We start from the raw sequence: 56,301 nt of genomic DNA, 5'->3' as shown, positions 1-56,301 counted from the left end.
GTCGCCCCTTGACCGACACGGTCTGGCGATCCATCCGGACCTCCTGCGCCGTGCGCGTGGCCGACGGCGCGGCAACGGCTACTTCATCGGACCACACGGTGGTGGCGCCAAGGATCATCAGGGCAAATACTGGCAGACGGTAACGCATTGCGGGGTCCAATCTTCGACGTGGAAAGGGACGTGACAACGCGGAGCGCGACCATGGTAGTTCCTCGCCCATGAGCAGTGCCTCGCGCCAGCCGTCATTGCGAGATCCGATCGAGGCAAACCGCCGTAAGTGAATGAATATTCCGCCACTGCAGGGCTCCTACCTGGCTGTTGACGCCAATCGGCGCGCGGAGTCCACGCGACATGATTAACTCGACCAGCATTGGAGAAGGGGAGTTTTACATGGAGCCAACGGCCGAGCAGCGGGCAGCGCTGAGCATGATCTGCGATACGTTCGTGCCCGGTGACGGATCGACATTGCCTTCGGCGAGCGAACTCGGCGCGGCAGAAACCGTGTTCCGGCTGCTGGCTCGCGCGCCGCGGGAAGCCGATCGCAAGCAGCTGGCAATGCTATTGGGGTGGTGGGATTCTCGCTTGACCGGCCTGCTCCTCGGTGCCGGACCTCGCCGGTATTCCACACTGTCACAACAGGACCGAGAGCGGGCGCTGCTTCGGCTCGGTGCGTCGCGGTTGGCACCCGTGCGTGCCATCTTCCAAGCGCTGAAACAGGCGGCGCTGCTGGCCTACAACGTGACTCCCGGTCCCACCGGCACCAACCCGTTGTGGAAGGAGATCGGCTACCCCGGGCCGACCGGGCCGCTCAGCACCGCCGCACAGCCCGCGCTGACACCGATACGGTGCACCGAGAACACCACGCTCACCTGCGATGTGGTGATCGTCGGATCGGGTGCGGGCGGCGGCACCGCAGCAGCCGTGCTTGCCGAGGCAGGCCTCGACGTGATCGTGCTCGAGCGCGGAAACTATTACGACGACCAGGATTTCGGTGCAGGCGAACTCACCGCCCTGGAACAGCTGTACGCTCCCGGCGCCAGTTCCTCCGAGGGGCAGATCACCCTGGTCGCCGGCACCTGCCTGGGCGGAGGCACCGTCGTCAACTGGAGCACCTCGCTCCCCACCCCCGATTCGGTCCGCGCGGAATGGGCCGAATTGGGTGCGGCACAGTTCGCAACGACCGAGTTCGGCGACGCCCTCGAGGTCGTGCGACGCCGACTCGCCGTCACCGACAACCGCTCCCTGCTCTCGGCCCGCGACGATGTCCTTGAACGCGGCGCAGGGGCACTCGGATGGGCCGTAGACACGTTGCCGCGCAACGTCACCGACGCGTGCGACGCCGGAACCGAATGCGGCACCTGTGGTTACGGCTGCCGTGTCGGCGCCAAGCAGTCCGTCACCAAGACCTGGCTTGCCGACGCCGCCGCGGCGGGAGCCCGAATGGTCGTCGACGCGAATGTCCGCAGCATTCGGGTGAACAATGGCCGTGCTGAAGGTGTTTCAGCGATCACCGAGTCCGGTGTGCCGATCGAGGTGCGGGCCCGTGCCGTCGTGGTCGCGGCAGGCGCGGTGCAGACCCCTGCGCTGCTGCGCCGGTCCGGCCTTCGCAATGACAACATCGGCCGCCACCTGCGCCTACATCCTGCCGCAGCGGTGTTCGGCGTCTTCGACAACGAGGTGCGAGCCTGGGAGGGCGCGCTGCAGGGCCGAATCTGCCGTCAACACGCGAATCTCGACGGCGACGGCTACGGCGTCATCTACGAGACGGGCCCGATCCATCCCGGCCTTGCCATCGGCTTCATGGGCTGGCGCGGGGCCGACGCGCACCGCCGCACGCTGCTCGACTTCGCCAACACCACCGCGATCGGCGTCATCACCCGCGACCGCGACTCGGGCACCGTGACCGTCGACAAATCCGGCGAACCGATCGTCAACTACCGCCTGTCGGCGCACGACGCCGCCCACCTGCACACCGGGATCGAGGGCGCCGCAAGCATTCTCGAAGCAGCGGGCGCACGTCGCATCTTCTCCGGCCACCAAGCCGGCGTCGACTACGAACCCGGCCGCCGCGGTTCGCACGCCGATTTCGCCGCCGCCTGCCGCGATGCAGGATACGGACCGGGCCAGTGCGCGATGGGCGCGCTGCACATCATGGGCTCGGCCCGCATGGGCGGATCCCCGCGACTCTCGGCAACCAACCCCGACGGCGCCACCTGGGAAGTCGCGAATATCGTTGTCGCCGACGGCTCCTGCTTCCCCACCGCGTCCGGCGTCAACCCGATGATCTCCATCGAAGCGATCGCCTACATGAACGCGAAGAGGCTGGCGGCCCAGTTGACCTAGGTGGACCGGTTCCACACTGATGACCGGTGCGCTTGCCGAACGAACGGAGTCGAACCGATGCGAATGACCAGCGAAATGCAAGAGTTGGTGCGCCGCCAAGGGCTCGGTTTCGTCGCGACGGTGCGCAAGGACGGAACCCCGGCGGTGTCGCCGAAAGGGACGACCATCGTATGGAACGACGAGCAGCTGGTCTTTCTGCATCTGCACTCACCGGGCACCGTCGCGAACCTCGACGGCAACCCCGCCGTCGAGATCAACGTCATCGATCCGCTGCGCCGCAAAGGCTTTCGCTTCGCAGGCCGCGCTATCGGGAACGCATCCTCAACGACGGCACCGAATAGCCTCCGCAGCCAGAGCCCTACGCGGCTGGTATCGAATTGCGCGACAGAACTATTCAGGCTTCCCGAGGGGGTTCTCACGCAGTTTGGTCGCCAGCCCGTGGCGCAGAGCGACGGCCGCCGCACTGCGCGGTTTGCGGACAGCCTGTTGCTCGAAGCAGTGCGTGAACTCTTCGGCCAAGCCCAATCGCGGCCATTGCGACAATACTTCGGCTCGGATGACCGCAGGGGTCAGGCCCGTCTCGCGTCCGGTGATATCGATGCCGGTCGCCCGGTGCAGCAGATGCCCCTCGGGATCGGTGTCGACATCGACCGGCTCCCCCATGTGCCGGACGATGATTTCCCGCACTCGGCGCGCACGCGCCGGCGCCCAGCCCGCGCCCGCCGCGAACACCACCGCGACATGACCACCCGCTTCCTCGAAATCGAGCGCGTAGGAATCGAATTCGGGTAGCAAGCCGAAGTCGTGCAGCATTGCTGCGACAAAGAGCAGCTCGTCATCGATCGTGATGTCATCCGCCCGCGCCAGCGCCGCCGCCCAATGATAGGAGCGCACAGCGTGATTCAGCAGCGCGGGCGAGTAGTACTCACCCGCGATCCGCAGTGCGGCGCGCGCTGCATCGGTGTGCACCGGCGAAACGATCAGCATGTTCATGCCGCCCACGGCGAGTTCTCGATGATCTCGACGAAGTCCGCACGCTCGAAGCCAGGAACGAAATGCGCGAGGACATCGGCCTTCACGTTGCCGAAGGTGGTCTGCGGGCGGTGGCGGATCCCCTCGGTGAACGCGGCCAGGATCTCGGTTTTGAAGTTCGGTCGCGGGTGCGCGGCCACCACCTCGGCGCGCTGGTCGTCGGTGATCGACTCGTAACCTATTCCGAGCACGTCCAATTCGACTCCGCGGGTCACCAGCGCGATCTCCGGCGCCATGTGCAACGGGATCTCCGGGGTGGTGTGCAGCGCGATCGCGGTCCACACCCGCTCGGCGGCCGCGACGTCGTGGCCGTGCGCGCGCAGGAACCTGCGGGCTTCGTCGGCGCCATCGATCTCGAAGCGCTGATCGGAGCTGCGGTATTTCTCGGTCAGCCCCAGATCGTGGAACATCGCGCCCACATACAGCAGCTCCGCATCGAACTCGAGACCCGATGCGCGGCCCCGCAACGCCCCGAACACGAAAACCCGCCGCGAATGGTGAAACACCAAGGGGGTCGCGACTTCTCGCACCAGCTCGGTCGCCTCCCGCGCCATCCGGCTGTCGGGGATCCTGACCCCGGCGATCGTCTCCGCACTCATCTCGCTTCTCCTTCGATCGTGGCCGACCTCCTCACTGTGCCCGCGTCCACTACGCTGTCTCCATGTCTAAAGTGACAAACAAACCACAGATTCAGACATGACCCATCGGGTGGGGATCCTCGTCTTCGACGACGTCACCCTCCTCGACGTCACCGGACCGATCGAGGTACTGCACACCGCGGGCGCTTACGAATCGGTGCTGCTCTCGCCCCACGGCGGCCCGGTCATCACGTCGTCGAAGATCACCCTCACGACGACCGCCGCCGCAGCCGCAGGGCCGATCGACACCCTCGTGGTGCCCGGCGCCGATGCCTTGGCCGAGCACCGCATCGACGAGGCGCTACTCGACGCTGCGCGCACACTGGCCGCCGACGCTGCCCGCGTGGCGTCGGTGTGCACCGGCGCTTTCGTGCTGGCCGAGCTCGGCCTCCTCGACGGCCGCCGCGCCGCCACCCACTGGCGACACGCCCGCACCCTGGCCCACCGCTACCCTCGAGTGGACGTTCTGCCCGACGCGCTCCATGTCAACGACGGCCGCTTCCTCACCTCGGCAGGCATCAGCGCAGGCATCGACATGGCTTTGGCGATGGTCGAATACGACCTCGGCCCGGACCGAGCCCTCGCGGTCGCTCGCGAACTGGTCGTCTACCTGCAACGCCCCGGCGGCCAATCCCAATTCTCGACCGCCCTGCACACCCCGTCCCCACAAACCCCGGCGCTGCGCACCATCATCGATGCCGTACACGCCGATCCCGCCGCAGACCACAGCGCCGCCACGCTCGCCGCCACCGTCTCGCTGAGCACCCGCCAGATCGCCCGCCTGTTCCACACCGAACTGGGCACCACCCCCGCCCGATGGGTCGAACGCGTCCGCCTCGACCTGGCCCAGCAACTGATCCTGCGCGGACACACCATCACCGCCGCAGCCAGGCACAGCGGCCTCGGCAGCGACGAATCCCTGCGCCGCGCCTTCGCCCGCCACCTCGGACTCACCCCCACCGACTACAAACGCCGCTTCACCACCACCGCACCGCCCACCGTGCCGAGCTGAACGACAATCACGACCGCGAGTTGATGCCATCGGCGGTGGTGGTTCCGCCCGCTCCGGATGCCGGTGGAGGAAGATACCTGGCATGAAGGTGATCCTCTTCGGGGCGACCGGCATGATCGGGCAGGGGGTGCTCAACGAGTGCCTCCGGGACGAGCGGGTCGAACAGGTCGTCGCCGTCGGGCGCAGCTCGCTGGGCATCGAGAATCCCAAGCTGCGGGAGGTGGTGCAGTCCGATCCGAGCGATCTCTCCGCGATCGCCGGCGAACTGCCGGAATTCGACGCCTGCTTCTTCTGCCTCGGCGTCTCCTCCGTCGGCATGAAGGAGGAGGACTACCGCCGGATCACCTACGATTTCACCCTGCAGGTCGGTCGCACATTGGCGGCCGCGAACCCGAAGCTGACGTTCATCTACGTGTCCGGGCAGGGCACCGACAGCACCGAGCGTGGCCGCTCGATGTGGGGACGGGTGAAGGGCAAGACCGAGAACGATCTGCTCGCACTTCCCTTCCAGGCGTACATGTTCCGGCCCGGCTTCGTCCAGCCGATGGACGGCGTTGTCTCCAAGACCCGGCTGTATCGCGCCGGCTACGCGGTCACCGGACCGGTGATCCCGCTGTTCAAACGACTGGCCCCGAACGCGTTCAACGACAATCGAGAGATCGGCCGCGCCATGATCGCCGTCGCGGCCGCCGGGTCCGATATTCGCGTGCTCACGCCCCGCGAGATCACCGCACGAGCGACGAGCTAGCGGCATACTTTCTGCGCTCTCATACCGACGGATATGCACACGCTTGTTGCCTCCTTCGTAAAACCGAACATGGATTGGGAATGCATGTAGCGGGCGGTTTGCGTAACACGTCCGATCCGCGTGCGATGTGTTCAGACAACACCGATCAAGGAGGTTCGGAATGTTCTCTGCAAAGCGGCTCGCCGCAGGCGCCGTCGTCGCCACCGCCACCGCGGCCACTGTGTTCGCTGGTAGTGGCGTTGCCCAGGCTGATGTCCCGGTGTGGGAAGCCAACTGTCACGTCTACAACATCTTCAACACCGGCGGGATGGCCAATTGTGAACTGCCGACCTGGCATCAGGTGAAACTCACCTGCGTGGCGTGGCCGGTCCCCTTCACCTATTGGAAATACGGCCCGGCGCAGTACGGCCAGAACCAATCTTGGGCCAGCTGCGACTCATTCAACGCATTGGTGCGAGTCGAGGTTATCCAAGCGTAGTCGGGGCGCTGAGCGACGTTCGATAAATATCGTGTCTCCCAATGCTTTCGACGCCTGACGAGATGGCCCCTTGCCGAGGGCCGTCTCGACGGCGGCCACTGTCTGCCCACCCGAGCGATGTCGAATTAGGATCTCGCTGAGGCAATCAGTAGATCGCCCGCGTTCCAGTCCGGAAGCCATGCGACAGCAGAGCCACTGGTCAGGCACTGACCGCGCTCCCATGTCCGACCGCTGGAGATCCAGCCGCGGGGGACGTGGTGTCCCGATGAACGGCATACAGGACGATGGGTAGGTGAATACTCCTGCGCCAGGACCTATTTTCGATGTGATCGCTGTGCTGAACGGCGTGGTGGACCTGCGGTCCTATCCACGCAAGCACCTTGTGTTGAGCTCGCCGCAGACCGGCGGATTCGTGTTCGGCGCGGACGGTTATCAGCGTGCGATCTTCGAACCGGTCGTGCACTTGGTCAACGGCATCGAGCTGCTGGAATCGCAAGGCTGGGAGCTGGTCAGCGTCGTGGAACGGAACATCCAGAACGTTTACTACACAATCGCTTTCATGCGTCGGACCTGACGCGGTACGCCGGGCATTGCGATCCTGGATAGCAGGTCCGTGCCTGAATGCCGCGCGGGGCTATGCGGACGGGCCGGATGGCGGCACCGCGTCGGAGCGGCCGATCAGGATCAGGAATGCGGTGGCCGCAGCCACGCCGATCAGGCCAGCGATCTTGCCGAACGGTTCCGGATACGCCAGCCACGCGATCACCGCAGTGGTCAGCGCCGCCGCGGCCCAGGCCGGAACGCCGGCCTCTTTCAAAGCGTCCGCAATCTTTTGCCGCGCACCAGGTTCCGATGAGATTTCCTCCGGCAGCGCCTGCTCCTGCTGGAACGGGGGCGGATCCTTACGGCGACGGCTAGGCGGGTATGTCCCGGGATCCTGTGTGGGCACAGGCGCGGTCGGAACCGCAGGCACTGGCGGGAAGGTCGGCGGAAGATCGAGCGGCTTATCCGGTTTCGGCCTCGGAGGCGGAAACCCGGGCCGCTCTTTCGGCGGCACTTGACCGGGTGTGCGATAGGGATCTCCCGTACCCTGCTGCTTCTTCTTCCATTCCTCGTCGTCCTCGTTCTGGCACGAAACCTGTTGTGGGCCAGCACCTGCAACGGTGATCGAGCCGCCGTCGGCATAGCTTCCCGCGGCCTGTTGCGCACCGTGTTCGAGGTGCGCCGAGTCGGCGGCCACTCCGCCGCGCCGTTGCTGCACGACGTGAGCGAGCTCGTGCGCGAGCAGATGGTCACCCGCCGGGGTGCCGGGTTGATAGGTACCGTCGCGGAACGCGATATCCCTGCCGACCGTGAACGCGCTAGCGTGCAGTTGACGGGTTGCCGCACTGACGGAGGAGCCCAGATGCACTCGCACGTCGCCGAAGTCGGCACCGAATCTGGTTTCCATCTCGCGCCGGGTCGCGGGTTCCAGCGGCGCACCAGGCGTGGCCGGCACCGCGGTGAGGTCGATATCCATGCTCGGCGGCCGAATGTCACTCTGCCGCAAACGATCCCCTGTGGGTTGCCCGAGTGCTCGCCGAGCCATTTGTTCCTGGGCTAGTTGCTCGTTTCGCATGTCCACTGCCGATCCCCCTGTCTCCAGCGCACACCAGATCACGTGCACCCCGCGGCGCCGGGTCGCGAAGCCGTGCCGCCGGGTCATCCGCGGCAGCTCGTCGACCGCCAATCCTGCCCGCGACCGGAACCCGTGTACACCGACCGATCCGCCCAGCGAACCGAAGGCGCAGGCATCGCCCGCCGATCGCTCGTCACTGGGCCTTCAGCACGTCGACCTCACAGCCCGGCATGGCCGGATCGAAGCCGTGTTCGATCAGCCAGCGGATCCCGCGCAGGCTGCGCAGCGACCACCAGCCACGGATCACGTCGAGGTCGACGTGGGTGCCGTAGCCGGCCACCACGTCCTCGAGGTGCTCAGCGTGTCCGAGCGTCAAGGTGGCCAGGTCGTGCATGGCATCGCCCTGGGCCGCCTCGGACCAGTCGAGCACGCCGGTGATCTCGGCACCGGCGACGAACACGTGGGCGATCTGCAGGTCACCATGAGTGAACGACGGTGTGCACGGCCGCAGGGCGGCCTCGGCGATCCGGCGGTTGCGCGCGACCAAGTCGGTGGGAAGGACGTCGTTCGTGATGAGCCACGCACATTCACGGTCGAGTTCAGCGGCAAGGTCGTCGACACTGCGACCGGGCCACGGCGGCAGCGGTGCGTCGTGCAGCTTCCGTACCGCGGCACCTGCCGCGACCCATGCCGCCGACGACGCGGTCGACGGTTCGCCCAAGCGCCCGAGTGCCGTCCCGGGGAGGGCCGCGAGCGCGAGCACGGGTGGCTCTCGCCACAGGATCGCCGGAGTCGGGATCGGCGCCAAGGCCATCGCCTCGACCTCGAGGTCGGTGCGCGCCTGATCAGTGTCGATCTTCAAGTACACGTCGCCGACGCGCAGGGTCGCGCGCTCGTGATGGGCGACCACGACCTCGATCTCGTGCACGTCGGCCATTATCGCGGGGACAACCGCCGCCGTCGCCGGGTTTTCTCGGGCGCGACTGTGTGGCTGGTCCGGCCGACCGCTGACGGATCGAGCACTGCCTCGCCCAGCAGCCCGCCAGGTCGAGTCCACCTGGCCATCGCTTGTCAAGCGAAACGGCGCAGAAAGTTATCCGCAGCGGATTTTTGTTACCAAATCGAAGGTCTCTCCTCTTGCCATATCGACGACAATCACATATTAGCGAAGCACTCGAATCATTGGCTTGGTCAATGGTCCAACTGGACATGGTTGATAAATCGTTAACAAGTGGCGAACCGAGCTCATTGATCTGGCTAAAATGGCCCGTCGACGGTAGGAAAATCAGGGAGAGCCTGACACATATCCCCAGCTGTAACGCTTGCCACGTCGTTGACGCGGCATCGCGTGTTGTGTGTCAGAATTCATAGGCAACAGCTATTGTTGCGTTTAGGATTTTGCTCTTTAATTGGACAGCTACGATCAGGCAAATATGACTGCATGCGGTTTGCGTAAATCGAGTCTCCCCCGCATGCGCCCCCTGGGAGAGCGGTGCAGAAATGCGAAACTGGTCAGAGACGTTGAAGTCGTCGAACATCGAGGTCGAGGAGTACGCCGCGAAGGCTGTACGCGTGCTCTACCCGGCAGCGCTGGTGTGCGCTCTCGTCAGCGCGGTCGTCATCGTCGCCGCCGTGGTGAGCGCACCGGCGAGCTTCCGGGCCCCGCTCGCGCTGGGCGCCACCGTGGCCGCGATCGCGTTGTGCGCCGCGGTGGCCGCCGCCGTGCACTATCGGCGCGCCGCCGCATCAGCCGGCGCCGATGCCGCAGGGCGCATCGAAGCCGCGAACGCGGCCGCGCACGGTTGGGCGCGTGAGTCGGCCGACAGTGAGGGCCGCCGGGTCGCGGCGATGGCCGCCTTCGCGGTCGCGGCGGGCCGCCTGCAGGCGATGACCACCAGCATGCTTGCGGAGCTGCGGGAGATGGAAGACCGGCACGCCGAACCGAGCATGCTTGCCGACCTGTTCTTGCTCGACCATCGCACCGCGCAGGCAGGCCGACTCGCCGACAGCCTCGCCGTCCTCAGCGGAGGCAGATCGGGGCGCCGGTGGGCCAACCCGATTTCCGTCGAGTCGATCCTGCGCGGCGCCATGGGGCGCATAGCCGGGTATCAACGGATCAAGCTGCGGGTCGTGATCGATGTCGCGGTCGCCGGTCATGCGGCGGAAGGCATCATGCACACCGTCGCCGAACTCCTCGACAATGCCTGCAACTTCTCGCCGCCGACCACCGAGGTGCAGGTGTACACGGCCGAGATTCCCGCCGGTCTGGTGATCACCATCGAGGACAGCGGACTGGTCATGAGCGAATCGGCGCTGCGGCGGGCCGAGCTGCTCGTCTCGGGTTCGGACCCGGACGACAGCGGTTCCACGTCGGATCCCGCCCCGGTGATCGGCACCCGGCTCGGCCTCGCGGTGGTGGGATCGCTGGCCCGTAAGCACGGGCTCACGGTGTCGTTCCGCCCCTCCGCCATCGGCGGGACGGCGGCGGTGCTGCTGGTGCCGCGGGATCTGACCACCCCGGTGAATCACGCGCCCGCGTCGATCCCGGCGGCGTCGGCGCCGGAGTCGCTGCCGTCGATCGTCCCGCCGTACTCGGCGACCGAAGACCAACCCGACGCCACCGATTCGAAGCGGCGAGGTCGCACGCTGGTCGGGCTCAAGCCCGTCACCGAGGATGACGTGCCGAACCATGCCGCGCCGAACCAGCCCGCGTCGCCCCCTCCCGAGTGGGGCGCCCTCCAGCGCCTGGTGGCCAGTCGCGAAAAAGGTGGCGCGCCTTCGCCTTCCGCTAGAGAAGGGGACTACGCTGCCCCGTCGCGCGTCGGAAACGGGGAGGTCTCCCCATGACCGAACAAGCGATAGAAACCGTCCCCGCGCCACGCTACGTCGAGCGCCCGCTCGGGCAGGAGATACGCCGGACCGTCCGCAATGATGTCCCCGACCGGCTGTATGTCCTGACCGGGGGACGGAGCACTCCGGACTCCCACGCCTTCGATCCGGCCACCCTCGTGGTCAGCATGGTCGAGTCGGCGCCGGATATGCCGACCGAGCAGGTGGCGATCCTCGACATGTGCCAGACACCCACCATCGTTGCCGATATCGCGACGAATCTGGGGCTGCCGATCGGCGTCACCACGATCCTGCTCTCGGACCTGTTGCGCGCGTCGAAGATTACCGTGCGCCAACCGCAGCCTGCCCCGAACACTCTTGGTGCGCGGCGTAATACCCAGCGCGCCGCCGCTCCCGAGGAGGTGCCCAGTGGACTCCGCAACGTTTGATTCGCGAGCTATCCCACGCGATGTCGCCAGTCAGCAGCGTCCGGCGTGGGCTGACGACAGCGCGGCGCCGAGCGGTTGTCCGGTCCACCGGTCGACGCTGGTGTCGTTGAGCGACAACGGGTTCCGCCCCGGCCACCACGATCAGTATCAGCAGATTCGCCGCGAGCACGGGCCGGTGGTCGGCGTCGAGCTGCCAGGCGGCATTCCGGCCTGGTTGGTCATCGGCTACATCGAACTGCATCAGGTCACCAGCGATCCCGTGCTGTTCCCCCGGGACAGTGGTCTGTGGAACCAGTGGGCGAACATACCCAAGGGGTGGCCCCTGCTTCCGATGATCGGCAGGCCGAATCCGTCGATCATTTCCACCGCGGGCGCGGCGCAGCGCAGTCACGTTGCGACCGTGGAGCCCGCGCTGGAGTCGGTCGACCTCATCAGATTGCGACAGACCTGCGAACGCCTCGCCGACCGCCTCATCGACGGCTTCTGCGGCAGGGGCACAGCCGATCTCGTCGCGGACTTCACGGCACCGCTGCCGATGTTGGCGCTGGCTTGGATCTTCGGCTTCGCCGACGAGGAGGAGCCGCAGTTCGTCGACATGATGAAGATGCTGGCCACCAGCGGTCCCGATGCGGAAGCGCAGTACGCGAACGTCGTCAGGCGGATGGAGCAGTTGCTCGCCGTCAAAAGGACCAAGCCCGGCGCCGATCTGGTGTCGCGGATGCTCGCCCAGCCCACCCCGTTCACCAACGCGGAGTACGCGCGAGACTTGTTGGCAGTCATCACCGCCGGGTATCTGCCGACCGTCGACTGGATCGGCAACTCGGTGCGGCTGATGCGCACCGACGAGCGATTCGCCGCGGCGCTCGGCGGCGGCCAGCACAGTATCGAGCAGGCGATGATCGAGGTGCTGTGGGAAGACACGCCGATCCAGATCTTCCCCGGTCGCTGGGCAGCGTCCGATACCAGGCTCGGCGACAAGGACATTCGAGCGGGAGACATGCTGCTGCTCGGGTTGGCCGCCGCCAACACCGACCCGCACGTCGGCCGGAATCTCACCGGGAGTGTCGAAACAGCCGGAAACAGTGCGCATTTCGCTTTCGGTTACGGAGAGTATCGGTGCCCGTTCGCGGCGCAGCAGATCGGCGAGATCATTGTGCGGTCCGGCATCGAAGTGCTCCTGGACCGGTTGCCCGATCTCGATCTGGCCGTGCCCGCGGAGAATCTGGTCCGACGTCCGTCGCCGTTCGTGCGCGGAATCGCTTCGATGCCGGTCCGTTTCACGCCCGTACGCCCGGCCGGCTCCACCCCGGTGGCGAACGCCGCGCGCACATCGAGGCTGTGGAGGTCGGCCAAATAGCTCGATCTAGCTTGATCGCTGGCGGAGGTATTCGGCGAGGTCGCTGAGATGATCAGTGGCGATGCGATCTACTCCGGTGTCGTACTGCATGTCCCACAGAGCTTTTCGGGCGGCTCCTGGCTGTTCCGGTACGCCCCAGAAACGTATCCGCTTGCCTTCTCGATGGGCGCGGTCGACCAGCTCGGTGAGCGTGCGCCGTTCCGCGTCCGGCATCGCGCCCTCCCCGCGCCAACGGAACAGCTTGGCCCAGTCGGCATTGATTTCCGGCATCAATGTCGCGGGGATGCCGGTGCCGAGGTCGTTGGGTGCGCCGATCACGAAGGCGCTGCGGGGGTTCTGCGCGGCCAAGGTCGTCCGTAGGTCGGTGCCGTCGGTGAAGGCAGTCAGCAGGCCGATGGTCACGGGGCCGCGAATCACACGGCCGTCCACGTAGCGGGTGAACAAGCCGGCATACTGCGGATCACGCGTAAGGTCGTCCAGCACCCGATAGGCCGTCGGCGCATCCCATTTCATCTCAATCAACAGCTGGAACTCGCCGGTGTAGCCGGGGAGCACCGTGCCGCCGTTCGCCGCGACAATCTGCCGCAGCGGATCCAAGTAGAGGGAGCGCAGCGTGCGCTGTGGGCGAATCTCCCACGGCGCGTGCGCCACCGACAGGTCGGTCGACTGCAGTCCCGGATACACATCGGCCTCCACACTCGTGAAGCCTTGCGCCAGAGCGTCATACAGCGGTCGATCATGCAGGTAGTCGTTGTGCGCATGCGCGCGGGGCAGCGGCGCCACCGCAGGCGCGGCCGCCGCAACCCCTGCTTGCGGGGCAATAAGCAGTACGGCGAACATGATCCACGCCACCACTGCCCGTGCGAGCCGGCGGCCGCCCGGATTCTCCGAGAGATATCGATCGACATTGTGCATGCCGCTGAGCAAACCGTCGACTGCTGATCTTCGCAACACCAGCCGTTACTGCGCGAGCGTGGATACCCGACGGCGATCCTCAGCCGAGGAGATGCTCGACGGCCAACTGTTGCAGGGCGACGAATCCGAAGTCGCGTTCGGCGGCTTTCTCCGGATCGAAATCGTCGGTGGCGGCCAGGAACTCCGCGACCGACTCGCCTGCGCCGAGGGTGGGTTCGGCGAGGTCGAGCACGCCGGAATAGCTCAACGCCTCTTGCACACGAGGGTCGGCGCGGAACGCGCGGGCCTTCTCGGCCAGCGCCAAGTAGGTAGCCATGCATGCCGCTGCCGACTCCCACACGCCGGCCAAATGCTCTGTGCGAGAAGGTTTGTAGTCGAAATGTCGCGGCCCGGTGTACCGGGGTGCGTCCGGGTATCCTGGAAAGCCGTTCTCGAGGAGGTCGACGGTGAAGAAGGCCGACATCAGGTCACCGTGACCGAAGACCAAGTCCTGGTCGTATTTCAGACCGCGCTGACCATTGAGGTCGATGTGGAAAAGCTTGCCGCTCCACAGCGCCTGCGCCAGGGCGTGGGTGTAGTTCAGATTCGCCATCTGCTCGTGACCGGTCTCCGGGTTGAGGCCGACGATATCGCCGTGCTCCAGTTCGGCGATCAACGCGAGGGCGTGCCCGACGGTGGGCAGGAAGATGTCGCCGCGCGGCTCGTTGGGTTTGGGCTCCAGCGCGATTCGAAGGTCGTAACCCTGCGCCTTGATGTAGGCGGCGACGGTATCCAGGCCCTCGCGGTAGCGCTCGAACGCGGCGTACACATCTTTCGAGCCGTCGTACTCGCTGCCTTCCCGGCCACCCCACATGACGAAGGTGGATGCGCCGACCTGCGCCGCCAAATCCACGGCGCGCAGGATCTTCCGCAGGCCGAAGCGCCGCACCGACCGATCGTTGGAGGTCAACCCGCCGTCCTTGAACACAGGGTGCGTGAAGGTATTGGTGGTCACCATCTCGACGGTCAGTCCCGCTTTGCCGGTGGCGGCCAGCAGACGTCCGACAATCCGGTCCTTGGTGTCCTCGTCAGCGTCGAAGGGGAATACGTCGTTGTCGTGGAAGGTGATTCCCCACGCGCCGAGTTCGGCCAGGCGTTCGGCATATTCCCACGGCCCGAGCGCGGGGCGGGTGGCGTGCCCGAACGGATCGATCCCGGTCCATCCGACTGTCCACAGACCGAAGGAGAACTTGTCATCGGGAGTCGGTGGTCGTGTCATCGTGCTGCTCCTGGTGCGCTGGTTCTGGTCCGGCGCCCCGGGACATGACTGTTGCTGTCCCGGCGCCACTCCAGCCCATCCTCGTCGTCAATCGAGGTCCGCCGCACCCGATCCGCGTATTCGCCCTGCCTGTTGGCGTAGGTACCCGACCAGCGCGCCCAATAGCGGTAGCTGAGTGAAGCCGTAGATGACGTGAAAGGCGTAGTGGTACAACGTCTGTTCCGGATCGAACGGCAATGTCGACAGCGGCAACACACTCACCACGGCGCCGCCGAACAGATGCAACAGCCCCCAGCCGAGCAGCACCCATGCCGTAACCCGCCGATATCGGCGCACCCACCAGAAAGCGCCCAAGAAGAGATAGACAGCAGTGGGATAGGCAGATTCAGGACTGAGAAGTGTTTGCCCCGGCAAATCCGCGACATTGTGTACGAAGAACCCCAGCCAAGACAGTGCGAGCGCGCCCAAGACGACAAGCGTGGATATTTCACCCTCATACGGCCGGAAACTACTGTTGCGCATGCTTCCCTCACCGCCGTCGACATCGTTGCCGCCGATCAGTGTGCCGGAACCCGCGCCCACAACAATGAAACCAGTTCGCTCAATGGACCGAGCCGGTGCCGGTCAGCAGTGGGATGGTGAGTTCCGGTCGGTCCGAGTCTTTTCGGGGGTGGGGCGCGCCGAGTCCTGTTCGGGCGGCGGCGTTGCATCGGTTTTGATCGCGCGGTACTCGGTTGGCGGGACGCCGTAGGCTGCGCGGAATGCGCGGCTGAATCCTGCCGGGTCGCGGAATCCCCATCGGGCGCCGATGACGCTGACCGGACGGTCGAGCAGGCTGGGGTCGAGCAGGTCGGCGCGGCAGTGCTCCAGCCGTCGACGCCGGATCGAGACAGTGACCGTGTGCTCGTCCGGTTCGAAGAGCTTGTGCAGGGTGCGGGTGGAGATGTGATGGGCCGCAGCGATAGTGGCGGGTGACAGGTCGGGATCGCCGAGGTGCTGTTCGATGAACGCCTGCACCCGGAGCTTCATCGCATGCTCGCGGCTCTCGGTCGGCACGGTCGATTCGCGGTCGAGCCTGGTCGCGATGGCGAGCGCCACCAGATCGAGGAACGCTGTGCCGATCCGCGCGTCGTTGACACCGTCGTAGAAGTCGAGGTGCTTGACCAGCTCCCTGGCCATCACCGCGACAAGCGCGGTGTACGGGTCGCCCGTGGGGAACCGGACCGCGGTGAGTTCCCTGATCCTGTTGTGGCGCACCGGAAGGAGCTGGCGCGGAAACATGACGATCGAGATGTCTTGCGATTGCTCGATGGCCAGATGGCTCGGACGGGCGAGATCCATAAGAATGACCTCCCCCGGCTTCAGGCGGGACTGCCTGCCTTCCTGTTCGAAGATCCCTTCCCCACTGGTCGCGAGGTTGATCTTGTACATGTCCGGATCGGATTTCCCGATGAGATCGGGCGTCCGGGTTGCCTGGATAGCGGAGGTCCGGAAGCGCATCGCCGAGACCGGGCCGATCGTCGCCTGGTGGATCTGGCTGCGAATATCGCTGTCCGGAACGCGGATCCGGACCGGCGCCAGCGCGGTGCACAGCACCCCGTGCCAATAGTCGAGGCGCGTTCTCGTTGGCTCGTCTTCGGATCGGAACCGCGTGGCCATGATCAACCTCCGGGATCGTCCTCCGTGGGCAAAGGTAGGCCGAAGGCTACAACTCGTATCGAGCGCAGACCACGGTGTGATCATAAAGTTCGTCCCGGGCAGCCGGCCGGTTCAGGTGTGCGCGCGTTGCCAATGATCTTGCGCGGAAAGCCAAAGACAGCACCGGCGAAACCGGCTGATGCTGGATGTCATGTCTTCCTCCGTGGGCACTGGTATCGAGCCCGTCGCTGGCCCATCGGAGGAGAACACCGACATACCTTTCACACTGTCGATCGACGAGCCGTCACCACGCGCCGCGGTGACCGAGCCCGATTCCCCTACCGTCGATGTCGAGGTGGACACCCCCGTTGATCATGTGCCGGGGATCCCCGCAGAGGCGGGTAGGCATGTGTTGCACCGAATCGCGCTGGCGTTCGCAGATGTGGCGCCGGAGGGCTGGCAGCAACTGGATGTGCTGCTCGTCGTCACCGTCGCGGACGGGATGGCGCAGGCGTATTGCATTGATGCCGAGGGCAGTTCGATCGAGCTGAAGGTTCCGGACACGGTGGTGGCGCCCGCGCACGAACACCGCGCATTGACCGCCGAGCTGACCGGTCGGACCTGGTGGCGAATGATGTTGCGGTTCACCGATGCTGGACAGCTCGATGTTGATCTGGACTACGGTGACGAACCGATTCCGGACGAACATCGCTTGGCGCCCGAATCGTATTCTGCTGATCTGCAAGTCTTTCCGCGTGACACCTTGCCGATCTGGCTCGGGGCATACTTGGGGCCGCCAGGTCAGCAGGCGAGGCCGCCGCGCCGGGCGCTGCCGGACCCCGGCGCACGGCGCGGTGTCCGCGCGCTAGGCCTTCCGGCGTTGCCGCTGCTGTGGGCGCGCTGGGCGGTGATATCCGCGGCCTTCGTCGCCGGTCGGCCCGAGTGGGGTCCGCGAATAATGGTGTCGGCCGGCTGGTTCGAGGGCGCCAACGGCGGCAGCACCGTGATCGTGCTGCCGGGCGGCCGAGCTGTGCTGTCCGGGGGCACCGCGCACGCTCCCGCACTGCACGCCGCTTACAACGGCCGCGCCGAGATGCCCGATCTCTATGCGGGAGCGCCGGATTGGGTGGCCGATCCAGTGCTCAATGCCCGAATGGCACGCGGCATGTTGTCATTCTGCTATTGGTGGGAAGGCGACAGCTGGTATCGCGGCGACTCGCCGGACGCGGATCAGATCGGTGCCGCCATACCAGGGATATGGACCGCGGAGACGGTGATCGAGGTGGTGGCGGACGTGCTGTCCGCACCGTGGCCATCGGTCACCGCGCTGGTGCACGCCGCTGAACAAGGCACCGTCACCCGCGACCTGCTCGCCGAAATACTGCCGCCCGACGGAAGTTTCGACATCGGCGAGGTGTGGTACCAGCTGGCGCTGGCCGGCGTCACCGATGCGCAGGCGGCATCGCCAGGCCGACCTGGGGTGCGGGCATGAGCCTGGACCTGCCGGAAGAACTGCGGTGGCTGGCCTGGCTCGCCGGAGCCGCCTGGCCGGACGGCGACGAAGACCAGCTGTTCGAGCTGGCGAAAGTATGGGAGAAGGCGAGCAAAGACACCAAAGCGCTGATCCCGTCCGTCGAGGCCGCCAAAAAAGCGGCGATGCGCGCCTACGGTGACGGCGAAGGCGGCGCGGCCATTGCGAAGCTCTTCGATCCGCTCCTCACCGGCGACGAGTCACTCGACCAACTCGCCCAGAATTATCAGCAGATTTCGGACGCCGTCTTCGACATGGGCACCCAGGTGGAATCCGTCAAGCTGACGGTCATCGTCTCGCTGGTTGCGCTGGCGATCGAGATCATCTGGGCGTGGCTGTTTCCGCCTACCGCGGCTGCTGCGGAGGCTGTGGCCGTCGCATCGACGCGAAGCTTCCTGCGGACGTTCGAGAATTGGGTGGTCAAGGATGTCACCGCGCTTGCCCAAAAGTTGGGTGCGCTGGCCCAGAAGGGTCTCAGAAAGTTCCCTGGACTCGGCAAGGTGCAGATCAAACCGAGTTGGTTCAAGAACACCGGACTCTATGCGCAGAAGATTCCGGAGAGCATGGGGATCTCGGTGTTCCTCGATGGTTTGGTGCAAACCATCGAATTGGGGAAAGGGCATAGCAAGGAATGGAACTGGAAGCAGACGTTGCTCTCCGGTGCTGCGGCCGGTGTCGGTACCTACCCTGGTATCAAGAGCGCCCGTGAGACGGGCAAGAATTTCGACAAGCTGTTCGGCAGCGCGTTCAAGCCCAAACATGGTGGCGGATACTTTCATACACAAGTCAAGCCGATGGCGGGCGATGGGCTGAAGGGCGGCATCTCGGGGATAACCTCCGGCGCTGTCTCCACGTTCTTCGGCAACGGTGTCGTTGCGCTGGATCCGGACATCAGTTTCAAAGATGCGAACGGTTCGCCGGAGACATGGGTCGGCGGCATGGGCCGTGGCGGAATAGTCGGCGGTGGGCGCGGCATCCTCGGATACAAGAGAGGGCCGGACAACGGCAAAATGGGTCCGTGGCCCAACGTGTTCGACAAGAACATGGTCCCGATCTCCGGAAAGGGAGGAACTTCCGGTAGTTCCGGGAACGGGGGACGTTCCGAAAACGATGGAACCAACTCGATACCGATGCACGACCTCGGGTCGAACAACGGTGGCAACAACGGCGTTTCGCGCGGACCGTCCGAACACAATTCCGGGCACCCAGGCGACGGCAGTTCGCGACCGTCCGGCGAGAGCACGCAATCACGTGCGCAAGTACCTGACACCACACCGACGAATTCTCGTTCGAGTGACCCACAGAACCCGGTGAGCAGCGGCAGCCAACGAGATCAAACGGAACCTCCACCGCCCGTGGACAAGTCGCAGCCAGAGCCACCGCCGGTGATGCCAGAGCGGACCCCGGGAGATGAGCCGCCACCCCCGGCAACACAAGAGCGCACCACAGGAGGCGAACCACCGCCACCGGTCACCCATGAACGCGCCCCTGGCGACCAACCACCACCGGTCACCCACGAACGGACCCTCGGCGACGAACCACCACCGGTCACCCACGAACGCACCCCAGGTGACGAACCACCACCGGTCACCCACGAACGCACCCCAGGTGACGAACCACCACCGGTCACCCACGAACGCACCCTCGGCGACGAACCACCACCGATCACGCCAGATCGGACCCCCGGCGACGAGCCACCACCGGTTCATGATTCGGGAACGCAGACACCGCAGTCGGACAAGTCGGAGTCGAATGTGCCTCCGCCGGTGGACAAGTCACAGCCGCAGCCCGAGACGCAGACACAACGACCCGCTGCCGACGAGTCGCCGGTTCAACCGCACGATGAGCAGCCCGTGCGTGGCCCAGAGTCGCAGACTCCACCGCCAGTCACCCACGACCGCACCCAAGGAGCCGAACCACCACCAGTTATCCACGAACGCGCCCCTGGCGACGAGCCCCCGCCGGTCACCCACGAACGCTCCCCTGGCGATGAACCGCCTCCGGTCACTCATGAACGTGCCCCTGGCAACGAACCACCACGAGTCACCCACGAACGCACCCCCGGAGACGAGCCACCACCGGTTCGTGATTCGGGAGCGCAGACGCCGCAGGCAGATAAGTCGCAATCGGAGTCGAATGTGCCTCCGCCAGTAAACAAGTCACAGCCGCAGCCCGAGACGCAGACACAACGACCCGCTGCGGACGAGCAGCCGGGACGACCGCACGATGAGCAGCCAGTGCGCGACTCGGGGCCGCAGACTCCACCGCCGCCCGTGCGTGACTTGGGAGTGCAGGCTCCGCCCGCGCGTGACCCGGGAACACAGACTCCGCCCGCGCGAGACCCGAGCACACAGACCCCGCCTGTGCGTGACTCGAGGCCGCAGACTTCACCGCCATCGCCGTCAGGTGGTGATCACAGGACACCTCCGTCGCCGTCGCCCAAGGGCGGCGACCTCAAGGCACCGTCCCTCACGCCGCCGCCTCCGCGACCCGAGTCGGGGCCGCCGGGTCGGCTGCCGTGGCTGGACCGGGTGGATGTCCCGTTGGACCGCCCGAGGTCGGCGCCGCCGGGCGCCGGAATGCAACCGCCTGCGGACGTGGCGCCACCACCGAAGGGCAAGGCAGGTCTTGCGCCCGACGGCGGAAATGTGCTGCCGCACCGGGATTCGGACTCGCCCGAACACGTCTGGCATGGATACGGGCGTGATCCGAATTCTTCGTCGGGCACCGACGACTACTTTCCGTCGCTCCGCCCCGACGGCGGATGGCCGCCGGGCAGCGACGGCTCGTCGTCAACCCCCACACCGCCACCCGTGCCGCGGTCAGGTTCAGGGTCGCCCGATCTTGCGCCGCCGAAGCAGTCGCCCTCGAGTGATAAGCCGCCGATCCATCAGCCGAAGCCTCGGTATCCCCACGCCCCGAAGTGGATGGACGAGTCGCAGCCGCCATCGCGAGACGAGTCGTCCCCACCACCACCACGAAACGAGTTGTCACCTCCGCACGACAAGTCGCAGCCATCGCCGCGAGACGAAATGTCACCCCCGCGCGACAAGTCGTCCTCACCACCACGAGACGAGACGCCACCAGCACCAAGAGACGAGACGTCCCGACCACCACGAGACGAGTCCTACTCCCCGCCACCACGAGACGAGTCCTCCCCACCAAAGCCGCAGGATCAGATCCCTTGGTCCGATGCGGACGGTCCACGTCCATCGTTCCGCCCCGATGAGGGGTTGCCGGTGGATGGCGATGGTTCGACGTGGGTGAAGGTTCCGTCGCCGTGGGGCGAGCACGGCGAAGGTCCGTGGCGTAGCGGCGCGGATCCGAAAGCACCACCGCCCCAAGGTAAAAGCTCTGGCGATCACGAGCCGCCGACGAGCACACCGCCCGCGAAGCCGACAGTGGAGGACCCGCCTGCGAAGACTCCGCCGCAGGACGATCGCAGCTCGACACCACCACCCGATCGCAGCGCGACACCTCCGGACGGTGACGGCGCACCTCCGCCGTTGCGGGATCACACTCCCCCGCCCGCCGAGGGTGACAATGCAACGCCGCGTCCTGCTTTGGATGATCCTTTTTCGAAGTACAACCGACCGGACAAGGCGCACGCTGTCGATTCCAACGGTGCGCGCACCGAAGTCGGTCCAGACACGACGACTATCCAAAAGCGTCCGAGCGGAACAGTTTCCGTGCGAACTCCGGACGGCACCGAGCACACGTTCACGTCCGGCGAATCACGCGTCAAGGACCCGAACGGCGAAACGATCGTCGGTAACGACACGGTGCTGGTCAGGTCGTCGAGGCCGGGTGGCTACCCACCCGATGTGTGGATCGATCACCGCTCAGGAAAGGTGCACGTCGGCCCCGACGATGTGCTACCCCCTGGCCAGCGCCGTGATTTCGGGAACGGCACGATCGTCGAGCGCACACCGGACGGCGCGAAAATCACCTACGCCGACGGCCCGGTGCGCGACCGCGAGCTACGTGGCGACCGCGTCGTCACCACCTACCGGGACGGCTCAACGCGCGAGGCCCGCATCGACGGCACCGTCGTGGTGACTGCGCCGGACGGACGGGAGTGGGTCATCCGTGGCGACGGCGTGACCCGGCTGACCGGGCCGAACGGCAGATCCTGGATCGGCACGGACGGTGCGATCTGGACGATCGGTCACGACGGCACGGTAGATCGTCAGGTCCTGAAGAAGACTGCCGCGGGTACGTGGATCATCGAATTCCAGAGTAAGGGCACCGCGCTGCCCGGCGGCGAATTGAAGGCCAAGTCGCGTCCGAAACTCATCCGCGAAACCGACGGGCTCCCAGGCGAATTCCATACGCCGGATGTCCCCGATCTGGCCGACTGGGTGCCGGACGGCTATCCCGAACCACCCGATGAGAAGAAAGAGAAGTGATCAGCGATGGCTTCCACAGTTCACGTCGACACCGGACTGCTGCGCACCGACGTGGCGCCGAAAATCGATGAGGCGCGCGCAAGTTTGGCGAAAATAATGACCGCGCTGAAGGGGGAACTGGCAGCGAAAGGCGTGGTGTGGGGCGATGACAAGTACGGCAGGACGTTCGCCGACGGCGAGAACGGCTACAAGTCCGTATCCAAAAATATGGTCGAGAGCGGAGACGGCATGGCGGAGCACCTCGGCAAGTTCTCGGGCAGCGTCCGCGAGGCGGCGAACTGGCTGGACAAGCAGGACGCAACGGGGGCACAACGACTAAAGGGCTGATCGGCCGTGCCCGACGGCGGAAACTGCTCCGCTGTCGGAACATTCGGCGATCACTGTTCAGCGCACCGGCACAGAGGAGTAGGGAGAAACGATGGCGCACAAGGTCGACTCACCGTGGCCAGGACTCAAGAAACAGGCGGGCGACGGCTTTCTGAAGTTCGAGCCGAAGGCGGCTGAGGACAGCGCCCTCCTCTGTGCCGAGTTGATCGGCCGCCTCAAGGGCGTGCAGGAGATGATCACCAATAACTCCCTGGACAAGCTCGACAATATGGGCGCGCACTTCGCAGGCAACCCGGACCCGAAATATCTGGGCTCCTATGGCCCGTTCGGCGGTTTGGTGTCGTCATTCGCCTTCTCCGACCGGATGAGCGGCAAGGCCGTCGAGTTGAGCGAGCGGCTGAACTCGCACATCCAGGTGCTCACCCTCATGGGCGAGACTTTTCGAGACGCGGGCCGGAAGTATGAAGGGAGTGAAGCGAATTCGAAAGAGGTCTTCGACCGGCTGGGGAACATGAAGATCACGCACGAGACGATCCACGCGAACGTGTCCAAGATGCCCGGGGTCGACACCATCTCGAAATCAACGGCACCACCACCTTTTCTCTTGGAGACCGGTGGCGGCAAGTCCAAGCCCGTCGATCCCGAACCGCCGGACAGCCGGACTTGGGGAGACCTGTTCTGGCATGGCGCACGCATTGTCCCGAATGCCGGCGTGTTCTCATCCTTTGTGTGGCATTGGATTTCCAACGAACTCGACGATGCGGGAACAGTTTTCAAGGACTCGCTGGGTAAGGTCAAGGCAGCGAAATGGGAGGGGCAGGGGGCGGAGGCGGCCATGCAGGCGGTTGCCAACTATCAGCCCTCGGTGGCAAAGCTCGCCGAAGGTGCGGATCTCATGGGCGAGCTGTTCAGTTACACCGCACAGTGGTTGTACACCACAAAATCATGGATGCCGAAGACATTGCAGCCCAACAATTACAACAATCACAACGATCTTGCCGAGGTCAGGCTCAAGTATGGCGAGCACTACGTCACCGGCATCAAGAACACCACCTCAGTCCTCCCGACCTTTACTGATCCGTATACCGGGGTGAAGGGCCCTGGCAAGGGCGGAGACAAGCCGGGCGGGGACAAGCCCGGTGGCGACAAGCCCGGTGGCGACAAGCCCGGTGGCGACAAACCAGGCGGGGACAAACCAGGCGGGGACAAGCCGAGCGAAACCGCTGGTCCGGGCGAGGGCGGTAAAAGCCAGCAGACCGAGTCGACAGCAGGCACGCCGATGGCCGTCCAACGCGCACCCAGCGGCAACCACAGTCCCGATAACACCAACAACGGCAACAACAACCCGAACAACAAGAACAACTCGAACACCCCGAACGGCATCGGTGGCCCGGGTCCAGCCGGCAATGGTGTCAACTCGGGCCAGAACAATGCCGGCAGCCTCAAACCCGGCGGCAATTCGTCTGGCGCGAACGGCAATCCGACCGGTTCCGGCACCTATCAGGACGGTTACCGCAAGGGCTACGAAGACGGCAGCCAGGGCAAGCCGTACGCGCCAGGCGACAAGCCACAGGGTGCAGGCAACAATGGCGACAAGTCCCCCACGCCTGTCACGGCAAGCAGCGGCAACACCCCGGCGGTATCGAAAGTGCCGCCGGCACCGGAGGTGAAAACCCAAGTGCCCGGGAACCAGGGCGGGCCACCACCTCCTGTCATGCCCCCGTTGACCGGTGGCAACAACGGCGGACCTGGGCGCAACAGCGGCCCACAGCAGCCGATCGCCCCGGAGCGGAAAGGTCCTGGCGGCTATAACGTTCCGCCCAAGCCGGAGGAGAAGCCGCTCTCCCCGGAACGAAAAGGCCCTGGCGACAAAGTCACTACCAAGCCGGTGGAGCAGAAGAAGCCGGGCGGCACCTTCGAAGACGGCTACAAGAAGGGCTACACCGACTGCGCCGAAGGCAAGCCTTTCCACCCGATGCCGCCGTCGGATCAGCCCGAATCACCGTGCGACAAGGACAAACCCGAGCCAAGAAGCGGCCAGGACCGTCCGGAGACGCGCGACAACAACTCGTCGAAACAGCCCGACCACTCGCGGTGGGCGAGTCCGGCCACACCACCGTCGAGTTCTGCGTCCGACCCGATCCGCTCGTTCCTCGACCTGGCGAAACAGGCTGGGGAAGCGATCAAGCCTGCCGTCGACGCGGCCGCCCAACTCCAGCATTCGTTGAGCGCCGCCCTTCCTCCGCTCGACGGCTCGCTCCCTGGCAACCATGGCGGCGGTCCAGGGCCCGGTCCCGGCGGCCCCGGTCCAGGACCGGACGTCCCTGCCCAGCCACTGCGTGACCCGAAACTGTTCCCGCGTGCGACGCCGCCGACCTTCCCCAACCAGCTCGCGCCCGCCATGCCGTACGGTCCTGGCATGCCGATGAGCGGCATGCCGGGTTCCCCAGGTGCGCCGGGTGCGGCCGCCCAAGCAGGCGGAGCGGGCCACAAGCGAGCCAAGTACCTCGATTCGGTGACCCATTTCGAAGAGGATCTCGGTACGCCCGTCGCTGCTTCGATGCCGGTGATCGAGCCATGACCGCCACCTGGAATTTCACCGACCTGGAATTCGTGGTGCTGTGGGAGCGGCACACCGACGACGCGCTGCCTGCCCCGTTCGTCTACACCTGTCGCTACGACCGCGAGTCCGAGTACGAGCGCGCGAAATTCGAGACGTGGGAGCGGTTGCGCATCCAGGTCGGTCGATCTTTCGAGGGCGTGCTCGAGACCGTGTCGAATCCGGAGGCGGTGATCACGGTCTGCGCCTGGTGTGACCACGAGATGGAGAATCCGAAGAAGCGGCTGTGGGTCCACGCGGTCCGGTCGGGTGCGCAGGCGTACGTGTTGACGCAGCTGCCTGGCGAAACCATCGACCACAGTGGCGGTTTCACGGTGGTCGAGTGCGCACCGCGCGATCTGGCGGAGGCGGTGGTCCGCACGCTGCCCGCCGCGGTGCCCGCCGGGCGACAGGAAAACATCACCATCATCACCGGCGACATGCTGGCCGGCGAACACCACGGGTTCCGTTGGGCCAGAGTGTCCGACGATGGCGTCGAGTCTGTCGAAGCCCGTAGCTTGCGGTTCTTTCGCACACCGGCAACGACCACCGGCACGATCAGAATCCGGCAGGGGCGTTCGATGTTCGGCTCGCGCGGCATGGACGAAGAACTGTTGCTCTGGCGCGATGTGCGCGACGACGGTCGCTACGTGATCCCCATCAATGCGAACCCCATCGCGATGGGGGTCGGCACCGAGCGCTTGTCCCGGATGGTCGACACGGCGATCGAGCTGATGCTCGAGCGAGCCGAAGACCATTGGGAGACTGCGCAATCGCTGTCGAATCAGCGCAGACATCTCGGCGCGGCGTGGTGACCGACCTGATCGCGAGAAGCGGAGACTTCGATGACGAATGACCGGCTCCGCGCCGACGCGGCGACGATGATGGACGCGCTGCACGAGCACTTGACCGGCCTCGCCGATATCCAGCAGCAGCGGATGGCGTTGACCGCCTCCGCCTCGGCCTGCGACAAGCGGATACAGGTGACGGTGAATGCGAGCGGCGTGCTCATCGGGACCGTATTCGCTGACGACATCGGCGATTTGACCTACGACGAGATCGCCGAGGCGATGACCGAAGCAGTGCAGGCCGCGGCGGCCGACGTGGAACGGAAAGGACGCGCGCTGCTGCAACCGCTGAGCGAACGCCGGTCCTGGCTACCGAAGCTGTCCGAGATGATCGAGGGCGCACCGAATCTCGATCCCGAGGTGCCGCGAGAACCCGCGAGGGCAGTACCTGACCTCTCCGATGCGGCGGAGCACATCTGGCGGAAACCGCGAGTCTCCGACCAGAATTGGTGAGATCGCGAGACGCTATGTGCGTCGAGCAGGATAGCTGACCGCCCAGGCAGCCTCGATCATCCGGAAGATCTCGTCCACGGCGACCGCCGGCTCATCGGCCTCCCTGGCGAGCGAAAAGGCGTCGACGACGAACCTCGCGAGCGCCCGGCACGCCGTTGCGCTCGGCGCCGGGACGAGAGTTGCCGCGATGACTGTTGCCAGCGAGTCCGCGTAGCGCAGCCGCATCGACTCCTCGTACTCGCGGAGGGCGGGCGTTTGATTGATCATGCGCCAGATCGGCGTGCCGGTGTCGGCCGCACAGTGCCGCACCATGGCGTGGATCTCGTGGCGCAGCGCGGGGATGAGCGGTTCGTCGGCCGCCCGGTCGGTGACCGCCCGGGTCAGGCGCTGCTCGAAGTTCTCGTCTTGCTCGAAGACCAGGGCCTCTTTCGAGGCGAAATGGGAAAAGACCGTGGTGACGGCCACATCCGCTTCGGCGGCCACGTCCCGAATGCCCACCGCGTCGTACCCGCGTGCCAAGAACAGCCGCAAAGCGGTGTCGGCGATGTTCTGGCGGGTCGCGGCCTTCTTCCGCTCGCGACGCCCGGTCGGCACGGTCATGCACTGATGCTATCAGGAACAAATAAGTACCTGTTCGGAAACCCTAACTGTTATGTTCCGAGCACGCTCCGCCACTACCGATCGGGAACCCGCGCATGGTCGCACACTCGCCATACCAGCTAGATCTGCCCAGCGACGCGCTGTCGAACGTGCTCGCCGACGCCACGTTGTCCGCCTTCCGGCCCGACGATCTCGCCGAACTCGTTGTCCTGCAACGATGCTGCTGGGTGCCGGAGGCAGTGCTCAACAACATGCTCGACCTGCCCGCACTGCGCGAAACACACGACGAGGTGCTGGCGTGGGCGACCGCATCGACGACTCTCGTTGTGCGGCAACGCGGACGTCTGGTTGCGGCGGTCCGTGGCCAGATCCACGACACCGACTGGCTTATCGGTCGGCTCATGGTCGCACCCGACCTCGCCGGGCGCGGCCTCGGCTCGCAGCTACTGCGCTTGATCGAAAGTCTCGCTCCCCCACAGATCGCACAATTCGTCCTGTTCACCGGTGCCAACAGTGCACGGAACATCCGCATGTACCAGAACGCGGGCTATCGGCTTCTTCCCACACCGGACCCGCTCTCGCCCAACCACATCAGCGGCGTCGTCCATATGGCCAAGCCTCGGCACTGAGCCAACGACCGGCCGTATGGGCGCCGGAGTAGGAAGTTAGTCCGGAACGGCCGACCTCGGTTGTGCCAGTACCGCTTCCACCGGAACAGCGATGAAACCACCGCCGATCACGACGATCCGGTCGGCTGCTCGGCTCCAGTACAACGCCGAGTAGCTGTCCCTGTCGTCGAACAGCTCAGGCGGCAGCGGGATGTAGGTGCGGCTCTCCGGGAAGTAGAGCACGCCGACATGACCCTCGTCGTTGCCACCGAACTTCAGCAGTAGACCGCCGTCCGGTCCCGGACGCACGGCCATCACATTCGTCCACGCCTCGCCATGCCGGATCGGTGCGCCGCCTCGACGGATCTCGTGCAGGTCGCGATTCGACAGATAGAAGAATCCGTTGTCGCCCGCCGGCACCGAGGTGAACTCGACGGATGAGCGCTTGGCACCCATCTCGAACGCAAGCGCACAGCCGGTGCCCGCCGCGTCGAGTTCGTAACCGTTTCCGTCCCAGATCAATACGGTGCTGCCGTCGGCCAGCCGGGCGGCCCCGGTCATCGGAAGCGCGGCGTCGCCGAGCACGCTTTTCACCACGACCGCATCGGGGATGCCCGGAATCGGCTCCCACACACCGGAGTCCGCGAGCCACAGCGGACCGGGCAGCGGGTCGCCGACGTTCATGCCGCCGAATCGCAGCAGGTGCGTCTTCACCTCATGCAGCACCACCGGACGCGCCCCGAGGAAGTAGCACTCGTGCGCGTAGAGGTCGGCCGCACCCGGCCCCTTGGGCGGCAATACGCGTGGCGCGTCGTCGTTGCCGTCCACCAGGATCGGCCCGAACACGCGCGGACGCACCTTGGTGTCGACGGTGGACTGCGCGAGCCAACCGCCCGTCGGCGACTGCGCCGCCGCTACCCAGAATTCATTGCGCTGCAAGGACAAGCGCGGCGGCCACGCCTCGAGATCCCACAACTCCACCCACGGAGTCTTTCCATCGCTGTGCGACAACAGGAATCCGTCGACAATCTCATCGAGGACGCTCGCGATCGGCGAGGCCGGTGCGGTCTCCACCGCGGCGGCCGGAGTTCCGTCGTTGCCCAGGTACTGCGCCCACATCAGGTCGGGGTCGCCGGGGAACTCCCCCGCCGCAGGCACCGCGAGATCGGTTGCCTCCCAATACCCGAGCTTGCGATCGACGGCCGCCCGCAGGGTGGCCACGATCCCCCGGTACTTACGCTGCTCGCCTTTCGTCATCGGCGCGAGCTGCTCGTCCACCCACGCCAGCACCTCCGCCACATGCTCGGCGGGCACGTAGAGGCCGGTCGAGTAGTTCCCGCTGAACCATCCCGACGAGAACCGCCCACCCAGTTGCGGATGTGCCGCAACGACTTCGGTGAACAACCCGTCCGGCGCATATTCGGCCTTCGGCACGAACACCGCGTCGGGGAACACCCGGCCCGCTTCGAACGCCAGGCCCAACGCCAGCCCTCGCTCGTACCGGTACGGCAGCATCGACGCGCTGAACATGATCGCCGCGACGGACACGGCCGCCGCCGCGGCATGCCCGTCCGCTCCGACCAGCAGCTCCCGCACCTGTCGCCAGAGGTCCTCAGCGCCAGGCCGCACCCGATCCAGCGCCGTTGGCTCGGCGGAACTCCCGAGCAGCCGGGGCACGAACTGCTCCCGGATCGCGTCCTCGTCCACCAGATGCAATGTGCAGTCGTATCCCATGACCCTCCGCCTCGTCCTGCGTCCTCTCATGCAACCACGTGTACGACGGGTGTTCCCCTCGGGCATCCCCAGGCACGCGAACTCCTCGGCAAAGCCGAGGTTGCTGCATCAATTCCACGTCACGACGACATCAACCAGCCTGCCGTGCCTCGAAGCTCCTACCTACTGATCGCGGCGCCGAGGCCCAGCTCCGGGGCGGTGCCTGCGCGAAAGTTCGCGTACCGTAATCCGATTGATCATCGGCAAGCCGAGAACCGTCGTCGGAGTCCCCGCACGACTACCATTCCGGCTGCAGAGCAGGTGCGCGGCGTGTCCGCTGCCGAAGAAAGGCAGATCTTCATGGTTTCCACTGTCCCTGTCGGGATTGCGATATTCCCGCCGCCGGTACGCCCTGTGCTGGATGCGATTACGCGGGCGGAGGAGGCAGGCGTCAGCACGGCCTGGGTGCCCACGTGGCCGGTCGGTCCGGACGGGCTGAGCATTGTCACCGCGGCGGCCGCTCGTACCAGCAGCATCGGACTGGCCAGCGGCATCGCGATCACCTACCCCAGCCATCCGCTGGCCAGGGCGAACGAGGCGCTGGTCGCGGCTGAGCTCGCGCCGGGACGATTCCGGCTCGGCGTCGGAGCCAGTCACAAGGTAGCGATCGAAGGTATCTACGGCCTGCCCTACGGCAAGCCGCTCGGCCATTTGCGCGAATACATCGCGGTGCTGCGTGGCATGTTGTGGGACGGGCACGTCGACCTCGACGGCGAGTACTACCAGGTGCACGCCGCCCTGCCTGACGCGCTCACGCCGCCGCGGCCGCCGATTGTCCTGGCCGCTGTGCGCCAGAACATGATTCGTTTGGCGGGCGAGATCTCCGACGGCGCGATGCTCACCTGGGCGGGCCCGTCCTATGTGCGCTCGATCGCCAGGCCTGCGCTGGAAGCCGGAGCACAACTGGCTCAGCGCCCATGCCCACCCCTGATCGTCAGCGCACCCATCGTGCTCACCGACGACTTCAACATCGTGCGTGAGGTGGCGCAGGGTGTCTTCTCCGCCTATCGAACCTTCCCCACGTACGCGAAGATGTTCCGCGAGGCGGGATTTCCCCTCACCGCAGAGGGCCTGCTGAGCGACGATTTCATCCGCGAAGGCTTCGTCTACGGCGACGAGGAAACCATTCACCAGCGCCTGAGCGACCTGCACAAGGCAGGCGCCGACGAAATCGTCGCGATGATCTGCCCGCTCACCGACCCCGTCGGCGAAGAGGCCGCCATCCTGAAAATCATCACGCAGATCACCGCGTAGGCGGTGTCTCAGGCTCGATCGGCGGACTCCGACTTGTAGCGACTGGTGGCGCTGTGCCATTCGAGTCCGCCTGCCATCCAGGCCTGCGCACCGCGCAGAAACCGGTGCAGTTCCAGCGACGGGACGGCAGAGAGTTCGCGTTGGGCGGTCTCGAATCCTCTGACGAAGTCGTTGTGCAGGGCGACTGTTCGTTCGATCGCGTCATCGAGCGAACAGTTCTCTTCCGCCGCGATCAACAGCACCAGGTTGGAGTCGGGCAGTTCGTCGGCCGCCTCCCTTTCCGCCGAGTAGAGGTCGTTGACGAGGACCGATGCGGTGCCTGCCTGCATGAGGGCGCGATGGAACCGCTTGTCGTAGAAGAGATTTCCGGTGAGCTCATAGCTGCCTACGACGTCGATCAGCGTCATCGACGTGTAGAAGCTGTCGTGCTGGCGCGCCGCGAGGTAACGCCATGCGGCAGGCGGTGTTTCGAGATATCGCCAGGCCGCGTAGGCGGTCCAGCTCACATACATCTGGAACGTGGTGTTGCACGCGCGCATCACCTGCGACGGGGTCGCGTGGCTGGTCAGGTGTGCGGTCGCGGACCGCAGTGCGACGAGCACCGGATCGGCGGTCACCGCCTCCTCGAGTTGCTCGGTGTAGCTCCCAGCGTGCGGCGGCGGGTCCATCGCCGACATCACCAACGCGAGGCGCGGCGGCAGCTCCGTCGGTGTTGCGCCCAACGGCGTCTCGTCGGCGTAGTAGTCGTCGGCCGCCCACCACGCGGCGTTCATCTGCGCGGCGACGAGCAGCATGTCGGGGTCGTCGCTGTCGGGATGGGTCAGCATGGCCAACCGCCCGAAACCGGTGTCGCGGAACTTGTCCATCCGGCCCTCGTGAATACCGACGCGTTCGGCCCACGCCACCAACCGGCGATTGACCTCCTCGCCTAGAGCCTCGTCGATGCGCGCGGTCGCCGGGCAGTAGAGGGGCGAGTGGGAACCATCACCCCATGCCCGCTCCAGATACGGCAGCGGCGCGTAGGTGTCCCGCCGCGCGAACCCGAGGCCGGACGGCACCCGGCCGATCTCACCGCCGGACGCTAGTTCCCGTGCAGGGCCGGTGAGATCGCAAGCAGTGTAGGCATTTTCGCCGAGCTCGACCGTGGTCTGCCCGGACGCGCCGGGGATATGGAACGCCGAGGTCCCCAAACCCAACGGTGCGGCCAATAACTGTTGGAGCTGATGCATCACGTTCGTTCCTCCCCTGACCAAGGGTGAGCGTCGATCAAACAGTGACATGCGCAGCGTGCGTGGAGCTTTTTCGCGACAAATAGATGGTAGTGCCAACATTCGTCGGTCGTCAGCGGAATCCAGGAATGAACCCGTGCTCGATGTCGGCCGCGGCGGCCCGCGGCCGACTGCGTCAGGCGGCGCTCACACCTCGAGTTCCACATCGCTGATCGGATAGGCGACACAGGAATGCGTGTAGCCGAACTGCTCATCGGAGAGGCGCAGCTTGGCCTCTGCGGCGGTGTGCACCTGTCCCTTCACCACGCGCACCCGGCACAGGCTGCACTCACCCGAGCGGCATGCGGCCTCGGGTCGAATTCTCCTGTCCTCCAGCGCATCCAGGAGCGGGCGGTCGCGCCGGGTGCGGAAGGAGGCGCCGCCGACGGTCACGGTCACCTCCTCGCCGGGTTCGGCACCGGCAGGCCAGTGCGGCTGCGCGGCGGGCGCGGCAGGTGCGCCGTTGGCTTCGAAGCGAATCCGTTTGCGCGAATGACCGAGCGCGGTCAACTGCTCGAGCGCGTACGGATACAGCGCCTGCGGCCCACAGACGTACACCATGCGTCGACCCAGATCCCCCGCGAGCGCGGCGATGACGTCGACGGACAGGAATCCGGTCGCGCCGTCCCACTCGGCATCGGGCTCGGCGATGACATGATCGACGGAGATACCGGGATGAGCGGCAGCCACCGCGTCGAGCTCGTCGCGGAAGATGATGTCGGAAGCGTTGCGGGAACCGTAGATCAGCTGGAACCGCCGGTCCAAGCCGAGCTCGATCACCTCGCGGATCATGCTCATCGCCGGGACCACACCGGAACCACCGGCCAGGAACACCAGATCCTCGCCGTGGAACAGCGGATTGTGATGGAAGGTGCCCATCGGTCCGGTCGTGTTCACGATCTGCCCGGTCTCGACCGTGTCGAGCAGGAGATTGCTGATCCGCCCGCCGGGAACCCGGCGCACGGTGAGGTCGTAGTGGCCGAGCCGGGTCGGGCTCGAGGAGATGGCGTACGGGCGGCTCGTCCCGTCGACGAAGACGTTGACGTACTGCCCGGCGAGAAACGGCGGGAGTTCTTCCCTGTCAAGGCTTTCCATACGGAAGGTCTTGGTGGTCGCCGTCTCGTCGATGACCTCGGCGACGATCAGTCGCAGCCGCTTGGGGTGGTAGGCGTCGATGGTGCCGCGTGTTTCGGCGAGGTGATCGCGGGTGTCGGCGGCGCGGGCATCGAGCTCCGCGAGCACCTTCCCTGCGCCATCGAACCGTTCGGCAAGTGGGTGTTTCATGTTGTTGGTCCTTCGGTTTTCAGGCGGCCTTGGCGCGCAGCAGTCGGCGGGCCACGCGGGCGCCCGCTTCCAGGGTCGGCTGGAAGCCACCCATACCGGCCCACGAACCCGCCAGATGCAGTCCGGGAACATGGGTTTCGCGCTCGCTGTTGCGGAACAGCCAGCCCTCGCCCGCATCCTGGTCGTAGCCGTAGATGGCGCCGCCGGGATGGCCGAGATAGCGCATCATGGTCAGCGGAGTGGCGACGTCGACCTCTTCGATGGCGTCCCGGATGCCAGGAGTGACGGTCTCGCAAAGATCGAGAAGCGTGTCGGCATAGGCGAATTTGGTGCGCGCGTAGTCCCGCGGCGACACGTCGCGCCAGATGTCGGCGTATTGCAGGGTGATGAGGCTGACGTGGGTGGCTCCGGCCGGCGCGAAGCCGATCGGGGCGACATCGTAAGAGCTGACACAGATTCCGCGCGCGGGCGCGAAGGAGCGCCAGCCACCGTAGGTGTGGTCGTCGTCGAGATCGGCGTTGACGAAGGTGGTGCTCGTGGTGAATCCGAGTTCGGCCGGTGTCGCATCCAAGCCCATGTGCAGGGCGAAGCCGGAGACGCCGATGCGGCGAGTGGCCAGGTCGGCGCGGACCGCCGCGGGCACATCGATGCCCTCGAGCATCCCGTAGGTGCTCGGTAGCGACGCATTGGACACCACATCGAGTGCGGTCACCTCGGTGCCGTCGTCCAGGCGCACGCCGATGGCTCGCCCTGCCGAAGTGAGCACGGCCTCGACGCCGGTACTGAACCGGACCTCACCACCCGCGGACAGAAACGTATCGAGGATGGCCGTCGACATCGCCTGCGATCCGCCGCGCACATGCCACGGCTTGAACTCGAAGTAGGCGAACAACATCAACGCCAGATCCTGGAACGGCAGCTTGGACGGCGGCTGGCCGAGATAGGTCCAGTACATGCCCAGTGCAGCCTTGATGCGGTCGTCGTCGAAGTACTCGTCGAAGACGGCCTTGGCCGGCCGCAGACCGTACTCGAACAGCAGCGGGCCGAGCTGGTCCGCAGGCAGCCCGCGCATGGCGGCCATCTGCCAGAACGTCACCTGCTTGACCAGTTCGAAGAAGCGCGCGGTGCGGTCACGGTTGCCGGGGAATTCGGCCTCGATGGCGTCGATGGCGCCGTCCCAGTCGGCGGGCAGGGTCAGATCCAGCCGACCGGGCACCACCGCCCGGTAGAGGTCGTGCTCCTGCACGAATTCCAGCTTGTCGGCGATGCCTAGCTGCCGGAACAGTCCCTCCCGCAAGGAAATCGACTGTCCCTCCACACCGACCCCGGACAGCTGGTGCAGGGCCACCTCGAATTCGAAACGTCCACGACGGAAGGAGGTTCCGCAACCGCCGGGGATATTGTGGCGCTCCAGCAACAAGGTTCGGGCACCGCCGCGCTGCAGGGTCGCGGCCGCGGTGAGACCGGCGTTACCCGCTCCGATGACGATGGCGTCGTAATCGGTCACGCCTCGGCCGCCGCACGCTCGAGCTGCGCCGTGGCCTCCGCCTTGATCTGTTCGAACTGCTCGCCCATCCGCGCGGACAGTGCCTGCGCGGCCGACAGCGGCCGCACCATGACCATGAAGTCGTCGATCCGGCCGTCGGCGTCGAAGTGCAGGAAGTCGCAACCGGTGACCTGCTTGCCGTCCACCGTGGCCTCGAACACGAAGGCATGGTCGTGCCCACCAGCGTCGGCGATCTCGCGCACGTAGCGGAAGTCCTCGAAGACCCGGATGACCGCCCGCAAAATCGCGGCGGTGATCGCCTTGCCCAAATACGGCCGGAAGGCCACCGGGCTGGTGAAGACGACGTTGTCTGCCAGCAGCGCCTCGATGGCAGCGTCGTCGCGGGCCTCCACGGCTGCTCGGAACGGATGCATGCCCGACCTTTCTAGTAAATTTCTTGAGTAGGTCAGCGCACAGTATCGTGGATCACAAGAGCTGTCCACCAGAGATAGTGGACAATAAATTGAATAGTCATCACGACTGCTAGGCTGACCGGATGGCATTACGCGACGCCGTGCTGGCCGCCCTGCTGGAGGGCGAGGCATCCGGTTACGACCTGGCCAAAGGCTTCGACGCCTCGGTGGCCAACTTCTGGATGACCACACCCCAGCAGCTCTACAAGGAGCTGGAACGCATGGCAGCCGACGGGCTCATCGACACCCGCGTCGTGGAGCAGGAGCGGCGCCCCAACAAGCGACTGCACTCGATCACCCCGGCGGGCCGAACCGCCTTGCGCGAGTTTGTCACCGCGCCCGCCAAACCGACCACCATCCGCGACGAACTACTCGTGCAGGTGCAGGGCATGCAGAACGAGGACGCCCCTGCCATGCGCGACACCCTCGCCGAGCGACTGGACTGGTCCACGGCCAAACTCGCCAGATACGAGCGCTTGCGCACCCGGCTGTTGAACGGCCGGAGCGAACACGCCTACCTCGAGGAGGCCGAGCGCATCGGCCCGTATCTGACCCTGCTGCGCGGAATTTCGTTCGAACAGGAGAACATTCGCTGGATCCAGTTCACACTCGCGACACTCGGTCGACGCCTCGCGGCGGACGCCTAACCTTCCCACCTCGATCCCTCGACTTGTCCGACCGAGCAAGGACTTTCCAACCGGAACGACTTTCAGTGGTCTCGGAAGGCCGATCGCGCGATGATAGTCAGACTCGAACAACGCATCAATCGGTCGGCCAGTGCTGCGAAGGGTGGCTATGACAGCACCGGAAATCCTTACCTCGCACCCGCTCTCGGATGCGGAGTGTCTGCTGCTGCTGGCCAAGGTCCGATTCGGTCGGATCGTGTACGCCCGGCACGCACTACCGACGATCCGGCCGGTCAATCACCTCATCGAGGACGAGATGATCGTCGTCGCCAGCGGTTCAGGCATCGGCATTCCGCCATACCAGCAGGTGGTCACCTACGAAGCGGACACCCTCCACCCGGACACCCAGCTTGGCTGGTTCATCATTGTCACCGGTACCGCCGAGCCGATCACCGACCCGTCCGACCTCAGCCGCTACCAGGCCATGCTGCGGCCCAGATTGCCGGGCAGCCAGGACCGCATCCTGCGGATCCACCCCGAGATCATCACCGGCATCCAATACCGCGAAGCGACCGCACCCGAGCCGCCGCAGTAACTTCGAGCGGGCAACAGCCGAGCGTATCTACCCAACCGTCAGCTCTGGTTCCCGCCCGACGATCGACGTACACTCGTCGAATAACGCACGTACCAGGGTAGACGTCTTGCGGGATCACGATATTCACCTCCGGAACTGACACTCAGCGTTGAACCCAGAGGCAAGGTCGCGCTCATGAGATCGAGCTGGAACCCGGACGCGGCGCTGGATCAAGTCCAGCTGGCCCACCGCGACACCGATCATCGTGCAACCACGAGTCCGGCGCAGCTCGCCGCGCGGGCCCAATACTTCGCCACCGCAGTGGAATTCGCCGCTGCACGCCCCGATGCCATGTCCCGGCTACACCGGCTCACCGCCCAACTGCGCAACCGCGTCACGGTGAACGCGCTGCTGCCGCAGGTGCTGGAAGCCGCGATCGAGTTGACCGGAGCCGACTTCGGCAACGTGCAGCTACTCGACCCGGCCACCGGAAACTTGCTGCTGACCACCGCGGCCGGATTCGACGACGAGTTCTGTGAGTACTTCGCTGTCGTCCTCGACGCGGACGGTTCCGCGTGCGGCCGCGCCATCAAAGCAGGACAGACGGCAATCTACGACGTCGCCGATGACGCGGACTTCGCAGCGCACCGCGATATCGCCGCGGCCACCGGCTTCCGCGGCGTGCAGTCCACTCCGTTGCTCGACTACTCCGGCAACGTTGTCGCCATGGTGTCCACCCACTTTCGACGTCCGCACCGACCCACCGAGCAGGAACTACAACTGTTGCGGCTCTACTCCGACTTCGCAGGCCAAGCGATCGCCGCCGGCATGGGAGCGGGCAACGGCGTCTTCGATCCCATCGGCCGAGCGATGGTGTCGGCGTTGCTCGCTCCGCCCCCGCACCTGCCGGACCTCGCATCTCCGCTGCACCAGCACGGATTCGACGAAGACCAGACGGCCGGGCAGAACGGTGACTTCAGCGGACCGCACGCGACCTTCGCCGCCTCCAGCGATCGGCTGATCCGGCACCTGTTCGATGTCGGGCTGCAATTGCACACGCTCCGAGCCGTATTCGATCAGGCCGACGCGTCGCCTGAGAACGTCCGGGCCGCCAGCGACGCCGTCGGCGGCGTGCTGGAAGACCTGGACATGCTCACTCGCGACACCGGTCTGGCCATGCTCGCCCTGGCCCGCGACCACGACGCCGCTCCGTTCACCATCCGACGTAGACGCCGCCGCTAGCGGCCCGGTGGACCGAGTACCGCCAGCTGCCACCCACCGCCCTTGAAGAGACACCTTCCGCAGCCGAAACTCATCGGTCCGAGCCACCGTCTAGGAGCTTGTCCCGGTCAGCCGGGCAACGACATCGAGTCCTGGTCGCAGGACTGTGCGCCTCCCGAAAGACCAAGCGCCGCAAGTAAAGCGGCGACCGAGGGCGCATCGCGTCATCCGAAGTGGAGGGCCACCTGCCCCGAATCGGTCTTCCAATACTTCCTGTTCAGCTGTGCAGTGCCGGTGCCTTCGGTGTAGGGCACCAGCACCAGCTGCCCGTTGGACGGCTTCAGCACAACGGACCAGCTCTCGACCCGATTTGTGCATTGCAGGGTCACCCCCGGCGGGAAGCTGGTCAGCTGGATCGTGCCGCTGCCACTCGTCGCCATCTGTGCGGAGACGTCGAGATAGCCGATACCGCCGTCACACCGATAGGTGCCGGTAGCCTGTAGGCCGTCAGGCGACGAGGTGACCACGGAGTTCAACGTGATGAACTCGTCTTCGGGAGCGGCGCTCGCCGGAATCGAGCACAGCATCATCGTCGCGGCTCCCGCGACCGCGACCAGCGCACACTTCGTACCGAACATCGACGACCTCCTGACCATCCAACGCCACGAGAAATCGCCACTGATGCTAGTTGGGCCCACCCACCGTCCGGACCAATTCCGGCAACTGCCCGCGGTGCAAGGCTTTGTCATTTACCCTGCGAGCGACGTTGGCGGGGGCAAGACCGGTCGGTTGCTCGCCGAGGGCCTGCCTCGTCAAGCCCCCGCCGCCCGGTGGGGACCCAATTCAGTTCGGAGACAACCAATCTGATTGCGGACGGGCAGCGATCCATTGAGCCGGATCGTCGACTACCCACGCGTCGCCTTCGATATCCGGCGAAATCATCGGCGGGCCCTGCCGGAGCTCGCGAGCAGTCGCAGGGGCTACGGGCCGATCAAGCTGGGGCAGCGGTTCTTTCGGCAGGTCGAGGGCGATGCGGACGAACCTGCCGTCCTTGACGAGGAAATGGGCGTGGAACGTCGTCGTTCTGACCTGCCCTGGCACCAACGGGCCGGATGCGAGCCGCTTCACGACTTCGAGGGCGACCAGCCGTTCCCGGACCCTGGCGTACACATCGCGACCGTTCGCGCTGATGCGCAGGTCGTCGACGAGCATGGTTTCGATCAATCCGTCGTGGCTGTTCTGCAGCCACTGCAAGGTGTCCAACGCGCCACGGGTGAAGTTCACGCCGTAGATGTCGATCCGAATATTCTCGTGGTAGTAGTCGTCCACGACATGGCGAAAGTTGCCGGAGTTGTACAGCGCCACGTATCGCGCGAACTCGTTTTCGTTCATCATTCCGTCCTCTTCGTGAGAGTGGACTGATCCACCGAAATCTGTTGTGCGTCCCCGACTACCGCCCACCCTGCGATACCAGTGGTTCGATGAAACCTTCGATCGAAATCGGCCGCGACGATGTGGCCGCGGCAATAGCGCGAGAACCTACAGCGACTTGCTAACCCCTGAGCGCCAGCCCAGTTTGCTCTCGAGTTGCTAGCCTCGTCAATCGGCAGCTGAGGCGCTATGACTGACGCCACACGGCCCAACTCGCCGCAGCCGAGGGCGGCAGCGGCGAATTGGCCCCCACCGGACCATACGATGGCGAAATGCATGTCGTTGCCGCCGTGCTTCCCGACCGGGTCGAGGTCTTCGACCTGGTGATCGGCCTGCAGGTCTTCGCGGCAGCCCGCCTTGCCGACGGCACCAAGGCCTACGAGGTTCGGGTCTGCGGAAACGGGGCAACGACTGCCATGACTCGTGGCCAGCCGAGTTTCGGCGTCCGACCGTCGTGGCCGCCGTCGGCACTGGAGAATGCCGACACCGTGCTGGTTCCTGGCGGGCAACCCCCACACCACGCGGAGCAGTGGGTGCTCGATCACGTGTGTCAGGCCGCCGACCGCGGTGCCCGGATCGCCTCGTTGTGCACCGGTGCGTTCACGCTGGCGCAGACAGGGTTGCTGGACGGGCAACGCGCGACCACCCATTGGCTGGCCTGCGCTGAACTCGCCGAACGCTATCCGAGTATCGACGTCGATCCGGCAGTGCTGTTCGTCGACCACGGTTCGGTGCTCACGTCCGCAGGGTCGGCCGCGGTCATGGACATGTGCCTGCACATGGTCCGCAGCGATTACGGCGCCGAGATCGCCGCCGATACCGCCCGCTACCTGGTGATGCCCCTGCAACGCGACGGCGGCCAAGCCCAGTTCATCCCACACATCCCGCGCCCCACCGATCGGTCCGCGCTGCAGCCGGTGCTGGAGTGGATCGGACACCATCTCGAACGTCCGCTGTCGCAGACCGAGATCGCACGTGCGGCCGGGATGTCCGTGCGCAGCTTGCAGCGGCACTTCCAGGACCAACTCGGCACCACCGCCCAGCAATGGCTGCTGCACGCCAGAATCGACCGCGCCCGCCAACTCCTGGAAACCACCGAGTTGTCCATCGACCAGGTCGCTGAGGCCTCCGGATTCGGCACTGCGGTGACCCTGCGACGGCATTTCACCAGCCAAGTCGGCACGGCGCCGCGCGCATACCGCAACGCTTTCCGCTGACCACATCCGCCATAGCGCGAATATCGGGGCACTACTTCGCGACATTCGACTGGCGCAATCCGATCGAATTTAGGCGCGACGGGTGATGTTCGGATCAACGGCGACGTCAGTAGGCTGCAAAGCGGGCGAACTTCACGAAGCGGCATAGATCTTCTTCATCGGTATCGTCATTGCCGCTCCCATATCTGGTCGAGTGTTCCGCAAAGTATTCGATAGTGGGTCCAAGCCGCCATCACCTTCGGCACAAGGCAGTGAATAAGGCACCCGGCGTGCGACCACCCCGTGAACTCAGGGCAGGAGCAGCACATGAACGCACCGAATCAGCTACTTCACAACGAGATTCCTTCGCTACCAGGCGCGCAGAGCATTGTGACGATCGACCGTTCCCTCTGGTCGTACAAAGGAGCGCACGGCGGGACCGTTGCCGCATCGGGTTTAGCCGCAATGCAGGAACAGGTCCCGGAAAGTCACCGGGTACGCGTGCTGTCGGTGTCGTTCCTGGAACCGGTCGACGAGCGTCCCCTGCTCATGGACGTGAGCGTGAACCACGCGCGGCGCAGTTCGAGTGTGGTGTCGTTGCAGGCGTATCAAGACGACGAAGTGGCGTTGCTGGCCACCGCGACATTCGGCAGGCGCCACGACGGATGCCGATACGAGGGAATGGTCATGCCGCGGGTTCGCGCGCCGCAAGACTGCGAGGTGCTGCCTACTCCGACGTATCCGATGCCTATCGCCGCACACTTCGAACTTCGGTCGGCGAGTCCGGTACAGCCGCTGGCAGGAGGTGACCGTGCTGAATTCCTGAACTGGGTGCGGTTCACCGATCAACGCCCGACGGACGCCCAAGCGGTCGTTGCGCTGGCCGACACCGGATCACCGGCGCTATATGGCGTGCTGACAACTCCGACGCCGATCGTGACCGCCGAGTTGTCGTTGTATTTCACCGACGCCCTCGACGCCGAACCGGCCGACGAATGGGTGCTCGTGCACTCCCGCACCGAGCATGCCGACGACGGCTGGTCCATCGACACCGTCACGCTCTGGACACCCGACGGACAACTGCTCTGCAACTCGCACCAAACCCGCCGAATTCTGGGGTCGGGTCGCTGAGCACGCGGATCTCGTTCTCTGCCGCCGACATGTTCAGCACGTGGTGCTCTACGAACATCCGCTCCTGCCGAATTGCGTGCGTCCTAGGTATAACCATGTGTTGGCTCGCTGACCGATCGAGGTGGCCGCCGATTCCGTCGCCGCACTGCAGTTCGGGACAGACTGACGACTGCACCACTGACGCCGGCGGCCACAGCCCATCCGACAACTACATCGCTCGGCCAGTGCGCTCCTAGGTAGACCATCGCACCTCCGACCAGTACGACAGATATCGTGAGTGCAACGGCAGCGAGACCGCGTCTGTACCGCGATTGCCACGGGAGGGTCAGATAAGCGGCGACAGCGACCGCAGCTGTCATTGCGGCAACAGACGAGGGCATCGAAAACCCGCCGGTAGCAACGACAGCGAGATCCTCTGGCGGGCGTGTCCGTTGGACCACATGTTTCATGACGACGGCCGTCGTCAGCACCGCGATGGCCGAAGCGGTGATCGTAATCGCCTGCCACCACCGACGTTTCGCGACAACCAGAACCAGCCCAACTACCCCTGCCGCGCCGATGGCGGTGGCACTGGTCCCGACATTCATGGCCGATCGTGCGATCGTGGTCAACGTCGGTGTCCGGTGCGCGGATAGCCACTGCAGGCTGTCCAGGTCCAAACTCACCGGGCCCATTCTGCCTCGCCTCAGCGGCGGAGCCTGACTCGATGACCTGCGTCGCGCGCTGACCGAGCGGGACGACGCGTGCTCAGGCCAGCGGAACTCTCGCGGACTATCACAATGACGGACTAACTAGCCGATTACCGTGTGCCACAGCGACCACTCCTGCCCTATGCGAAGTCTGAGGGTTCGATCCCGCGCAGATTCTGTACCGATGCGCACAAGTCATGGGGCGAACTTGTGCGCACCACCACGATCCGTGCGCGGGACCATGTCATGGCGGGTTTGGCTCGCGCTGCGTTCGGAAAGGTCCGCTTGTGCGCCTAACGCGCGGCCTGGCATGGACGCGCGCTAAGTAGCCGCTGAGCGCGCTGAGCGAAGCGGTCACGCCGTGGTTGCCGACACTCCGAAGTCGCTGCGGCTCAAAACATCCGATAGTGCCGATGGGCGTGAGCGTCGGCGTTGTCTCAGCAGCCTGTGGTGCAATCCCGACCGCCCGGCTTACAGCAGTCCAAGTCCGGAAACGCTCACAGAATCGGGTGGCCCGCCGCCCCAACGCACTGATGCGGACCTTGCTCGGCCAGCGGCGCTGGCCGAGATTCCGGAAACGACGACACAGCGCATTCTGGGGAGCCTCGTCGAGCCTGGCGGTGAGGTCGCCAGCAGCACCGAGCAGCGAGGGAGAGGAATAGCGGAGGATCGGACTCAGTGCCCTTGCCGCCGTTCGCGGAGGGCGGCGGCGAGAGGTCGGTGCGCACACTCAGGCGCTGGCGCTGGCCGGCGGCGCGACGAATATGGCCACGGGACTGGTTGATTTAGGCCGAGCCCGGTAGTCAAGGCAGTGCCGTCAGGGCCGCCAGGTAGTCCGACGCCGCATCGGCTTCCGCCGAGCCGAGCTCGCGGTACAAAACCACGGCCTGTTCCAGCGCGGGTACCGCGGACGTGGCATCGCCGAGAGCGGCCCGGCAGCGGGCGATCCCGTCCAGGGCGCGAGCATGCTCGAGTGGACTGTGTATCCGCGCGGCGATCTCGAGCGCGATCTCGAACTCTCCCAACGCGGTTCGCGGCGCACCGAGGTGAAGTCGGCCGATCGTGTTGCGCGCCTCCGCTTCGCCACGCTCGTTGCCGATCTCCCGATGCAGCGCCAAGGCCCGTTCCAGCATCTGGGCACCGATTTCGGAATCGCCAATCCGGTCAGACACCGCGCCCAAGGCACGCAGCGCGTCCGCTTCGCCGCGCCGGTCGCCGAGCTCGCGGTGCAGGTCCAGCGCCCGCTCGAGCAATGCCATGGCGGTCTGCGCGTCCCCGGCCTCCGCGCGGACCGACCCCAGCGCACGCAAACCGTTGGCCTCACCGCGCTGATTGCCGAGCTCGCGGTGCAGCGCCAACGCCTGCTCCAGGAGCGCGGCAGCCTCTGGGTAGTCTCCGGCCACACCGCGAACCGAGCCGAGTCCGTGCAGGTCGTTGGCCTCCCCGCGCCGATCCCCGAGCTCCCGATGGATCGCCAGCGCCTGCCGCAACACCTCGGCCGTGGCCGCATAGTTCCCGGTCGCTTCCAAGACCGTGCCCAGGTCACGCAGGACGTCGGGTTCGCCACGCCGGGCGCCGATTTCGCGATATCCCGCCAGCGCCTGGCGCAGCAGATCGACAGCGCCGGAGAAATCGCCGGTGGCGGTGGCGATGGTGCCGAGGTCGTGTAGCGCGCTGGCCTCCCCGAGCCGATTGCCTGCCTCCCGGTGCATCGCCAGCGCCTGCCGGACCAGGTCCGCGGCGGTGCGATAGTCGCCGGTCCGCTGCCGCACCACGCCCAGGTAGTGCAGATCGTTGGCTTCGCCGAGCCGGTCGGCGAGATCGCGGTGCAGCAGGACAGCCTGTTCCAGCAACTCCGCCGCGGTCCGGCAGTCGCCGCCGCGCTGGCGCAACCAGCCGATATCGTGCAGAGCGTCGGCCTCAGCGTGCCGGTCACCGAGCCGCCGGGCCGCACCGAGCGCACGCTGCAGCAGCTCGATGGCTAGGGGCCATGGCCCGTCCCGGTCCAGCAGGCCGGTCAGTGCGCCCGCCAGCCGCACGACGCGCGCGGTCTGGTCGTGCGCCGTCGCATAGTCGAGACAGGCCAGCAGGTTCGCCCGTTCCGTCCGCATCCATGCCAGCGCCTGCCGCTCGCCGCGCAGCGCGTCTGCCGGCACGGTCACTCGGCCGGGTTCGAGCCGCGGCGGTCGGGTCACGCGGGCGAGGTATTGGTTGGCGTGATCGGCTGTGTGGCAATAGAAGTCGAAGAGCCGATCCACCGCGCGGTCGCGATCCGCGACCGGATCGGCGCGCGCCAGTTCGCGAGCGTACTCGCGTAACAGGTCGTGCGGGCGGTAGCGGCCCGGCGCGATCTCCTCGATCAGGTGCTCGGCGAAGAGGGCCTCCAGGTCGCGGGCCGCAGCCTCCGGTGTGGTGTCGTCGAGTGCGGCGGCCGCATAGGCGTCGGTGTCCGGGCCCGGATGTAAGGCCAGGCGGCGGAATCGCCGTTGCCGCGGGGGCGAAAGATCCGCGTACGACATCAGGAACGCCGCACGCACCGCGCGCGGCCCGGCTTCGAGCTCGCCGAGCCGGTCCTGCGCGGCGAGGAAGTTGTCGGCCAAGCTCACGATCGTCCAGCTGCGGTGCTGTGCCAGTCGCCCAGCGAGCAGCACGATAGCCAGCGGCAAGTACCCGCACCGCCGGACGATCGCGGCGACCGTCGCGCGGTCGTCGTCGGCGGGTGTGCGCTGGGAGCGATCCCAGAACAGGTCGACGGCAGCGTCGGGAGTGAGCGTTTCCAGTGACATGGTGAACACCCCATCCAGCGCGACCAGACGTCGGCGGCTCGTGATCAGGACCAGGCAGCCCGGCTCGACCGGCAGCAGCGGTTCGATCTGCGCGTGGTCGCGAGCGTCGTCGAGGACCAGCAGAACCCGTTTCCCGGCAAGGCGATCCAGCCACAGATCGCGCCGTCCGGCCAGCGTGTCCGGGATGCTGCGCGGGTCCAGGCCGAGGTAGGTGAGCAGTGTCGCCAGGACCGCGGCGGGATCCGCCGGGGCCTGGCCTGGCGTATGCGCGTACAAATCGACGAAGTATCGACCGTCGGGGAAACGATCGGCCAGCAGATGCGCGGCCCGGGTGACCAAGGCGGTCTTGCCGACTCCAGCCATACCGTCGACGCTGTGGATGGACAGCACCCGCCCCCGCCCCGCGGCGTCGAGGATGCGCCGCAACTCCGCGTCACGTCCGATCAGAGTCGTCACGTCGCGTCGCAGAGTGTTCGTGATGGTCAGCAGCGGCGGTGGCGCTTCGTGGACCGTGACGACATTGATCGTGCCGGTGTTGTCACCGGCGATATTCACTTGCCGCGCATGCCCTTCGGCGTGCGGGCGGAACTCCGTCATCGGCTCGCCAGCGGGTCACAGGTTGATCTGGCCCGCATTGTCACCCCCGAAGTTCACCTGCTTAGCGTGGTCGAACGCCTTCGCCACGAAACCTGACACCGCCTCGTCCTGGCGCGCGACCTCGACCAGACGCCGAATCTCGTTGCCGAACACTGGATCCTGCTGCGCCGCCGCGGTGATGCGCGCCGCGACGAGGGCGCGCGTCTGCTCGGTCGGCGTCTGCTCGAGGGCGGCCACGGCGCGCTCGGTGTCGTTGTCGCCATGAAACTTCGCGGCGATCACGGAGCGCAGGCGCTGCACGGCGTTCCAGGCGCCCTCCCCCGCACGCTGGGCGAATTCCTCGCCGAACTTCGTCGCCAGAAGTGCTGCCGCGGCGATCCCCACCGTCACGGGTTCGACCATGCTCATGTCCTCCCACTTGGCCGATGAGCCTGTCACCCAGGCTAGAAGAAACAGCGCGTGCACGCGGGTCAATCGGCGGTTCGCGGGCGGCGGCATAGAGATTCGATGTGGTTACCGGTGAGCCGCCTCGCCCGAACCGCCCCAGCGGACCCGCGCTGCGGGTGTGGACCGCGGAGATCTCCTCGGCCCGGCGACCAGGACGGGCAGCGGGAGACGAACATCGAGCTGAACGTGCCGGCGGCCGGGACGGTGCCATCGGAAGATCAACGGGCCGAGTCGAACTGGCCGAGCTGAAAGCACTGAACTGCCCGATGACCGGTGAGTCATTCGGATTTGCGCTTGGGCTGCGCGTCAGTTACAGCACGCTCATGTAGTTGCTGTAGCGACCGTTGAGGGCGTCCGTTGCGGCTTCGGCGATGATCTGGCGATCGTCTTGTGAGCATCGGATCAAAAAGGCCCGCACGTGAGGTCCGGGCCAACCGATCGGCAGGGCAGCCGTTGGCACCTCCGACGAGTCCGTTGGCTCCAGCGGCGCTGGGACGGATTTCCGGCCGAACGAAACGGCGGCGGGCGCTGGGTCGATGATCAGGTAAGAGCATCACCGCAGGCCAGCGGACCGCTACTGACCATATTCCGGGGGCGAGATGGATACGGCACAAGTGCAGCATCGACGGCTGATCGTTTACGTGCCTGGACTCGCCGAAAAGCCTGATGCGGCGGCAGGTCTGTTCGCCCGACTGCAACGGGAGCCTGGATACGGGACCGACGAGACTCTCTACTGGCAGTTCCCTGATCCGATCCGCCGATTCAGTCGCGGCACCATGACGAACCGGTGCCGGGATCTCGCCGATCGGATCGACGCGTATTGGACGGGACCGCGTAAGACGCCGGAGATTGTGCTCATCGGGCACAGCGTCGGCGGACTCATGCACCGCTACGCGTATCTGCAGGCGTTACGCGGGATCAACGGGCATCGGCTGCCTTGGGCGGATGCGGTGAGTCGGATCGTGCTGCTGGCCGCGCCGAATCGCGGGGTCGATCTCGGTCGGCTGCCGTGGTGGCAGCAGTATCCGGTGCGGACGGCCGCGGTGCTGCTGCGGATGTTCACCGTGCTCGAATTGGTTTGTGGCGCACCGTTTATCACCAACCTGAGAATTCTGTGGTTGCGTGAGATCGCCGAGTTGGGCGATCGGGCACCGATGGTGGTGCAGGTCAGCGGGAAGAAGGACAAGACTGTCGTGCAGGAGGACAGTCGCGATCTGGAGACGCTGCCCACCGGCGTGCAGAAGGTGGTGCCCGGTGCGACGCACGCCGACATCATCAGTCTCGAACCTGGTCTGTCCGAGGACTATCCGGGGCAGCGCTTCGAAATTCTGCGCGCGTCGATCATCGAACCACTCCGTTCCAGCAATCCGGAAGCGATCCCCGCGGACGAAGCCGCGAAGACCTCGGTGGTTTTCGCACTGCACGGGATCCGTTCCGGTAACGGCGAATGGCCGAGCGAGCTCGAGACCAAACTGCTCGACGCCGACAAGAATGTGCTCGTCGTGACGCCCTCCTACGGTCGGCTGTCGGCCTACGATTTCGCGCTGCCATTCACCCGGCGGCGCAACCTGCGTTGGTTCGCCGACACCTACAGCTACCATCTCGCGCGGCATCCAGGTATCCCGTTCCACTTCGTCGGGCACAGCAACGGCACATACCTGTTCGGGCAGTCGCTGAAACAGATTCCGGCGCTGGAGTTTCAGAATGTCTTCCTCGCAGGCAGTGTGCTCCCCCGCGATTTCGACTGGATCCGCTGCGCCGACGACGGCCAGATCGGTTCCCTGGTCAACATTTGCGCCAGCGAGGACAAGCCGGTCGGCTGGCTGTGCAGCGGGCTGCGTGCGTTCCGGATGCGCGATGTCGGTGTCGGTGGATTCACCGGATTCGATTCGGTGCCACCAGGAACGCGCCAGGTCCGGCACATCGAGGGCGGCCACGGTGCGGCGTTGGTGACCGAACGTCTTTCGACCGTCGTCGACTATGTCCGCACAGGCGTTGCCGACGGCGAGTCACTTATCGTCAAGCCCGGCAAGGGGTTCGACCTGATGTCGCGGGTTGCGCCCAGGCTGGCCTGGGTGGGGGTGGCGGTGCTCGCCGGGCTGAGCTGGGTGGTGCTGTCCATGTTGGGCGTCCTGCTCGGCGCAGCAGTTGTCGCCGGGTTGCTCGCCCTTGTCTACACAGCACTGAAAGTCGCCTGACCCCGGCGTCCTGAACTCCCCCGCGCGGCAAAGGTTTTCACCTTCGTCAGACGAGCACCGGGCCCTCGTACAGCAGGGCGTCGCCGCCGTCGTACACCCGAGCCGTGAAGTGATCGATCGCCTCGAAGGCATACCCGCACTCGCTGTGCAGATCGACTGCGACAGTGAATGATTGCCCCGCGATGTCCGCCGCGTACACCGTGCCGCCCACACTGACCATCTCCACTCGCGCAACCCCCGGCGCCAGCCAACCGCGCACCCCCGTCTCGATCACCGACACGATCAAGAACGGACACTCCGCGAACCCGACGAGCTCACCCGACGATGCCACGAGTCGAAGATGTCGAGGCGCCACCGAACCATGAGTTCGCCGACGCGCCTTTGCGCCCCCAATAACCACGTGAATCTGCCTTACTACGATCCGATTTCGATCCGCAACACACGGACAACCTTCACATCGTCAGCAAGCGGCGCAACGTTGCACACGATCCATCATTTTTCGATCATTGCGCGAACATCGGCGCCCAACCGCACCTCATACCGTCAACGGATGGACGCGGTCCGCGCCGATGCGGTCGATGCGCTCCCGGCCCCACGCGCCGAGCGGTGCCAGCGCGCGATTGAGCGCGGAACCCAATTCGGTGAGCCGGTACTCGACCTTCGGCGGCACTTCGCGGTAGATCTCGCGCGAGACGATGCCGTCCTCCTCCAGCTCGCGCAGTTGCTGAATCAGCATCTTCTCCGAGACACCGGGCAGGCCGCGCCGAAGCTCACCGAAGCGACGCACGCCGTGCTCCTCGAGCTCCCACAAGATCAGCGCTTTCCACTTCCCGCCGACCACGTCCATCGCCGCGTCGATGCCGCAGAAGTATGGCCCCGATCGCTTTCCGCTCATCGCCCGACCTCCCTACCAGTTCACACACCCATGGGTAAGTACCCGACTAAATAGTAGGTACTTGTCGGCTCCGACGGCAAATAGCAGTGTTGGTTTCAGCGCGCTGACCACCACGTTCACGAACTACCAAGGAGTTGACCCCGCAATGGCGGATAGCACGAACACCACGGTGACGGTCCTCGGACTCGGCGCGATGGGCCAGGCGCTGGCCGCGGCTCTCCGCAAGGGCGACCGCCCGACCACGGTCTGGAACCGCACTCCAGGCAAGGACGCTTTGCTCGTCGCCGCAGGCGCAACCAGCGCCCCCTCGGCCCGCGCCGCCGTCCAGGCGAGCGACCTGATCATCACCGTCCTCCTCGACCATGCCTCGGTGCACACCATCCTCGACCCTGTCGCCGCCGACCTGGCAGGCAAGCAGCTGCTCAACCTGACCAGCACCACCCCCGACGAAGCCCGCGAACTGGCCGCCTGGGCCGCCGCACACGGCATCGACTACCTCGACGGCGGCATCATGGCTGTTCCCTCGATGATCGGCCAGATCGGTGCGTCGATCCTGTACAGCGGCTCGCAACCGCTCTTCGAGCAGCACCGGGAAACACTCGAATTGCTCGCCGACACAGTCTATTTCGGCACCGACGCCGGCTTCGCATCCACCTACGATTTCGCCCTGCTCTCCGCCATGTACGCCATGTTCGGCGGCTTCATGCACGGCGCCGCCATGGTGCGCTCCGTCGGTGTCACGGCCGCCGACTTCGCCGAACGCGCCGTCGCCTGGATCACCGCGATGGCTCAGGGGCTTCCCGCCTACGGCCGGATCATCGACTCGGGGGACTACACCAACCCAGTCCAATCCATCGCCTTCCACAAGGCCGCACTCGACGCCATCAACCGCGCCAGCCGCGAAACCGGCACCGCAACCGACCTCGTGGCTCCCCTCAAAAACCTCCTCGACCGTCAGGTAGCCGATGGGCACGGCGCCCTGGGCTTCGACCGCACCTTCGAGGAACTCGTCTGAACCATGGACAGGGCTTCCACCCCACCTCCGTGGAAGCCCTCCCGCAACCTCCGTCATCCGAGCCGCAACCCCCGCCAAAACACGCGGTCAACGCGCGATTTGGTCCACGCGCCGCCATCCTATAATCTTGCTGAGCACCACCGGTCCGGGTGGCGGAATGGCAGACGCGCTAGCTTGAGGTGCTAGTGCCCTTTAACGGGCGTGGGGGTTCAAGTCCCCCTCCGGACACGATATTTACGCACACGGCTGGTGGTGGCTGAACTTCAGCCACCACCAGCCGTGTTTCGTGGTTGTAGGTCATTCTGAGGCCGAGTTGTCGGTAGACCTCGAGTTTGTCGGTAGGGTCGGCGGCCCGCAGGATCTTGATGAGGCCGCCGAAGGACTTCACGAGGTCGCGAATCTCGTTGCGGGTCAATGTAGGACGTGCTTCGGTTGCGGCCGCTATAGCGGTGAGTTGTGCAGCGGCCGCCTCACGTTCGGATTGGACTTGTCGGGTCCAGGTCGCGATCAGTTGGGGATCCCGCCCCGCGCGCAGCGGGCCGGATCCTCGGTCCAGGATTTCGGCAGGTAGAGCTCGGCGTCGAGGAACGCGTGCCCGGCCTCGGTGGCATAGCGAGATAGACCGCGACCTGCGAATTCTCGAGGCGCCCGGCGGTACCGGTGTATTGGCGCTGCACACCCACACTCCGGTTTCCCTTTTTCAGATCGCCACTTTCATCGACAACCAGGATCGCGCCGGCCGCACCGAGATGGTCGACGACGTATCCGCGCAGGTCGTCGCGGACCGCGTCCTCGTCCCACACCGCACGCGCCAGCAGATGTTGCATCGCATCCGGTGTTTCCTCGCTCGCCTGCTCGGCCAGCGTCCAGCAATTCTTGACCGGAAGCTCGGACATCAAGCCCCGCACCATCTTTCGTGCCTTCTGCCGTGTCTCGGCACGCCCGAAACGCGGTGCGATCACCCCCATCAACTCCTCCCAGCCCTCCGCCCACCGGTCAGGGTCTATGCTGTTGCCCGCGACCACCGCCAATTCAGTTGTGTCCCACACAAACACAACAAGAACACGCGGTGGCCGCTCCACTTCCAGCCCACCGACCACCAGCACCATCGGACGGCTACAGTGGTGGATTATGACGATCACGCCTGAGTCGATCCTGCGGACCTTCTTCTCTCTCATGTCGGATTCACGCTGGGACGAGCTGGCGGACTTGTATGACGAGGATGCCGTGGTCCACCATCCCTTCGCTGACGACGAATCCGCGCTCCTCGTCGGCCGCGAGCAGCTGCGACGTCACTTCGCCAGCTTCCGCGACATGGGCCTGACCCTGCGGGTTCGTGACGTGATCATGCGGCCAATGGCCGATCCGGCCTGGCTGACCTGCCAGTTCGTCTACCACGCGCAAATACCCGGCGCCGACCATTTCGCACTCCCCGGAATCTTCGTCAGCCGAACCAACACTGCGACCGAGCTCATCGCGGAGTCCTACGACTACCTCGGCCCACGACAACAGCGGTAGCCAGCTCACATGATCACGAAGTCCGGCTGGAGTACTAGCGTGCGGTCGGCATCGTTGTCAAGGACGGAGGTAGTTGGTATCGGGCTGCTTCGGCCCGGACCGCACCTAGCCGGTTCGCGCTCTCAGTGAGCGTCCGGGAACTCTCGTCAGCCGCGGCTGGTGGTGAGTTGCTGGAGAATTCGGTCGTGCTGATCTCGATGGTGCTGGATAGTCGAATGTGGTTACAGCTGAATGATGTTCGACCCGGTGTGGTGTCGCCGTGACAGAAGGACTCCTGGTAGATCACTGGTTGTCGAGACCATGTTCTGCCAGGAGTTCGTGTGCCAGTATCGCCGAGTTGTCTGTGTTCGTCATGCCCAATCCACAGCGAGTCGCCGACACTGTGTCCGGTGTATCCGTCCTCGTGCAGTGACGAGCAGTCGGCGCTGCTGCAACCGCTGCTGCCGCGACCGGGTAACACCGGCGGCAAGGGCGGTCGCGGTGAGAAACATCCACGCCGCCTGGTGCTGGACGCGATCTTCTACCTGGTGCGCGGCGGCATCGCCTGGCGGGCGCTGCCCACCGACTTCCCACCGGCGATGACGGTCTACGACATCTTCTGCCGCTGGACCAAAGCCGGTGTATGGCAACGGATCACCGACGTGCTGCGTGATCGGATCCGAGTACGCGCAGGCCGCAGCCCTGCTCCGACAGCGGCGATCATCGACTCCCAATCCGTGCGGGCCGCTGACACCGTGCCCGCGGCATCACGCGGATGGGACAACGGCAAGAAAGTCGGCGGCCGTAAACGCCATATCGCCACCGACACCATGGGTCTGCTGCTGGCGGTCGTGGTCACCGCCGCCAGCACCCAGGACCGCGACGGCGCGGTGCCGCTGCTGGCGAGGCTGCGGGAGCGGTTCTCCACCATCACACCGACCTGGGCGGATGCCGGCGACGCGGGCAGGCTGGTGCGCTGGGCGGATCAGGTCTTGAACCTGTCGGTGACGATCGTCAAACGCGCCGATCCCGGCTTCGTCGTGCTGCCGCGCCGTTGGGTCGTGGAACGAACGCTGGCCTGGATCAGCAAGCACCGCCGCTGCGTCCGCGACTACGAAACCCGACCCGAGCACCACGAATCCATGGTCTACATCGCCACCATCATGACCATGTCACGCCGACTCACCCGAGCATGACCGAGGTCCCGGACGCTCACTTATTGCGCGGCATACCCTAGCCACGGCTCCAGCAGCCGTTCCAACTCCTCGTCCGTTGTTCCGGCTTCTGGCGTAGCCGTCCAGAATCCGCGCCAACATGCCGCCTGCTGCAGAACAGGCAGCGGGATCTCGAAGGCGTTCCAGAAAACCTTGATGAAGGTGATGGCCTGGAAATCCTCGCCCAGCTCCTGCTTAGCCATCCGGGCCAGCTCGACGGCCGACAGCCCACGCCCTTTCCCCTTGCGAAGGGCCACGACCACGGCTTGTGCCTTGTCCTCGTCCATACCGGCATCCCCTGCAGCGGCTAGTAGAAGTCACACAGTACTTACCGGACCGAAGCGAACAGTCAGGTGGGCTGCTCTCCGCACGGTACTGCTCGGGTGGCTAACGCTGTCCTTACGCCGTTCGTTCATTCGAATCTCAAGCCCATCCGCCAGAAACCGAAAGTTCTCAGACGCGTTCTGAGGGGGCCGGGCGCAGCGATGCGCCCGGCCTACCCGGCCTGAGCGCTCGGCTGGCGCGCTCGCGACCGACGCTGCAGCAACGCGCCCTACTGCGATTTCAGGGCGGAAGACGTTGGGTACGAACGGGAAGTCGGGGACGGTTCAGCTACCCGCGCCGAGCGCTTACCGTGCTGGCTTCCGGTCGGATCATCGGTCTCGGTAAGGCTGGCCAGGTTGCTCGAGTGGTCGCTGATCATGGCGCTCCAGGGCGGCCATCGCCCATTTCATCTCCGAATGCTCGGCTGTGCGAGGGAAATGGTCTCGGACCTCCTCGGCCGTGATCGGTGGTGCGCCCACTCGCGCGATGCACAGCACCGTCGGGGCGAGCTCTTCGGCACGGTAGGCAGCGAGCTTGTGGTGGCCGTCGAGAACGAAACCACTCCATAGGTTTTCGGCCCCGGCACGCAGGGCGATGACCACCGGCCGTGCGCCCTGGCGGAGTGTCGTGCGATACCGCTCGACCGCCGCGGTGTCGGTCGGTGGCCAGTGTTCGGTCGGTGTCAGCCAGTCCTCCAACGGGTAAATGCCGCTCGGCTCGTCGGGCTTGGGTTGGCTGATGCCCCATTTCGTCGAGCTGTACCAAGCCTGGAAACCTTCGACGATCCGGTTGGTAACCGGTTCGGGGGATCGTAACTCGTAGCGGCCGTCGGCCATCAGCGTGAGCAGCGGCGCGAGAATTTCGGCGAGGCTACCGTTGCTGTAGCCCTCGGCGGTCAGGTCACGCAAAGCCTGCAACTCTTCGGGCCGGGGCGCTCGCTCCGGCGCCCGCACAAACAAGCGGCCGATGCTGCCAGCGAAATCAGCTATATCCAGCCCCACCGCGTTCCCACCCAAATAAAGCAGGCTTTGACCGTACTGCCCCGTGCGATCCGCAATCGCCCCGGACATCGATTACTCCCGCGCCTTCTGTCACGTCGACGACCTCGATGTTCACCTGCTGGACCGTACCCTGCGACGACTGCCGAAAGGGTCGGAGCCACTGCGGAACCAGAACTTGCGGCGGACCACCAAGGTAGCGACCGCGCGGGCAAATCTCCCGGGACATGTCCGAACGACCACCTACCACCGTTCAAGCTTTTGCCCTAGGCAGAATCAAAGCCCCGCACCGCGGAGCGCGCGGTTCGAAGCGGCCGACGCGGTGCCATCGGAAGATCAACGGGCCGAGTCGAACTGGCCGAGCTGAAAGCACTGAACTGCCCGATGACCGGTGAGTCGCCCGGACTTGTGCTTCGGATGCACGTCATTACAACACGCTCATGTAGTTGCCGTAGCGGCCGTTCAGCGCGTCCGCCGCGGCTTCTGCGATGATCTGGCGATCGTCTTGCGAGCATAGGGTCAGAAAGGCCCGCACGCGAGGTCCGGACCAACCAGCTGCCGCGACCGCTGGCCAGTACGCCAGGAACTTATGGTCGAGATCGTGGAAATTGGCCTCCGCGTAGTCGAGGACGGCGTCCACCGCGGAGCCGGGGAATCTCAGTCGCAGCATCGCGACCGCGCAGCGCACCGTCAGCGAGAAGTCCCACATCTTGCTGCACGCACCACACAGCGGGAGCCGGGTCGTCGTCGACTTCGCGACCCAGCCGGACGATGGCGTCGCCAAGTGCCGCGTTGACCGTCGTTGCCGAGCGAGGGTGCAGCGCCAGTGTTTTCAGCAGTTCGACATCCCCGCGGCTGCCAGACATTCCCAGTGCCATGATCAGTTGGTACTGCGTCTCCCAAGTGCGTTTGTCCAGCATTTCGCATTCGAGCGCAGTGCGGATCTGGGTCGCCGCTGTCGGGTCTGCGAGCGCGCGCAGCCGTTTTGCGCCGCGTCGCCGCTGCGCCGAGCGCGAGTCTATTAGTAGCGCCAATGCCTCGTCGCGTGTCAGCGTCATCCAAGTTCGGCCTGTCCGTGCTTCATGGGTTGTCGATCAATCGCGGATAGTTTCACACCCAGGTGACAAGAAGCGACCTGAATCCCCCCGGTGAGTCCAGGGACTTCGTCTTCTGTGAAGGATGGAGTCGTGTCGTCGAGGAAGAAGTACCCGGTCGAGTTGCGTGAGCGGGCTGTGCGGATGTTCGTGGAGGTCTCGGATCAGCACGAGTCGGAGTGGGCCGCGATGAGGGCGGTCGCGGATCTGCTCGGAGTGGGGACTCCGGAGACGGTCCGCAAGTGGGTCCGGCAAGGTCAGGTCGACACAGGTGTTCGTCCGGGTGTCACCACAGAGGAGTCCGAGGAGCTCAAGCGGCTGCGCCGCGAGAACGCAGAACTCAAACGCGCCAACGCAATTCTGAAAGCAGCGTCGGCTTTCTTCGCAGCCGAGATCGACCGGCCTCACCGCTGATCGTTCGGTTCATCACCGAACACCAGGGCCGCCGTGAGAGCGGCGGCCTGAAGTGGGGCGTCGAGTCGATCTGCGCCGCGCTCACCGAGCTCGGCGTGAAAGTCGCCCCCTCGACCTATTACGAGCACCGCAAACGTACTCCCACCAAGCAGGAGTTGCGTGATGAGGAATTGAAGGCCGAAATCCTCCGTGTCCACAGCGAGAACTTCAATGCCTACGGCGCGAGGAAGGTGTGGCTGCAACTGAATCGGGAAGGCCGCCGGGTGGCGCGCTGCACGATCGAACGTCTGATGCGTGAGCTCGGGTTGCGCGGGGTATCGCGCGGCAGGGTCAAACGCGCCACCGTCGCCGACCCGGCCGCGACGCGGCCGGTCGACCTGGTGCAGCGGCGCTTCGCGCCATCGGCGCCGAACCGCCTGTGGGTCGCCGACATCACGTATGTGTCCACCTGGTCGGGGTGGGTGTATGTCGCCTTCGTGATCGACGCCTACGCCCGCCGAATCCTGGGCTGGCGCACCTCGACATCGATGACCACGGCTCTGGTTCTCGATGCGATCGAGCATGCGATATGGACTCGGGAACGCGAGGGTTGGGACGTGAAAGATGTTGTGCACCATACAGATAGAGGATCCCAAGCTGGATTCAACTGGTCGTCGCAACACCTTGATCTCGGAGGTGTGTGTTGGCGTATGGGAAGCGGCAGTTGGAGGTTCGGGCGTATCGGGG

Annotated in this window: 50 protein-coding genes, 1 tRNA gene and 3 pseudogenes (1 of these 54 only partly in view); 28 read left to right on the top strand and 26 right to left on the bottom strand. The window is 65.6% G+C overall.

From position 1 onward, the window contains the following. Nucleotides 1–118, bottom strand: the start of a protein-coding gene (locus tag ACGFNJ_RS16145) for a hypothetical protein (protein ID WP_393447974.1). The gene continues 308 nt to the left of window position 1, outside the view; the window shows 118 of its 426 coding nt (coding positions 1–118); it begins with the start codon at nt 116–118; its stop codon lies beyond the left edge, outside the window. Nucleotides 119–390: 272 nt separating this feature from the next. Here ACGFNJ_RS16145 and ACGFNJ_RS16140 point away from each other — a divergent pair, with 272 nt between their 5' ends. Beyond that, nucleotides 391–2,343 carry an FAD-dependent oxidoreductase gene (locus tag ACGFNJ_RS16140; protein ID WP_393447972.1) on the top strand — a complete coding sequence of 651 codons (1,953 nt, stop codon included), beginning with the start codon at nt 391–393 and terminating at the stop codon, nt 2,341–2,343. A 57-nt stretch (nt 2,344–2,400) separates the two neighbouring features. Beyond that, a pseudogene (locus tag ACGFNJ_RS16135) lies at nt 2,401–2,637 on the top strand (pyridoxamine 5'-phosphate oxidase family protein); the annotation flags it as partial. Between the two features lie 96 nt (nt 2,638–2,733). On the opposite strand, the gene ACGFNJ_RS16130 reads toward ACGFNJ_RS16135, so the two are convergent. Both ACGFNJ_RS16130 and ACGFNJ_RS16125 read right to left on the bottom strand, forming a co-directional pair. Continuing rightward, the gene (locus ACGFNJ_RS16130) at nt 2,734–3,336 is read right to left on the bottom strand and encodes an HD domain-containing protein (RefSeq protein ID WP_393447970.1); all 603 of its coding nucleotides are present in this window, start codon (nt 3,334–3,336) and stop codon (nt 2,734–2,736) included. After that, nucleotides 3,333–3,974 (bottom strand): HD domain-containing protein, encoded by a 642-nt coding sequence (locus ACGFNJ_RS16125; protein WP_393447968.1) that lies wholly within the window; start codon nt 3,972–3,974, stop codon nt 3,333–3,335. The genes ACGFNJ_RS16130 and ACGFNJ_RS16125 overlap by 4 nt, the downstream gene beginning before the upstream one ends. Before the next feature lie 97 nt (nt 3,975–4,071). On the opposite strand from ACGFNJ_RS16125, the gene ACGFNJ_RS16120 reads away from it, so the two are divergent. From ACGFNJ_RS16120 to ACGFNJ_RS16105, 4 genes are all read left to right on the top strand, one after another. Then, nucleotides 4,072–5,025, top strand: a complete 954-nt coding sequence (locus ACGFNJ_RS16120; protein WP_393447966.1) for a GlxA family transcriptional regulator — start codon at nt 4,072–4,074, stop codon at nt 5,023–5,025. An 82-nt stretch (nt 5,026–5,107) separates the two neighbouring features. Beyond that, complete coding sequence (locus tag ACGFNJ_RS16115; RefSeq protein ID WP_393447964.1) at nt 5,108–5,773, top strand: epimerase; 666 nt, start codon at nt 5,108–5,110, stop codon at nt 5,771–5,773. A 160-nt stretch (nt 5,774–5,933) separates the two neighbouring features. After that, entirely contained in the window at nt 5,934–6,251 is a 318-nt protein-coding gene (locus tag ACGFNJ_RS16110) for a hypothetical protein (RefSeq protein WP_393447962.1), read from the top strand. 292 nt (nt 6,252–6,543) lie between these two features. Then, the gene (locus ACGFNJ_RS16105) at nt 6,544–6,825 is read left to right on the top strand and encodes a hypothetical protein (protein ID WP_393447960.1); all 282 of its coding nucleotides are present in this window, start codon (nt 6,544–6,546) and stop codon (nt 6,823–6,825) included. A 60-nt stretch (nt 6,826–6,885) separates the two neighbouring features. Here ACGFNJ_RS16105 and ACGFNJ_RS16100 read toward each other — a convergent pair whose 3' ends face one another. Together ACGFNJ_RS16100 and ACGFNJ_RS16095 are read right to left on the bottom strand one after the other, a co-directional pair. Beyond that, nucleotides 6,886–7,800: a DUF4157 domain-containing protein gene (locus ACGFNJ_RS16100; RefSeq protein WP_393447958.1), complete on the bottom strand. Its 915-nt coding sequence runs from the start codon at nt 7,798–7,800 to the stop codon at nt 6,886–6,888. A 262-nt stretch (nt 7,801–8,062) separates the two neighbouring features. Beyond that, on the bottom strand, nt 8,063–8,806 hold the full coding sequence (locus tag ACGFNJ_RS16095; protein ID WP_393447956.1) for a phosphotransferase family protein: 744 nt from the start codon (nt 8,804–8,806) through the stop codon (nt 8,063–8,065). Between the two features lie 563 nt (nt 8,807–9,369). On the opposite strand from ACGFNJ_RS16095, the gene ACGFNJ_RS16090 reads away from it, so the two are divergent. From ACGFNJ_RS16090 to ACGFNJ_RS16080, 3 genes are all read left to right on the top strand, one after another. Further along, on the top strand, nt 9,370–10,716 hold the full coding sequence (locus ACGFNJ_RS16090) for a sensor histidine kinase (protein WP_393447954.1): 1,347 nt from the start codon (nt 9,370–9,372) through the stop codon (nt 10,714–10,716). Continuing rightward, the gene (locus ACGFNJ_RS16085) at nt 10,713–11,147 is read left to right on the top strand and encodes a DUF742 domain-containing protein (RefSeq protein WP_393447952.1); all 435 of its coding nucleotides are present in this window, start codon (nt 10,713–10,715) and stop codon (nt 11,145–11,147) included. Before ACGFNJ_RS16090 ends, ACGFNJ_RS16085 begins: the two co-directional genes overlap by 4 nt. A 100-nt stretch (nt 11,148–11,247) precedes the next feature. Further along, nucleotides 11,248–12,504, top strand: a complete 1,257-nt coding sequence (locus ACGFNJ_RS16080) for a cytochrome P450 (RefSeq protein WP_393449977.1) — start codon at nt 11,248–11,250, stop codon at nt 12,502–12,504. Nucleotides 12,505–12,510: 6 nt separating this feature from the next. Here ACGFNJ_RS16080 and ACGFNJ_RS16075 read toward each other — a convergent pair whose 3' ends face one another. The 4 genes from ACGFNJ_RS16075 to ACGFNJ_RS16060 form a co-directional block, all read right to left on the bottom strand. Beyond that, nucleotides 12,511–13,419 (bottom strand): hypothetical protein, encoded by a 909-nt coding sequence (locus tag ACGFNJ_RS16075; RefSeq protein WP_393447950.1) that lies wholly within the window; start codon nt 13,417–13,419, stop codon nt 12,511–12,513. Nucleotides 13,420–13,498: 79 nt separating this feature from the next. Next, nucleotides 13,499–14,677: a xylose isomerase gene (xylA, locus tag ACGFNJ_RS16070; RefSeq protein ID WP_393447948.1), complete on the bottom strand. Its 1,179-nt coding sequence runs from the start codon at nt 14,675–14,677 to the stop codon at nt 13,499–13,501. A gap of 87 nt (nt 14,678–14,764) precedes the next feature. Then, on the bottom strand, nt 14,765–15,259 hold the full coding sequence (locus tag ACGFNJ_RS16065; RefSeq protein ID WP_393447946.1) for a hypothetical protein: 495 nt from the start codon (nt 15,257–15,259) through the stop codon (nt 14,765–14,767). A 42-nt stretch (nt 15,260–15,301) separates the two neighbouring features. Continuing rightward, nucleotides 15,302–16,336 (bottom strand): helix-turn-helix domain-containing protein, encoded by a 1,035-nt coding sequence (locus tag ACGFNJ_RS16060; RefSeq protein ID WP_393447944.1) that lies wholly within the window; start codon nt 16,334–16,336, stop codon nt 15,302–15,304. Between the two features lie 190 nt (nt 16,337–16,526). Here ACGFNJ_RS16060 and ACGFNJ_RS16055 point away from each other — a divergent pair, with 190 nt between their 5' ends. The 6 genes from ACGFNJ_RS16055 to ACGFNJ_RS16030 all read left to right on the top strand — a co-directional run bounded on the left by ACGFNJ_RS16055 (nt 16,527) and on the right by ACGFNJ_RS16030 (nt 26,482). After that, complete coding sequence (locus ACGFNJ_RS16055; RefSeq protein ID WP_393447942.1) at nt 16,527–17,807, top strand: hypothetical protein; 1,281 nt, start codon at nt 16,527–16,529, stop codon at nt 17,805–17,807. Beyond that, entirely contained in the window at nt 17,804–22,255 is a 4,452-nt protein-coding gene (locus ACGFNJ_RS16050; RefSeq protein ID WP_393447940.1) for a hypothetical protein, read from the top strand. The genes ACGFNJ_RS16055 and ACGFNJ_RS16050 overlap by 4 nt, the downstream gene beginning before the upstream one ends. Before the next feature lie 6 nt (nt 22,256–22,261). Then, nucleotides 22,262–22,582, top strand: a complete 321-nt coding sequence (locus ACGFNJ_RS16045) for a hypothetical protein (RefSeq protein WP_393447938.1) — start codon at nt 22,262–22,264, stop codon at nt 22,580–22,582. A 91-nt stretch (nt 22,583–22,673) separates the two neighbouring features. Then, nucleotides 22,674–25,163, top strand: coding sequence for a hypothetical protein (locus tag ACGFNJ_RS16040; protein WP_393447936.1), 2,490 nt, complete (start codon nt 22,674–22,676; stop codon nt 25,161–25,163). Further along, nucleotides 25,160–25,996, top strand: a complete 837-nt coding sequence (locus ACGFNJ_RS16035; protein WP_393447934.1) for an ESX secretion-associated protein EspG — start codon at nt 25,160–25,162, stop codon at nt 25,994–25,996. The genes ACGFNJ_RS16040 and ACGFNJ_RS16035 overlap by 4 nt, the downstream gene beginning before the upstream one ends. Nucleotides 25,997–26,026: 30 nt before the next feature. Beyond that, nucleotides 26,027–26,482: a YbaB/EbfC family nucleoid-associated protein gene (locus ACGFNJ_RS16030; RefSeq protein WP_393447931.1), complete on the top strand. Its 456-nt coding sequence runs from the start codon at nt 26,027–26,029 to the stop codon at nt 26,480–26,482. 12 nt (nt 26,483–26,494) lie between these two features. On the opposite strand, the gene ACGFNJ_RS16025 is transcribed toward ACGFNJ_RS16030, so the two are convergent. After that, nucleotides 26,495–27,082 carry a TetR/AcrR family transcriptional regulator gene (locus ACGFNJ_RS16025; RefSeq protein ID WP_393447929.1) on the bottom strand — a complete coding sequence of 196 codons (588 nt, stop codon included), beginning with the start codon at nt 27,080–27,082 and terminating at the stop codon, nt 26,495–26,497. Nucleotides 27,083–27,177: 95 nt separating this feature from the next. On the opposite strand from ACGFNJ_RS16025, the gene ACGFNJ_RS16020 reads away from it, so the two are divergent. After that, nucleotides 27,178–27,711 carry a GNAT family N-acetyltransferase gene (locus ACGFNJ_RS16020; protein ID WP_393447927.1) on the top strand — a complete coding sequence of 178 codons (534 nt, stop codon included), beginning with the start codon at nt 27,178–27,180 and terminating at the stop codon, nt 27,709–27,711. Between the two features lie 36 nt (nt 27,712–27,747). On the opposite strand, the gene ACGFNJ_RS16015 is transcribed toward ACGFNJ_RS16020, so the two are convergent. Then, nucleotides 27,748–29,424, bottom strand: coding sequence for a hypothetical protein (locus ACGFNJ_RS16015; RefSeq protein WP_393447925.1), 1,677 nt, complete (start codon nt 29,422–29,424; stop codon nt 27,748–27,750). A 309-nt stretch (nt 29,425–29,733) separates the two neighbouring features. Here ACGFNJ_RS16015 and ACGFNJ_RS16010 point away from each other — a divergent pair, with 309 nt between their 5' ends. Next, nucleotides 29,734–30,717, top strand: coding sequence for an LLM class flavin-dependent oxidoreductase (locus ACGFNJ_RS16010; RefSeq protein ID WP_393447923.1), 984 nt, complete (start codon nt 29,734–29,736; stop codon nt 30,715–30,717). A gap of 8 nt (nt 30,718–30,725) precedes the next feature. On the opposite strand, the gene ACGFNJ_RS16005 is transcribed toward ACGFNJ_RS16010, so the two are convergent. The 4 genes from ACGFNJ_RS16005 to ACGFNJ_RS15990 all read right to left on the bottom strand — a co-directional run bounded on the left by ACGFNJ_RS16005 (nt 30,726) and on the right by ACGFNJ_RS15990 (nt 35,189). Continuing rightward, nucleotides 30,726–31,946: a family 2 encapsulin nanocompartment cargo protein terpene cyclase gene (locus ACGFNJ_RS16005; protein ID WP_393449974.1), complete on the bottom strand. Its 1,221-nt coding sequence runs from the start codon at nt 31,944–31,946 to the stop codon at nt 30,726–30,728. A gap of 186 nt (nt 31,947–32,132) precedes the next feature. After that, complete coding sequence (locus ACGFNJ_RS16000; RefSeq protein WP_393447921.1) at nt 32,133–33,269, bottom strand: FAD-binding oxidoreductase; 1,137 nt, start codon at nt 33,267–33,269, stop codon at nt 32,133–32,135. A 19-nt stretch (nt 33,270–33,288) separates the two neighbouring features. Further along, complete coding sequence (locus ACGFNJ_RS15995) at nt 33,289–34,776, bottom strand: phytoene desaturase family protein (protein WP_393447919.1); 1,488 nt, start codon at nt 34,774–34,776, stop codon at nt 33,289–33,291. Beyond that, nucleotides 34,773–35,189, bottom strand: a complete 417-nt coding sequence (locus ACGFNJ_RS15990; RefSeq protein ID WP_393447917.1) for a nuclear transport factor 2 family protein — start codon at nt 35,187–35,189, stop codon at nt 34,773–34,775. The genes ACGFNJ_RS15995 and ACGFNJ_RS15990 overlap by 4 nt, the downstream gene beginning before the upstream one ends. Before the next feature lie 122 nt (nt 35,190–35,311). Here ACGFNJ_RS15990 and ACGFNJ_RS15985 point away from each other — a divergent pair, with 122 nt between their 5' ends. The 3 genes from ACGFNJ_RS15985 (at nt 35,312) to ACGFNJ_RS15975 (ending at nt 37,670) form a co-directional block, all read left to right on the top strand. Then, complete coding sequence (locus tag ACGFNJ_RS15985; protein ID WP_393447915.1) at nt 35,312–35,875, top strand: PadR family transcriptional regulator; 564 nt, start codon at nt 35,312–35,314, stop codon at nt 35,873–35,875. 148 nt (nt 35,876–36,023) lie between these two features. Beyond that, nucleotides 36,024–36,449, top strand: coding sequence for a pyridoxamine 5'-phosphate oxidase family protein (locus ACGFNJ_RS15980; RefSeq protein ID WP_393447913.1), 426 nt, complete (start codon nt 36,024–36,026; stop codon nt 36,447–36,449). 174 nt (nt 36,450–36,623) lie between these two features. Beyond that, complete coding sequence (locus ACGFNJ_RS15975) at nt 36,624–37,670, top strand: GAF domain-containing protein (RefSeq protein WP_393447911.1); 1,047 nt, start codon at nt 36,624–36,626, stop codon at nt 37,668–37,670. Between the two features lie 203 nt (nt 37,671–37,873). Here the strand turns inward: ACGFNJ_RS15975 and ACGFNJ_RS15970 are convergent, their stop codons facing one another. Beyond that, on the bottom strand, nt 37,874–38,287 hold the full coding sequence (locus ACGFNJ_RS15970) for a hypothetical protein (RefSeq protein ID WP_393447909.1): 414 nt from the start codon (nt 38,285–38,287) through the stop codon (nt 37,874–37,876). A gap of 205 nt (nt 38,288–38,492) precedes the next feature. After that, nucleotides 38,493–39,041, bottom strand: coding sequence for a hypothetical protein (locus ACGFNJ_RS15965; protein ID WP_393447907.1), 549 nt, complete (start codon nt 39,039–39,041; stop codon nt 38,493–38,495). A gap of 311 nt (nt 39,042–39,352) precedes the next feature. Here ACGFNJ_RS15965 and ACGFNJ_RS15960 point away from each other — a divergent pair, with 311 nt between their 5' ends. Together ACGFNJ_RS15960 and ACGFNJ_RS15955 are read left to right on the top strand one after the other, a co-directional pair. Next, nucleotides 39,353–40,297, top strand: coding sequence for a GlxA family transcriptional regulator (locus ACGFNJ_RS15960; RefSeq protein ID WP_393447905.1), 945 nt, complete (start codon nt 39,353–39,355; stop codon nt 40,295–40,297). A 306-nt stretch (nt 40,298–40,603) separates the two neighbouring features. After that, nucleotides 40,604–41,407, top strand: a complete 804-nt coding sequence (locus tag ACGFNJ_RS15955) for an acyl-CoA thioesterase (RefSeq protein WP_393447903.1) — start codon at nt 40,604–40,606, stop codon at nt 41,405–41,407. Nucleotides 41,408–41,490: 83 nt separating this feature from the next. On the opposite strand, the gene ACGFNJ_RS15950 is transcribed toward ACGFNJ_RS15955, so the two are convergent. From ACGFNJ_RS15950 to ACGFNJ_RS15940, 3 genes are all read right to left on the bottom strand, one after another. Further along, nucleotides 41,491–41,994: a phosphatase PAP2 family protein gene (locus tag ACGFNJ_RS15950; RefSeq protein WP_393449971.1), complete on the bottom strand. Its 504-nt coding sequence runs from the start codon at nt 41,992–41,994 to the stop codon at nt 41,491–41,493. A gap of 905 nt (nt 41,995–42,899) precedes the next feature. Beyond that, nucleotides 42,900–45,479, bottom strand: coding sequence for an ATP-binding protein (locus ACGFNJ_RS15945; RefSeq protein ID WP_393447901.1), 2,580 nt, complete (start codon nt 45,477–45,479; stop codon nt 42,900–42,902). 15 nt (nt 45,480–45,494) lie between these two features. Next, nucleotides 45,495–45,881: a hypothetical protein gene (locus ACGFNJ_RS15940; protein WP_393447899.1), complete on the bottom strand. Its 387-nt coding sequence runs from the start codon at nt 45,879–45,881 to the stop codon at nt 45,495–45,497. A 644-nt stretch (nt 45,882–46,525) separates the two neighbouring features. Here ACGFNJ_RS15940 and ACGFNJ_RS15935 point away from each other — a divergent pair. Then, on the top strand, nt 46,526–48,124 hold the full coding sequence (locus ACGFNJ_RS15935) for an esterase/lipase family protein (protein ID WP_393447897.1): 1,599 nt from the start codon (nt 46,526–46,528) through the stop codon (nt 48,122–48,124). Between the two features lie 46 nt (nt 48,125–48,170). On the opposite strand, the gene ACGFNJ_RS15930 is transcribed toward ACGFNJ_RS15935, so the two are convergent. Then, nucleotides 48,171–48,455 carry a hypothetical protein gene (locus tag ACGFNJ_RS15930; RefSeq protein WP_393447895.1) on the bottom strand — a complete coding sequence of 95 codons (285 nt, stop codon included), beginning with the start codon at nt 48,453–48,455 and terminating at the stop codon, nt 48,171–48,173. 204 nt (nt 48,456–48,659) lie between these two features. Then, complete coding sequence (locus ACGFNJ_RS15925) at nt 48,660–49,019, bottom strand: winged helix-turn-helix transcriptional regulator (RefSeq protein ID WP_393447893.1); 360 nt, start codon at nt 49,017–49,019, stop codon at nt 48,660–48,662. 145 nt (nt 49,020–49,164) lie between these two features. On the opposite strand from ACGFNJ_RS15925, the gene ACGFNJ_RS15920 reads away from it, so the two are divergent. After that, nucleotides 49,165–50,034, top strand: a complete 870-nt coding sequence (locus ACGFNJ_RS15920; RefSeq protein ID WP_393447891.1) for an NAD(P)-dependent oxidoreductase — start codon at nt 49,165–49,167, stop codon at nt 50,032–50,034. Nucleotides 50,035–50,177: 143 nt separating this feature from the next. Continuing rightward, nucleotides 50,178–50,262 (top strand) — tRNA-Leu (locus ACGFNJ_RS15915). A gap of 288 nt (nt 50,263–50,550) precedes the next feature. Here the strand turns inward: ACGFNJ_RS15915 and ACGFNJ_RS15910 are convergent. Continuing rightward, nucleotides 50,551–51,002: pseudogene (locus tag ACGFNJ_RS15910) on the bottom strand (IS701 family transposase); the annotation flags it as partial. 163 nt (nt 51,003–51,165) lie between these two features. On the opposite strand from ACGFNJ_RS15910, the gene ACGFNJ_RS15905 reads away from it, so the two are divergent. Beyond that, nucleotides 51,166–51,552, top strand: coding sequence for a nuclear transport factor 2 family protein (locus tag ACGFNJ_RS15905; protein ID WP_393447889.1), 387 nt, complete (start codon nt 51,166–51,168; stop codon nt 51,550–51,552). Between the two features lie 389 nt (nt 51,553–51,941). After that, complete coding sequence (locus ACGFNJ_RS15900) at nt 51,942–52,727, top strand: IS5 family transposase (RefSeq protein ID WP_393447887.1); 786 nt, start codon at nt 51,942–51,944, stop codon at nt 52,725–52,727. A 20-nt stretch (nt 52,728–52,747) separates the two neighbouring features. Here ACGFNJ_RS15900 and ACGFNJ_RS15895 read toward each other — a convergent pair whose 3' ends face one another. The 3 genes from ACGFNJ_RS15895 to ACGFNJ_RS15885 form a co-directional block, all read right to left on the bottom strand. Further along, nucleotides 52,748–53,032, bottom strand: coding sequence for a hypothetical protein (locus tag ACGFNJ_RS15895; RefSeq protein ID WP_393447885.1), 285 nt, complete (start codon nt 53,030–53,032; stop codon nt 52,748–52,750). A 366-nt stretch (nt 53,033–53,398) separates the two neighbouring features. Next, entirely contained in the window at nt 53,399–54,139 is a 741-nt protein-coding gene (locus ACGFNJ_RS15890) for a hypothetical protein (protein WP_393447883.1), read from the bottom strand. Between the two features lie 355 nt (nt 54,140–54,494). Continuing rightward, nucleotides 54,495–54,776 (bottom strand): hypothetical protein, encoded by a 282-nt coding sequence (locus ACGFNJ_RS15885; protein ID WP_393447881.1) that lies wholly within the window; start codon nt 54,774–54,776, stop codon nt 54,495–54,497. A gap of 529 nt (nt 54,777–55,305) precedes the next feature. Between ACGFNJ_RS15885 and ACGFNJ_RS15880 the strand changes: the two are divergent. Beyond that, nucleotides 55,306–56,210, top strand: a pseudogene (locus tag ACGFNJ_RS15880) (IS3 family transposase); the annotation flags it as partial. Nucleotides 56,211–56,301 lie beyond the last annotated feature (91 nt).

It is taken from the genome of Nocardia sp. NPDC049149 (assembly GCF_043197455.1).
Taxonomy (GTDB): Bacteria; Actinomycetota; Actinomycetes; order Mycobacteriales; family Mycobacteriaceae; genus Nocardia.
The sequence above is the reverse complement of the archived record's forward strand: the minus strand, read 5'-3'. Positions and strand labels throughout refer to the sequence as shown.

Coding starts and splice junctions, on each gene's coding strand:
- ACGFNJ_RS16115 (WP_393447964.1), top strand. CDS start 5,108: ATGAAGGTGATCCTCTTCGGGGCGACCGGCATGATCGGGCAGGGGGTG.
- ACGFNJ_RS16040 (WP_393447936.1), top strand. CDS start 22,674: ATGGCGCACAAGGTCGACTCACCGTGGCCAGGACTCAAGAAACAGGCG.
- ACGFNJ_RS16020 (WP_393447927.1), top strand. CDS start 27,178: ATGGTCGCACACTCGCCATACCAGCTAGATCTGCCCAGCGACGCGCTG.
- ACGFNJ_RS16090 (WP_393447954.1), top strand. CDS start 9,370: ATGCGAAACTGGTCAGAGACGTTGAAGTCGTCGAACATCGAGGTCGAG.
- ACGFNJ_RS15980 (WP_393447913.1), top strand. CDS start 36,024: ATGACAGCACCGGAAATCCTTACCTCGCACCCGCTCTCGGATGCGGAG.
- ACGFNJ_RS16095 (WP_393447956.1), bottom strand. CDS start 8,806: ATGGCCGACGTGCACGAGATCGAGGTCGTGGTCGCCCATCACGAGCGC.
- xylA (WP_393447948.1), bottom strand. CDS start 14,677: ATGACACGACCACCGACTCCCGATGACAAGTTCTCCTTCGGTCTGTGG.
- ACGFNJ_RS15965 (WP_393447907.1), bottom strand. CDS start 39,041: ATGAACGAAAACGAGTTCGCGCGATACGTGGCGCTGTACAACTCCGGC.
- ACGFNJ_RS16000 (WP_393447921.1), bottom strand. CDS start 33,269: ATGAAACACCCACTTGCCGAACGGTTCGATGGCGCAGGGAAGGTGCTC.
- ACGFNJ_RS15895 (WP_393447885.1), bottom strand. CDS start 53,032: ATGGACGAGGACAAGGCACAAGCCGTGGTCGTGGCCCTTCGCAAGGGG.
- ACGFNJ_RS16075 (WP_393447950.1), bottom strand. CDS start 13,419: ATGCACAATGTCGATCGATATCTCTCGGAGAATCCGGGCGGCCGCCGG.
- ACGFNJ_RS15925 (WP_393447893.1), bottom strand. CDS start 49,019: ATGAGCGGAAAGCGATCGGGGCCATACTTCTGCGGCATCGACGCGGCG.
- ACGFNJ_RS15970 (WP_393447909.1), bottom strand. CDS start 38,287: ATGTTCGGTACGAAGTGTGCGCTGGTCGCGGTCGCGGGAGCCGCGACG.
- ACGFNJ_RS15890 (WP_393447883.1), bottom strand. CDS start 54,139: ATGTCCGGGGCGATTGCGGATCGCACGGGGCAGTACGGTCAAAGCCTG.
- ACGFNJ_RS15985 (WP_393447915.1), top strand. CDS start 35,312: ATGGCATTACGCGACGCCGTGCTGGCCGCCCTGCTGGAGGGCGAGGCA.
- ACGFNJ_RS16025 (WP_393447929.1), bottom strand. CDS start 27,082: ATGACCGTGCCGACCGGGCGTCGCGAGCGGAAGAAGGCCGCGACCCGC.
- ACGFNJ_RS15935 (WP_393447897.1), top strand. CDS start 46,526: ATGGATACGGCACAAGTGCAGCATCGACGGCTGATCGTTTACGTGCCT.
- ACGFNJ_RS16060 (WP_393447944.1), bottom strand. CDS start 16,336: ATGGCCACGCGGTTCCGATCCGAAGACGAGCCAACGAGAACGCGCCTC.
- ACGFNJ_RS16055 (WP_393447942.1), top strand. CDS start 16,527: ATGTCTTCCTCCGTGGGCACTGGTATCGAGCCCGTCGCTGGCCCATCG.
- ACGFNJ_RS15940 (WP_393447899.1), bottom strand. CDS start 45,881: ATGGTCGAACCCGTGACGGTGGGGATCGCCGCGGCAGCACTTCTGGCG.
- ACGFNJ_RS16050 (WP_393447940.1), top strand. CDS start 17,804: ATGAGCCTGGACCTGCCGGAAGAACTGCGGTGGCTGGCCTGGCTCGCC.
- ACGFNJ_RS16120 (WP_393447966.1), top strand. CDS start 4,072: ATGACCCATCGGGTGGGGATCCTCGTCTTCGACGACGTCACCCTCCTC.
- ACGFNJ_RS16085 (WP_393447952.1), top strand. CDS start 10,713: ATGACCGAACAAGCGATAGAAACCGTCCCCGCGCCACGCTACGTCGAG.
- ACGFNJ_RS16125 (WP_393447968.1), bottom strand. CDS start 3,974: ATGAGTGCGGAGACGATCGCCGGGGTCAGGATCCCCGACAGCCGGATG.
- ACGFNJ_RS15955 (WP_393447903.1), top strand. CDS start 40,604: ATGAACGCACCGAATCAGCTACTTCACAACGAGATTCCTTCGCTACCA.
- ACGFNJ_RS16110 (WP_393447962.1), top strand. CDS start 5,934: ATGTTCTCTGCAAAGCGGCTCGCCGCAGGCGCCGTCGTCGCCACCGCC.
- ACGFNJ_RS16140 (WP_393447972.1), top strand. CDS start 391: ATGGAGCCAACGGCCGAGCAGCGGGCAGCGCTGAGCATGATCTGCGAT.
- ACGFNJ_RS16030 (WP_393447931.1), top strand. CDS start 26,027: ATGACGAATGACCGGCTCCGCGCCGACGCGGCGACGATGATGGACGCG.
- ACGFNJ_RS15885 (WP_393447881.1), bottom strand. CDS start 54,776: ATGTGGGACTTCTCGCTGACGGTGCGCTGCGCGGTCGCGATGCTGCGA.
- ACGFNJ_RS16015 (WP_393447925.1), bottom strand. CDS start 29,424: ATGGGATACGACTGCACATTGCATCTGGTGGACGAGGACGCGATCCGG.
- ACGFNJ_RS15920 (WP_393447891.1), top strand. CDS start 49,165: ATGGCGGATAGCACGAACACCACGGTGACGGTCCTCGGACTCGGCGCG.
- ACGFNJ_RS15990 (WP_393447917.1), bottom strand. CDS start 35,189: ATGCATCCGTTCCGAGCAGCCGTGGAGGCCCGCGACGACGCTGCCATC.
- ACGFNJ_RS15905 (WP_393447889.1), top strand. CDS start 51,166: ATGACGATCACGCCTGAGTCGATCCTGCGGACCTTCTTCTCTCTCATG.
- ACGFNJ_RS15945 (WP_393447901.1), bottom strand. CDS start 45,479: ATGACGGAGTTCCGCCCGCACGCCGAAGGGCATGCGCGGCAAGTGAAT.
- ACGFNJ_RS16130 (WP_393447970.1), bottom strand. CDS start 3,336: ATGAACATGCTGATCGTTTCGCCGGTGCACACCGATGCAGCGCGCGCC.
- ACGFNJ_RS16005 (WP_393449974.1), bottom strand. CDS start 31,946: ATGCATCAGCTCCAACAGTTATTGGCCGCACCGTTGGGTTTGGGGACC.
- ACGFNJ_RS16035 (WP_393447934.1), top strand. CDS start 25,160: ATGACCGCCACCTGGAATTTCACCGACCTGGAATTCGTGGTGCTGTGG.
- ACGFNJ_RS16045 (WP_393447938.1), top strand. CDS start 22,262: ATGGCTTCCACAGTTCACGTCGACACCGGACTGCTGCGCACCGACGTG.
- ACGFNJ_RS15975 (WP_393447911.1), top strand. CDS start 36,624: ATGAGATCGAGCTGGAACCCGGACGCGGCGCTGGATCAAGTCCAGCTG.
- ACGFNJ_RS15950 (WP_393449971.1), bottom strand. CDS start 41,994: ATGAATGTCGGGACCAGTGCCACCGCCATCGGCGCGGCAGGGGTAGTT.
- ACGFNJ_RS15960 (WP_393447905.1), top strand. CDS start 39,353: ATGCATGTCGTTGCCGCCGTGCTTCCCGACCGGGTCGAGGTCTTCGAC.